Source organism: Haloarcula sp. NS06 (assembly GCF_051122755.1).
GTDB lineage: Archaea > Halobacteriota > Halobacteria > Halobacteriales > Haloarculaceae > Haloarcula.
Map to the genome: position 1 here is coordinate 732,204 of NZ_CP184844.1, position 54,762 is coordinate 786,965.

Genomic DNA, 54,762 nt, shown 5'->3' on the forward strand with positions numbered 1-54,762 from the left:
CGGAACGGGTGCCGCCCCCGTCGTCTCGAAGATCGCCAAGGAACAGGGCGCAATCGTCGTCGGCATGGTGTCGACACCGTTCAACGTCGAGCGGGCCCGCACGGTCAAGGCCGAGGAAGGGCTGGAGAAGCTCCGCAACGAAGCGGACTCCATCATCGTGCTGGACAACAACCGCCTGCTCGATTACGTCCCGAACCTCCCGATCGGCAAGGCGTTCTCCGTGATGGACCAGATCATCGCCGAGACCGTCAAAGGCATCTCGGAGACCATCACGCAGCCGAGCCTCATCAACCTCGACTACGCCGACATGACATCCATCATGAATCAGGGCGGCGTCGCGGTGATGCTGGTCGGCGAGACCCAGGACAAGAACAAGACCGAGGAGGTCGTCAAGGACGCGATGAACCATCCGCTGCTTGACGTGGACTACCGCGGCGCGAGCGGTGGTCTAGTCCACATCACCGGCGGCCCGGACCTCACGCTGAAGGAGGCCGAGGGCATCGCACAGAACATCACCGAGCGGCTCGAGGCCGACGCCAACGTCATCTGGGGCGCACGGATTCAGGAAGAGTACAAGGGCAAGGTGCGGGTCATGGCCATCATGACCGGCGTCCAGTCCGCGCAGGTACTCGGTCCGACGACCCAGAAGCAGGCCAACAAGTCCCGCGAGGCGATTCAGGAAGTCGGCGACGACACGTCCTTCGATGCGTCCGACAACGTCGAAAGCTTCGACAGTCCCGCTCCGAACAGCGGGAATCAGAGCAGCGGCGGTCGCACCACCGGCTACAGCGAGACTGACGGTGGGCAGGACCAGCGCGAGAAGAACAACGGACTCGACGTCATCCGGACCAACAAGTAACGTCGTTTCGTTTTCTGTTTTCGCTGTCGAACTCGATATCAGACGGCACCAGTTTCAACGTCACCGTCGACCTGTGAGCCGCTGTCGTCAGTCAGGAACTTCCGTTCCCAGTCCCCGGTTGGCTGGTCGATGTTATCGACGTATCGCAGCTTCCCGCTACTGTCTCCGATATAGACGAGTTCGTCAGCGCCGTCGTCGTCAACGTCCGCTGCGGCGACAGCGGACTGTTTCGCACTCGGTGCAGTGCCGCCTGTGACGTCCCCACTTTCGATTTTGGTGTCGCTACTGGCGTCGATCATGTGTATGTCGTTGCCGCCATCGACGACTGCGACACGGGTCCGGCCGTCGCTGTCGAAATCACCCAGCGTGCCGGCCCCCATACCAGTGCTCGCGCCGAGTGTCGGGCCGACCGGTGTCGGCGTTCCGCCCGGCGAGTCGTAGTACTGGAGTTGGGCGCTCGCGTCGGCGAAAATGAACTCGTCGTCGCTGTCTGCATCGATGTCACCGATACCGAGTACCGCCGTGCCGCCATCGCCGGGGTCGGCGATACGCGTGGCCGACCCGCCAGTAGGAGCACAGTAGATATCGTCGTCATCACCAGCGAAAAACACGCCCGTACAGCCGTCCCAGGTCCCGCTGGCGAGGCGAGTCTTGTCCGTATCGATACCAGCGCCGGTAGGAATACTGGTAGTGACAGTTTCGACAGTCCCGTCGGTCGCGACAATCTTGATTTCGCCGCCGCTTGTGGCATACGGAACCTCGATAGTGCCGTCGCTGTCGATATCCATTGCCGGACCGAGTGCCGTCGGCTCGGTCGGCGTCGCAAGCGTCGTCGTGTCTCCCGTGGTCCCGGCTATCTGTCTGACACCGCCGGGAGCCCCGGTAAACACCGTGCCGACCGCGAGGGTGTCCGCGGTAGTCGCCGGTCTAAATGTCGAGAGCACGTACGACGACGGTGCGCCGTCGCGCTCGGTCCAAACGACACGGACAGAGTCCGACCGGGCTTGCACGAGGACCGACTTCCCGGCCGTGAACGCTATGCCTGCGAGCGCGTCGGGGTCGGCTACGCCGCGCAGTGTGATCCGGTCGCCATCGATGGTGTCACCGGATTCGTGGACGAGGCGATACTCGCCCGGCGTGTCTGTCTGCTCCAGCGCGAGCGTAGCCTGTGGCGCTGGGTCCTGCAGCTCGGTGAGACCGAAGACGAACCCAGCTGACACGGCGGCCAGCAGAAGGACGATACCCATCAATAGCACCGTTCCGACGACCGGCGAGACAGCGCGTTCTGACAGAGAGTGAGACGCGACCCGACACATCCTGCTTTCCCTAGCAAACTCGATGAAAAAGGGCCTTTGCCCGATACCGGACGCCGTGTTCCGTTCAGACCGCTTCCAGCGCGTCCAGCAGATTGCACTTCCGGCAAAGGTCCCGCGCCGTCGGTGCGCCGCAGTTGTCGCACTCGCCGTAGTCGGTGTCGCTGTTCTCGCCGCCGTAGGTGTCGGCGGCCAGCGCCGCGAGCTTCTCGTAGCCGGCCATAATCGAGTGTCGGGTCCCGGGGTGGTTCTCCTCCAGTCCGAGCATGAGATCCTGTATCTCACCGCGGTAGGCCTCATCAGCGTGGGGGCATTCAGTGATGTGTGCCGGGAGGTCCTCGAAGCGAGCGTACAGCGCGACTTCTTTCTCTGGGATGTCACGGAGCGGCTTGGCCCGTGGGATGTGATGGTCTTGGGCCTCGCGCGTCTGGTCTGTCGGTGCGTCAGACGAGTCGAACGGCCCCAGCGACGCCTCGAAATGTTTGGCGATCTGTGAGATGTCGCCTTCGAGGAAGTTCATCAGCGCCGTCTCGGCCTCGTCGTCGAGGTTGTGACCGGTCAGGAGTTTATCGGCGTCGAGTTCCTCCGCGTACTTCGAGAGGAGGTCACGGCGGAACACACCACAGTAGGCGCAGGCGGCCATCCCTTCGGGGTCGTCCTCGACGACATCGTCCATCTGGACCCCGAACTCCTCGGCGTATGAGACGGTGACGTGTTCGATGCCGAGGTCATCGGTCAGTTCCTCGCAGGCCTCTAAGCTCGCGTCGCGGTAGCCCTCGATGCCCTCGTGGATAGAAAGCGCGACCAGTTCGATGCGGGGGTCTTCGGCGAACGTGTCGTGCAGAATCTGCGTAAGAACGACGCTGTCTTTGCCACCCGAGAGGCCGATGACCCACGTCTCGGGGTCCTCGACCGTGGCATCGTCGGACACGAGGCCGTCCTCGCGGATGCGACGGCGAACCCGTTTCGTGACCGCTCGGCAGAGATGAGACTCACAGAGGTGAAGCCCGGAATAGGCCGCGTGTAACACCGCATTCTCGCCGCATTTGTCGCACTCCATCGTGACGAGTAGTCGTGGCCGCAATGGTGAGAGGGTTTCGTCTCGGGTCCGACAGGACAGATCGCACCGAATCGGTCACAGCCACACCTCACAGCGCGTCGGGACCGTGCTGTAGTGTGTCGATGACTGTCTCAGTGGTGTCCTCGCGGCCGCTCGACGAGAACAGTTCGTGGCCGCCGTCGTACAGCCGGATACGGTCGGCCGGCAGACGCTCCCCGACGGCACGCGGGTCGACAACTGTGTCCGTAAGTGAGCAAAATGCCGCGGCAGTGTCCCGGGCCGGCGGCAGCGACCGCTGGGCCCGAAACACAGTCCGAAGGAAGGCGGGCGAAACCGACGACGGAGCCTCCGCGAGCTGCTGGGTCGTCGCCAAGTCGCCAATGGCGTCGGCATCCAAGGTATCGATAGGGATGAACGGTTTCGTAATCGGGAGCGATGCGATAGCGTCGAGCACCGGCCCCGGAACCGGAAAGTCACTGTCCCACCAGGGGCTCAGATACACTCGGTTGCCAATACCGTCGGCGTTGAGGTGGGCCGCTGTTAGCCCACCCGCGCTGTGCCCGAGCAGGTCGAACTCGCCGAGGTCGGCGGCATACTCCTGCACCGGACCGACCCACTCCCGCCGGTAGTCGGTGATGTGTGTCGGCAGTTCGACGGCGTGGACGCGGTACGCCGTGGCAAGCTGGTCGATGAGCCACTGGACGTTCCGGTGTCGACACCGGTTCCCCCAGCCAAGGACGAACAGGCAGTCCCGGGTCGCCCCCTCGTCGTACACGCGAATCTGCATACCCGACGTTCCCGCGGCGAGGACATAAGCCCGGGTGAACGCCTGACAGCCGCCCGTCGCGTTGTCGACGTGGAGAGCCCGTGCGCGCTCACGGCTGCCACGATAGCCACGCCCCGTGTGGCTCGTAGTCGACGAGGTGGGTCGCCTCGACGCCGTCACCACCCCAGCGCTTCCAGTCCAATTCCACCGACTCGCCGCCCGACAGGTCCCGCCGACCAGTGAGCCAGTGCAGCGGGCGCTCGGCCATTTGCTCTTCGAGCAAGGTCGTTAGCGACTCATTCAGTTCCGCCGGGACCTGATACAGCACGAGCGTGTTAACGACACAGACCGGGACGTCGGACGGAATCTCGTCGAGTACCGCCGGCAGGTCATCGAGCATATCGCCCTCGGTAAGCGCAGGTGGGTCGTCCCGTGCAACCGCCAGCGCACCGTCTAAAACGGCGCGCCGCTCCTCGTGTTCGGGCCAGACGAGTGCGCGGAGCCAGTCCCTGTCGGCCTTGTCGGTCACGTCAAGCGGATTCCGGTCGATACCGACCCTAGAGCGAATCGCGGGCGGCGCCTCCGGAAGCGGCGGGTCGCCACGCCGGACGCTGCTCTCGATGGTAAGCGGCGAGTCGCTGTTGCCGACCACGCGACCGTCGTAGTCGTAGCGGTAGTGGTCGAACAGCAGGTTCAGGCCGGCGCTCGGCCCGAGTTCCACCAGCGCGAGCGGCCCGTCGGCAGCGCGGGCTACCTGTGCGATAGCCGGGTAGAGGACCGCGCTGCGCCGCACTGCGTTCGTCTGCGTGCGCCGGGTCCGCAGGAGCGGCCGGATATCGTCGGCATGGTCGAGACAGAACTCGCGGAAGGCTGGAAAGCACTCATCGTCGGAGTCACGCGCCCTCCGGGTGATGCTCGGGTAGTACTCGGCCAGCCGATGGGCAGAGTTCCGGTCAAGCAGATAGTGGACCGCGGCAAGCAAGAGGTGTGGGGCCTGGCGGCCTTCGGGAACGGTCGCCGCGATGTCGAGGATATCGCTGTCTTCAGCCGCCTCACGGCAGAGATGGGCGTACAGCGGCGAGGAGTCGTCGGCCCATTCAGCCAGGTCCCGGAACTGCGCTCGGCGGTCAGACATATCAGCGGGGACACTGCACTGACAGATGAGTGTTTGGCTGCTGGGAGGTACTATTTTCACCGGCACACATGTAGACGAAGTAATGAGCTTGTGTCAGAAAAACGACTTCGGACGAGCAACAGCCCTCACCGCGGCTATCGAGTATGTGGTACAGGTGAGGAGTTGTGGGAACTGAGTCTGCAGACGTAGCCGTCATCGGGGGCGGTGTCGCCGGCATGAGCACGGCCGCACGATTGCAGGCGGACGGCTACTCGACGGTCGTCCTCGAACAGCACGACAGCGTCGGTGGCTGTGCGGGCTACTACGAACGAGCGGGGTTCCGGTTCGATGTCGGTGCGACGACACTCGTGGATTTCGTCCCGGAGGGTGTCGGCGGCCAGCTGTTGTCGGCTGTCGGCTTCGAACCTCCAGCAATGGCGATACAGGATGCCTACGACGTCTGGCTGCCGGACCGGACGGTAACGCTGTACCGCGATCAGACCGACTGGGACACCGAACGACGCACGAAACTCGGCGATGACAGGCGGCATCTGGCGTTCTACGACTTCATCGACGACCTCTCGGCGCGGCTCTGGCGACTCACCAGAACAGACGTCAAGATGCCGATACAGAGCGTCGACGACCTCGTTCGGAACGCCAGTGCGGTCGGCTTTCGGGACCTGCCGCTGATCAGATACCTCCGCTGGACGATGGCCGACGCGATGCGTGCCCACGGCGTGTACGACGACCGACCGCTCCGAGCAGTCGTCTCGATGCTCGTCGAGGATACGGTCCATGCCGCGCTCGACGACGCCCCGCTGTTGAACGCCGTCCTCGGGATGACGATCCATCGGACAGGACTGGGCCGAGCGACCGGCGGGATGTACGGCTTCTGGCAGTCCTTCGTCGACCAGTACACGGACATCGGCGGACGAGTCGAGACGGGCCGCACTGTCAGGTCGATAACCAGGACCGGCGGTAACTTCTGTATCGACTCGGCGGCTGGGCCGGTCCACGCAGACCAAGTCGTCAGCACTGTCCCAGTCCCTGTTACCAGAAGCCTCGCGCCAACGGTTGTCGGTGATAGACTCGACGAATACTGCTCGATGCTGCAAACCCACGAGGGGAGCGCACTCATGCTATTTCTCGGCGTCCCGGCAGCCGAGGTCGACGGCCGCGAGCGGACGCACCATCAGATTCTGCAGGCCTACGACGAACCGCTCGGCAACGGGAACAACATGTTCGTCTCCGTCTCCGCGCCGGGTGACGACGTGAGCGCACCGGCCGGCCACCGGGCAGTCATGCTGTCTACCCACTGTGCAGTCGAACCGTGGCAAGGCCTTGACGAGGCGACCTACGAGGAGGAGAAGGCAGCCGCCCGCGAGCGACTACTTGCAGGCGGCCAGACCGTCTATCCCGACCTCGGGACCAACCCGGTCGTCTCCGAGGTGGCGACGCCGGTCACCTACGAACAGTTCACGAACAGACCCCGCGGGGCTGTTGGGGGATACAGGCAGACGCCGGCAAACGCGAACCAGGGAGCCGTTCCACAGGACGTGGGCGTCGAGGGGTTCTACCTCGCCGGCGACACTACATGGCCGGGCCTTGGCACCGTCGCCTGTGTCAAAGGGAGCGAAATCGCGGCCGACCACATCCGGAGCTGACCACCACAGCGAGGCATAGATGTGCTACTACGACGTGGTGCGGGTGACGGGCGACGCGCAACGTAACCGGCACGGAGAGTCAGCGTTTAGGCCGCGCAACTGATAGAGCAGGTAATGAGTCTGGACCGTCCGGAGGCAGTCGAGCGGGTGGAAGAAATCGTCGCTACGGTCGAGGACGAGACGATGCCGGTCCCGGTCCGCGAGGTGTGGGTGTACGGCGACGTGGCGCTCGGGCTAGACCCGGTCGAGCGGCTGGACGTGTACGTCACCAAGGACATCCTGTTCAAGGACGCGCCGGAACGCGCCGAGGAGTTCCAGCGCAGTCACGGGGTCGACGGCGTCGGCAAGACCGTCCGGGCCGCGTGGGCCGACGAGCATCCCGAGTACATCCGCGCGAACGCTAACGGACATGCCGCCCCCGAGAAGTGCCTCGCCGCCCACCTCCTGAACGATGACGAGCCGGTCCATCTGGAAGTGTGTAACGCCTCCTTCGAGGACAACGTCACCCAGCGGCTCAAAGGCGCGAAGATGCGAAACGACTACGAACAGATTCTGGACCCCCGCGGGGCCTGCCTGTGGCTCGATGGTGAACGGTCGCCCGACGCGTTCCAGAAGCTCCGTGACAACGAGTTCGTCTTCCCCACGCTGACGCAGTCGCTGTCGATGCTCGGGATGGACGAGACGGAGGCCGGCGACGCCGCCGACGCGGTCAAAGAGTACCGGGCACAGCAGGAAGGAGCGACGGTTCGGGGCGATGTGGTGTAGGCGGTTACCGAACTGACTTTGACAGGCTGACTTACTGCAACCACGGCGCGTCGACCGTCGAGAACCGGTGTCCGCAGGCAGGACATTCGACGAGTCGCGAGCCGCCCTCACCGTCGTCGACCGCAGTGAACCGACGGCTCCAGGTCACGTGACGGCATTCCGGACAGCGGCGGACGAGCGGTGGTATCATGGGGAGGCGCGAATCGGTATGTATCGTCCGTAGCCGCTCGCCCTGCAAGGGTCTATCGACGGGCAACATCGCTCTAGGCGGGACATTGGGCGTGAACACAGTCATGACAACTACAACGCGGTTTTGAGCGTACAGAAGGGATACATCCGCGCCGATCGGAGCGTCTCGTATGAACCGAACGAGACGCAAGACACTGGGGCTGGTCGGCGGCTTCGCGGCGACTGTCCTCGGCGGCTGTCTCGCTCCTGGGGCTGGCGGCGATGGCTCGGGCGGAAGCGACGGCGGCGCGACGACGCCGACACACCCGACGCCGCGAAACGGAACCGACCGGGGCACGCCGACGGACACCGAGAACGAAACCCCGACCCAGACGCCGAGCGGACTCCCCGCGGGCGTCGATCGAGTCGACGCGCCGCCGTATGACATCGATGAGACCACGTGCTCGGGAGACGGGCAGAACGAGGACTACGACCCGCTGTACCTCTGTGCCAACATGCCGGCCGAGCCGTCGCTGGCGTTCGACCAGCGGGCGGCGCGGGGAACGGTGTTTCGCGAGGAAGGGCACCAGTTCTCGCCCGACGACGACAGCGGCGGAAACGGCGATCAGCTCTACGCGACGCTGCTGACCGGGCCCGACGATGTCGACCGACTCAACGACGACAGGGACGAGATTCACGCGTTCGTCTCGGAGACTGACTTCGAGCGCCGGGCCGTCCTTGTCGTCCAGACCGGCTGGGGATCGGGGTCGATACTGCCCCATCTGAAACGCATCGAGGCAACCGACAGCGGAATCCACGCCTTCGGCTGTTACACCCAGCCCTGCGTCTACACCGCCGACTACACCGCTCGAACGACGGTGGCACGGTTCGATCGTCCGGACACCCTCGACAGTGGCGTCGTCAGCCTGACCATCGACCCGGCAACGCGGTACAACGTGGCGACGGGCGAGGACGTGGTGACAATCGACCAGTCAAACTGACCCCCGTGTTCTTTGCGACCTGCCGGTGAAGCGACAGCTATGGCAGCCCTCCCAATTCGGACCCTGCACGTCCTCACGATGGCGGCCCTCGTCGGCGGCACGACCGTGCTCTGGTACAGCTATCGGAGCGGTGCTATCGACTCACTTGTGCCCGGTCGACAGTTCGAATGGCTGTTTTGGGGCGGCGTCGGCGTGCTCGTGCTCACCGGTGTCGGGAACCTCGGTGCGCTCGGGCCGCCGGGTCCCGGAACCGACTGGGGACGAACCCTGCTGGCGAAGCTGACCATTGTCGTTGTCCTCGTCGCCGGGTCGGCCGTCCGTACGCTACTCCTCGTTCAGGCCGGTGACCGGGTGAACACGTTCGACGACCTGCCCCCGACCATTCAGCGAACGCTCTCGCGGGCCTACGGCGCGACGGCAGCCATCCTCCTGGGCATCGTCGTCCTCGCGGAGGTCCTCGCGCATGGGTGAGAACCGGCGTGAGCGGGAAGATATGGCGGAACGAGCGAGTGAGACTGAGCCAGCGCGCGACGGCACACACCTTTCGGCGCGACCGGTGTCACTCGTGACGTGGACGCTCGCCTCGTTCGACACCGTCCTGTTCGTCCTGCTCGGCGTCCTCGCTGCCCACGCGAGCGGCAGTCTCGCCGACCTGCTCGCCGGGCTGAACACCCTCGTCGGCGTCGCCGTCTTCTGCTATCTCTGGGCGCTGTTCGTCTTGGCCGTTCGGTGGGTCCACAGCCGGGTGGCACTTGGGGATGTCCCGCTGCAAACCCTCGTCCTCCACGGAGTTGCGGCCGGGAGTGTCGCAGGCGTCGCGTTCCTGCTGGGACTGCTCGCGGTGGCACTCGTCCCAACAATACAGAGCGGCGGGGTCAGCCTCCAGACCGTGGTACTGGTCCTGCTCATCGGAGCCGGTGTCGCCGCTATCGTCGGCGGCGTCGTCGGCCTGCTCGCCAGCCTGCTGGACATCGCGGTCTACGGACTGGCGGGCTATCTGCTCCCCGAAGCCGGAAGCGAGCGAGTCACGGAACCTCGCCGACGGTGACGAAGAACGGCACCGTTTCGCGGCGTTCGTAGGCCTCGTCTTGCATCTGCTCGATCACGTCGCGGCCCATCGACCGCCAGCGCTCCCGGAGTGTGTCGTACTCGGCGGGCGTCGTCTCCCCGTTGAGAATCGTCTCGCGGTCGTGGGCCAGCCCTGTTCCGGTCGCTTTCCGTCGGGCCGCCTGCATCGCCGCGTCGTCGTATGGTGGTTCGATGCGCTGTTCCTGATCGTACTGTGTCGTCGAGACGACGGACAGCCCCGCGTCGTGGAACACGTCGGCGGCGTCACTGCCGAGGGTAACGTCCGTCCGCACGCCATCGAGAAAGAGCCGGCGAGCGCGGCGGGCCAGCATCGGCTCCGCGTCGACGGTCGATTCGACAGTGACGGCGGCGTTATTCGGCTCGATGGCGGCCACCCGGTCAGTAGCGACGCGGGCGAACTCCCGAACCGCGACCTCGGGCTCGGGAAGGTTGATGAGCAGCGCCTGACACACCACCAGGTCAAAGCTGTCGTCGGTAAAGGGGAGTCGCGTCGCGTCCCCGCAGACGGTCGGGTTGCCGGCGGCGGCCAGCAGGTCCGTATCGGCGTCGAGGCCGACAACCGTTCCGTCGGTCTCCTCGCGGAGGACGCGGGTCAGTTCACCGGTCCCACACCCCACGTCGAGGACGCGCTCACACTCGTCCAACTGCAGGTCCGAGAGCGCCACACGGGAGTCAGCCCACATCCCTCTGCGGGTGGTTTCGAGGTAGTCGGCGGAAAACCTGCGCACACTCGCCTGATGACCTGTCGTCCTGAAAAGTATCGCGGTCGGACCGCCACTCTACAGGGTGAAAGACTGTCCGTGAGCCCGTCGTCGTCTGAGTCCGGATCCCACTGGTCAGTCCCTGCATCGAGTTCACGCTCGGCCGACAGCCTCGTGTGAGCACTTTTATTGCGTGCTTCGGTTAATCCGGACTACTCTGCAAGTCTGTCAGCAACAGTACCTAGTTTCGCTGGTTGTGCATCTAGAACTAATTTTTTGAAGTCATTCAGGTATCCGGGGAAGTTCTGGCTCCTTGCATTTCCGATGACGAGCTTCCCGATATGTTTTTCAGACACAGTACGGCCGGGGTTGGCAATAAAACTATCACCCATGATCGGCCACGAGTTGTTTTGAAACCTCGATGTCTCATCGGGCGTTTGATCTTCTCTTCCTGTGATTTCTCTACTAATCACAGGGTTTCATAAAGCGGTTCACACACCTCAGTAGCTCTTGGAAAACCAGTGCCTGAGAAGTGGAGATTGTTGCCAATATTCAGAACCAGCAGCAGTCCTCTTCGGGATTTAATGTTAGCCGTTTATGTGTTAATTAAATAGACAGATTATATCATTACTCATTTCAGCAACTGGAGGAAGTGACGGCTCATCGCATTCCTATATTGATATATTCCGATCCACGTTTCCTGGTCACAGGGGGACCCCTCCGCAATGAACGTGAACAACGGCGGTATTTCCTCACACGACAATAGAACTGTTTGTGGGGAGCCATTTGGGGAGACGGTCCCGATATTTTCTTGGCAAACAACTGTCCCTGAGCGGGTATATCCGACAACGTTCTCCTCGCCGTCGGTCAGCCCCTCGCCATCCGTGTCAGGATCAGTCGGATCCGTCGTGAACGGTTCGATGGTCAACGGCAGTGACGACCGCGTGAAGCCGCCCGTTTCGGTCCCGTCAGGCAGGCCGTCGTCAGCTAGGTTTTTTGGGATTCACTCTGGTTCTACAGGTAGTTCTCCGCGGGCCGTCGCAGTTTCCTCTGCATACGTTCCGTCGCCTTGCCGTACGAAGTAGACCACATCTATCTGATTTATTTCCCAGAAATCCGGTGAGTCGATGATGATGTAGTTGGGTGATGGCGAGACTGTCAGTGAGACATCTCGCTGTCCGGTCAGCGTACCGACTGCCGTTTCGTTTAGCAGGTTGGCCTCCTCGGTGTAGAAGTAAAGGGTCACATTGTGGAATGGCCCACTACCGGTGGTATCGTGAATTGTCCCGTTCATCTGGAGTTGTTCGCCCGTCGTGTTCAGGTCACCACTGTAGGTGATTGCCGTTCCCGGGCCGGGTGTCAGACACCCGCTGAGACTGATAAGAATCAGCAACACCAAACAGAGAGAATAACGTCTAAATATCATGGTTGGTCGATTGTTGACAGCTCCTCGATACTAAAGACATAGTATGAATTCCCATTGTGACTGGCTAATGAATTTGAGTCCCACCCTCGACGCATGATGCTCCATCGGGTGGCACCGGATGTCTCATGTCTCTCAGAGTTCTGGTCACTTGAGGACCCACTGTAGACTTCGCCCAATGGTAACGCACCGGTGTCATCAAGCCGACCTACGTCGAAGGAGTGGCCAAGTTCGTGCATCTCCACAGAGCCAGCAAGCACCTCTGTTTTGCTGTTGTAGGGCGAATTGGTTACATCGCTTGCAGGCACAGCGTTTTCTTCCGTTGCCGACTCTGAAATAGATTCGGCATAGATGATATGGCCGTTTGCGGGTAGTTCCAAACTGGTTCCGATGGATTCGTCGGCGTTGAATCCCCACGGATTGCCTCCGATACCACTGGCGCGTTCCGAGGAGACGAGGAGATACAAGTGTTGATTCTCGTCATTACTCGACGCAAGCGCGTCCGTGAGGGTGACTACCGTATCATCGCGCTCAATATTGAGTGTGATGCCGTACAGCGCATAGTTTTCTTCGATGGCTGTAACCCAGTTTTCGTTATCGAGTCTGTTCTCTGGGAGCTCATCGACGTAGTCCGCCTCAACTCCAAAGGTCAGACTGGGTGGATTCCCGTCCGTCGGTGCGCTACCCCACTGACGTTCTCCAATATGAACGTTCGAGTGCTCTTTCACGCCATCAGTATCAATGTCAGCACCCCCTGCAGGGTAGTGTTTAGTTTGTAGCATTATGCCAGCAAGCGAAACTCTGCAACCAGTTTTCGGCCGTTTCCGGGTCGACGTGACTGAAGCAGTTCGAAAACGACGAGGTTCGACGCTTCAGTTCTCGAAAAATCCGTTCGACAGCGTTCCGATTTCCGTGGCGACACATCTGAAATCGGAGTCCAGTTCGTTGCAGTGCAGTTTGGAGGTGTTGAGCGCCATCGACGAGAAAGACAGCAGTTTCGACATCGTGTTTTTGCCGAAGTTCGCGTAGGAAAATTTCCGTGAGTGTGGTCGTAGTCGTCGCAAACAGCCGGACGTGAAGCAGTTCGTTCGATTGCGGATCGGCGGCGGCGTACAGCCAGAATTGCTGATCGTTGATCCGAATCACTGTTTCGTCGAGCGCAATCTGATTCGGAGATTTCCCAGAGTCGGGCTGTAGGTCGGCTTTTTGAACCCAATCGTGGACGGCTTTGCGACTGCGTTGGACACCCAGACAATCGAGTAATTCAACGGTATTCGATAGCGAGAGTCCCGCAACATGCGATTGAATACCCAACGCCATCGCTGGCTCGGGTGTCCGCTCGCGCTCCACAAAATCCAAATCAATCCAGTCTCTATGTCCGCTGAGGCGGCTGATTTCTGGCATAGGCACCAAGAAATCTGTCCGCCTCGCTTTTCACGCTTAACTAAACACGACCTGTGCCAGATGACGTTGGTCTACCCTGCCAGGGGCACCTATATCCACGATTGACTCTGCATAGACGTACATTCCACGCAACGGGAGCTGGACAGGTATATAGGATTCTGTGGTGGCGTAGGCGTTAAACCCGGTTCCAGGGAAGATGCTTTCTGTGGTCACTGCCATGTACTGATCGGCATCGGTAGATATCGACCGCGGTGCACTGTTTGCGATGGGATCAGATAGTCGTTCGTCGCGAACGATATCAATGTCTATCCCATAGAGAGCGTAGTTGTCTTGGATACCACGTTCCCAGCCCGAGCTATTTAGGCGCTGGTTCGGCAATCCTGCCACGAAGTCGGTCTCAATGGATAGGTCAACTGTCTCACTCTGTGTGGTTGGGTCTGTGTCCCATTGTAATTCCCCGACCTGAAGATTGGAACGTTCCACACGTCCATCGTTGTCATAATCGACAGTTGCCGCTGTAACGCTATCTGGAACATCTTTCACTTGCCACCGTTCGTGAACACCAGCCTGTTCAGCAACGATTTCACGTCCCTCGATACCATCACCACTTTGCAGATTCTCACGATACAGCACCACGTTGTCAGTGTGCCCAACGTCGTAGACGCCGATCCAGCCGTCCCAGTAGCCGTCACCGTCGGTATCTGGGTCCGTTGGGTCTGTTTTGTAGACCGAGCCGGACGAACCGTCCTGCACTCCATCGATCTCCTGCCCATCAGTGAGTCCATCATCGTCGGTGTCAGGGTCCCAGGGATCAGTCTCAGAGCCCAGGGCCGGATCTGCATCTGGTTGCCGATGATCCGGATTCGCCGTGCGGATCTCTTTCTTGTTCGAAATCCAGTAATCCGTCTGCGGGTTGCCATCCAGCCCTCTGAAGACGAACTGATCCAGCCCGCGTTGGTCGGTCGTTACGAAGTCGAATGAATCGCTTGCGTCCGTGAACTCCGGATCCGAGAGGTCGTCCACGCCCTGCATGCGATCAGTGTCCAGTCCCATCTGGTTCTGCAGGTTCGTTCGTGGGTAGGACCCTCTGCCATCGAACACCTGCTCGAACGTCTCTGACCGCTCGGCAGTAATGTTGTACGTTCGCTCCGCGCTCGGATCGGTGTGCGTGAGATTCTTCTCTTCGGGGTCAGTCAGACCGTCGTCATCCGAGTCCCACGACATCGGGTCCGACGTCACACGGATGGAATCCGACTGTGCTTCACACCCATCGTCTGTTTCACAGGCGTAGTCGTACCGGTACACCTCGCCGCTCTTGTTGACCGTCTGGATAGTCCAGCCGCCCTTCTCAAGTGAGTCAGCCAGCCCATCGCCGTCAGTGTCAGCGTTCCCCTGAGCAGGGTTGCTCGTCCAGCGGTATCCGGTCACCAGCGATTGCTCGTTCGGTGGCTCGTTCTCAATAGTCTCGGACATGTCGACTTCCTCGCCATCGGGAATGCCGTCACCATCCGTGTCTGCATCGTTCGGGTCAAGTGTCACCGTCGGTCCGTTGGCCAGCGGAATGCCGGTCACCTCGCGGAAGTCCGAGATGCCGTCCTCGTCTGAGTCCACGCGGACAGTCTCGTTCGACGGGGAGACGAACCGCACGTTGTGAGCGCGAATCCACGAGTAGTCCCCACCGGTGTGGCGAGCGTCGGCCCGTAGCGTCACCGTCACGTCTTCCCCAGCATGTTCGGAGATGTTCACCCGCCGCACCGCGTTCTCCGTCTGCCAGCCGCTGCTGTAGTCGTTTTCCAGACGGTAGATATCGGTCTTGCCGTCTTCATCTGTCACAGCCAGGGTCGCCGCCGCGTGAGACCACGCGCTCTGGATGTGGGCGGTCACGTTCGCGATGACGTACACTTGCGGGTTGTCCGGCAGCGTGATCGACCGTGACAGGGTCCGTTCTCGGTTGGTCCGTTCACCAACACGAATCGCGTCACGGTCCGCCTCGATTTCACACGCCCCATTGGCCGGCTCATCGCTGTAGCCTCCGTCACGCGATTCGACGTCGCAGGTCCAGTTACTCTCTGCAATCGAGTCCGGCATGTTCTCGAAGGTCCACGACTCGATCTCACCGACCTTCGAACGGTCCGGACTCTTGGAGATGATGTCGTTGCGTTCGGTGAGATACTCATTCCAGGCGTCGGTATCGAAGACGGTGTACGTCGAGAAGTGTGTCGTGTTGGCCGTCACCGTATTCGAGGTAGTGTCGACCGACGACGGCACGTGCTCGTACCGGTTCGCCGATTCGTTGAACCAGTAGATGGAGGCGTTTGACTCCGCGCCCGACATCCGAGATTCGTTGTACTCGATGGAGATTTCTGCCTGTGTGAAGTTTGCGTCGGACTCGAACTCAATGAATGGAGCAGCAGTTCCATTGGGCGCATAGTCATCCTGGTAGCGAACGTTGACCGGTTCCGCCACCGTCGTCTCCGCACTCACGTTCCCAGCACCAGTGATGTTTACTGACGCGCCGAGGCTCTCGTTCCGAGCGGTCGTAGTGTATGTCTCGTTCCCATCCGTGATGCCGTCGCCATCGGTGTCAGGGTCCAGCGGATCCGTGTTGAAGGGAGCCGTTTTTTCGTCGCCATCGGATAGCCCGTCGTCGTCTGTGTCAGGAGAGAGCGGATCGGTGCCCACGTCGAGTTCCGCAGGGTCAGTGAGGCCATCGTTGTCCACGTCAGCGTACAGCGGATGGGTTCCGGCAGACAGTTCCGCTTCGTGTGTCAAGCCGTCGTCGTCCGGGTCTGCACGGTTGTCAGTGACCCCGTCGCCGTCAGCGTCCCTCTCGAGAGGGTCCGTCTTCGTGAGGCGGCGTTCGTCGCTGTCGGTGAGATTGTCCCCGTCCGTGTCGGCGGTGAGGGGATCTGTGCCGTATTCGAGTTCAGCGAGCGTACGCAGGTCGTCACCGTCGAAGTCCTCCCACCCGTCAGGAATGCCGTTCTGGCTTTCGTCAGCCCCGGTTGCCGTGGCGTTACTGTCAGGGTCTAATGGGTCGGTCCCGAGCACATCGGTTTCGTAGTTATCACGCAAGCCGTCTCCGTCTAATAGTAGTGTCGCAGTCGCTGTCTCACTTTCTGTGACCGACTGTGAATTACCCTTGGAGGCTCCCTGGGACTGCTTATTCGTGCCGTAACCCTTCGCTTTGCCGTTACCGTTCTGCTTCCGCTTCTTTTGTTTGCCTTTCGCCTTGTGCTTGCCCTTCGCTTTGCCCTGCTTCTGGCCGTTGGCCTTCTGTTTCTCTTGACTTTTCATCCCGCTGCTTGAGGCCGCTGTATCATCGGTTCCCTGTTCTGAGTCAGACGCTGCAGTGGTGCCTCGCTTGGACACTACAACGGTAATGTTGGCCGTTCGCTCGGTCAACCGGACGGGGGCCTGCATCGTTAGATTCTGGTTTGGACCGCTTCCGAAGGTACTGACCGCCTGCGAATGCTGCTTCGTTCCGTCAACGTAGACTGTGACGTTCTCAAGGTGCCACGGACGACTGTCGCTGACAGTGACCGTAACCGTTCTGTTCGTCGTCGTGGTTCCGTTCCGAACTGGATCCGACCGTGGTCCGACTGTCACCGTCGTCGCTGTCTCCGCATCGAGTCTCCCTAGTGCCTTCTGAGATTGAGTCCATGAGTTCCGTAGCGAGCGAACTGCTTTGGCGCGGTGCTTGATTGCACGAGCCCCTGTTGTGTCATCGGCTTTCCGGAACTGATTCTGGGCTCGCTGGTAGTGTCGCTCGGCGTTACTGATGTGTGCCTCCGCACTGTTTGCTGTCCCCGGTGACTCGGTCTCAGTCTGATTCAGGACAGTCCGGGCGTCCGCAAGCGACTGGAACGCCGTTTTGTTATCGGCTGCAACGACGAGTTCGCTAATCCGGACTGCGTGGGCGCTATCGTTCGTCTTTCCGTACTTCGACAGCCCCTGAAGCGCCTGTGCATCTGCGGTGTATAACTCTTTCGACGAAACGCGGTTCGGACCAACGTAGTGTTGGCCAGTCCGGTTAAGCCGGGAATAGGCTCGATTTTGCGCTGATTCGTACGTGCTTCCTGACGTGCTCAGATTGCGTGTATGCAACACCGCCGCGCTCTTTAGTGCAACCGCCGGGGCTGCAGAACTGTCCTGGATGTACTCCGGAGACGTATTCTCTGTCACCGGTTCGTTGCCGGCAGTGGACAGTGCAGATTCCTGTGTCACACCAACTGCCGTCGTAGGTATTGTAGCCGTCACTATCAACAATGCTGCCACCACAGCACCAACCCGCCCCAAACATTCCATAGTTTAGACTGTTAAATTTATTATATAGTTCTTACGGATATGCTTCTGTTCATAATATAACAGCAGCTGATATGTCGCAAATAAGCTGTGCTGGATCTGTGCCTGCGACGAGTAGGGCCTCACAAATGGCCGTATCCACTCGTCCGTGGGTAACACTCACAGTAAGACGACCTGCCCGTGATTTCCGAGTAAGTCTAGTCATCGAACCAGCGGTAACCGCCGAAAACGCTGCTCTTCAGCGGTGCGTACTGCCTGGTTTCACACAGGACGGCGACTCACCCGACTGAATCAGTCGAAATTACTGCCTAGCGGGTATGAGACGTTGTCTATGACACGTCGCTCTCTACATCTCCAAAAAGTGCCTTCGAGCGAATGTATCTCCAGTCCAGGCAGAGAACCGCTACTCGCCGCGGAGTTCCTTGACGCGCTTGATGTTCCAGGCGAAGCTCTTGCCGTCCTCGGTCGGCGTCTCAAGCACCAGCGGCACGTCGCGGATGGCGTCGTGGTTGACGAACGCGCGCATCCCGTCCTCGCCGATGTGGCCCTCACCGATATGGGCGTGTTCGTCCTTGTTCGTCCCGCACTCGTGTTTGGAGTCGTTGAGATGAACACAGGCGAGATCCTCGAATCCGACGACCTCGTCGAACTCCGCGAGCGTCTCGTCGACGGCCTCGGGCGTCGAAAGGTCGTAGCCCGCAGCGAACATGTGGGCCGTGTCGAGACAGAACTCGATGTCCTGGTCCGTGTGCTCTCGGACCGTCGCCAGGTGCTCGAACTGGCCGCCAAGTTTCGTCCCGCTGCCGGCGTCGGACTCGACCAGCACGGTGACGCCCTCAGGGATATCGAGGTCGTCCAGCACGCTCGCGGCGTTGTCAAGCCCGCCATCGACGCCCGCGCCGGTGTGGGCGCCGAGGTGGACGTTGACGTACTCGATTCCCAGCTTCGCGGCGGCGTCGACCTCCTTTTGCATAGAGTCCAGTGACTTCTCGCGGAGGTCGTCTTTGGGCGTACAGAGATTGACCAGATACGACGAGTGGATGACCCACGGGCCGACGCCGTGGTCGACTGTGAGGTCGCGGAACTGTTCGGCCTCGTCGTCGTCGATGTTCGGGTCCTGCCAGACCTGCGGCGAGTGCGAGAAGATCTGCCCGCAGTTGCCGCTGTACTCGACCTGTTCCTCGACAGCGTTGTAGACGCCGCCGGCGATAGAGGTGTGTGCCCCGACTCGTACCATGCACACCGGTCGGTGACGCCCGACAAAAGAGGTTCCGGAGTCAGAGCCACTCACGAGCGGGCGGAATCACGCCGAGACTCGACGCAACGAGGTAGACGCCAAAGAGGATGAAAACGGCGGAAACGAGCAACGAAATCAGTGTCACATCTGCAAGCAGTGCGGACGCGCCGGTGGCAATCAGGACGATTCCGATGCCGACCAGCATGAGCGTCCCGAGCGCGCCGAGCACCGCGTCCTCAGCTGCGACACGAACAATCGCGTACAGTTCTTCCTCAGAAAGCGCTGCAACGGTGCCGTCGGTTGCCGGAGGGTCGGTGGAGGTGTCGACAGGGTCGTCATCAGCGGGGGACGAGACCATGCCATCGCTTGGCCGGGGTGCCACAAAACGGTGACGTAGGTCTGTTGTCATAACCGGCGGACAGTCCACTCTCGTAGCCTCGTCATCGCAGATGTGAGATCGGCATTGACGCGACTATAAATACTTGTCAATAGCTAACTACAGAGAGAAATTGATTTCGAAGGACCAGTAATCGACTTATGTCGATACTCCTAGTTTAGTAATAGACAGATGACCGAATCACAGCCCGCAGTTGCGGACACACGCGAGTTCGAGTTCGTCTTGCAGTTCGACGCAGGAGCTGATAAGCTGATGGACGTGTTTCGGCAACACGAGAGCCTCTCTGTGTGGTCCTCGGCCATCTTCGTCGGTGACGACCATATGTGGCGGCTGGACCACGCGAAAGGGACACCCGAGGCCCTAGATGCGTTCGACGAGGTCTTTCTGGACGAAGACCGCTGTAACGAGTGTTTCGACGTCGTGAGCTGTGAGACGACACGGACTTACCACGTACTGGACCGCGGAGAATCGTCACGGACAGTGTACACGTTGCGTCGCGAACTCAGCGGCTGTCAGTCGCTGCCGAGTTTCCTACACCGGCACGTCAGCGAAGGCACTATCTTCGAATCCCGACGGACGGGCGATGAGTACCGCTGGCGCGTTCTCTATCCAGGGTCCAACCCAATCGGCGAGGTGTACGACAAAATCGAATCGAGCCTCCGCGATGGCGTCACGCTCTCAGTGTCTCACATCACCAGTGCCGGAAACTGGAAGGCGACCGAACGGGTCGCGACGAACTTCTCGCCCCAGCAGTGGCGGGTGCTGAAGGCCGCCGTGACCCACGGCTACTACGAGCGACCGCGGGAAGTCTCAGTCAAGGACCTCGCATCGATACTGGACGAGCCACGGTCGACCGTGCAGTATCAGCTCCGGACTGCCGAGGACCGCATCGTCTCGCAGTTTGTCGAAGAAACACTCTGAAGGCCGATATTTCAGGTTAGTACGCGGTTCGTGGCGGCCCGGCACGCCCGTCATCGCAGGACTGTGCCGCCAGCGTCAGGGCAACCGTCGAATCCACTCGTCTGCGTCATATTTCCCTTTTGCGTGCTCGCGTGCGCGTGCGAGCTCGTCGTCCGTCCACGATCCCGCCGACGCGTCGACCCACTCGGCCAGTGTCGAGCGGAGCGTCTCGACAGCCTCGGCGCGGTCGATATCGGTGTATTCGTCTATCGCACCGACGCGCTCAGTGAATCGCTCCGAGTCGGGGTCGGCAGTGAAACAGCCGCAATGGCGGTCAGGCCGTAGCGAGACAGACAGGGAGCCGTGCTGGATAACGGCGTTCTTCTGGCGGTACTGCGCGTTCCCACTGAGTTTGCGACCATCGGGACCGACGATATCGTGGGCCGGGTGGAGTTGCCGCAGGTAACAGGCCGGCTGATGGACCGCCGACCGCTCGTCGTCAGCGAAGGAGGCGTCGACGCCCATACGCTCGAACGCGTCAAGGACGGGCTCACAGAACTGCTCGTAACACTCCATCAGATCACCCGGAACGGCGTCAGCCGGCGCGATGATGCCGTACGAGATGTCCGCCACGCTGTCATGGTAGATTGCGCCGCCGCCAGTGGGTCGCCGTGTTACCCCAACGTCCTCGCGCTCGCAGAACGCCCAGTCGATCGTGTCCGGGTCCTGTCCGTAGCCCAGTGACAGCGTATCGGGCCAAGTGTACACCCGCACCGTTGCCGGACCGCCCGCGGCGACGGTTTCGGCAGCGGCCGCTTCCAGTGCCATCGTCATCGGTCCGGGTCGTGTTTCCTCGCCGATGACGCGCCAATCCAGGTCGGCCAGTGACATACCCGGGCTTCGTGACGCGATGCGATATGAATTGTGGGCTAGCAGTCGCTGGCCTGACCGACGGGGGCGTGTTTATGCAAACCGCCGGAAAGCCTGTTTCCACCCACGAAAACAACAGACGCAGGGCCTAGCCCTGAACGTTCCCGCACTCGGTACAGGTGAGTTCGAACCGGCCGTCAGCAATGGCGACGCTCTGGGTCGTCTCCGCGTCGCACTCCGGGCAGTGCGCTCTCGATTCCAGATCGTCCCAGTCATGAGTTGCACCGGGCGCGCCGAAGGCCCAGCCGATGACGCGCTCGTCGCCGGAGTTGTACCCCTGCTGGAACTCGCCGGGTTCGAAGCGAATCAGTTCGCCGCCCGAAACGTCGACTTCCTCGCGGTCGAGACCGACCTCGAAGGTGGTCTGTCCCTGCTCGATGTAGAACACCTCTTCCTGATCGTGGTGGCGGTGAAGGCTCCCCGAGAAGGAGTCACCGGGTTTGAGTTCGAAGTAATTCGCCGCGAAATGCTCGGTCCCGAGTTTTCGGGAGACGGGCTTGCGGATGTCATGTACCTCCATCGGATTCCGTTCAACCGGTACGTCGTCGATAGTTACTGTGTCCATAGTCAATGTTGTCTTGGGTCGGGCCCCTGTGATGTGTTTGCAATCCGGCATTAGAGGACACTGTTCCGGAGTTTATAGTTTTTCGGGACGACACAGTCGCTCTGGGAGTTCACGGGCAAAGCGGACTACGCCATCGATGCGGGACGCTGTTCGAGTATGTCAGCCATCACGTGGGCCTCGGCCTTCCGAAGGTGTTCGGCGGCAGTTCCGGGTGCACAGCCGAGTTTGTCGGCAACATCGTCGACACCGCCCTCGCGAGGGTTGCCGTAGTACCCACAGTCGACGGCGGCGGCGACAGCCTCGAACTGCCGGTCGGTGAGCGCCGCACCGGTGTTGAGTCGGCGGCTGTCGTACTCCCCCACCTCCCGCACGTCGACAGAGATACCGTCTGGCACCGTCTCGACTGCCTGCTGGACCGTCCCGCCCGGACCGACCAGCGTGAGCCCGACAGTACCATCGGTGCGGTATGCGACCGGCGAGACGATGACCAGACCGGCCCGCGTGAGAGCGTTGACGAGGTCGTGACCGGTCGCCGACGGCGAATCCTGTACGTAGAGGTAGAACGTCTCGTCGGGACACGTCGAAATGGCGTACTCCCGGACAGTATCGGCCTGTTCCAGTGCCGCTCGGTAGGGCTCCGGCGGGAAGCCGTCGACGTGAAACAGCAGCGTCTGGAGGTCGGTACCGATGTCGTTGCCCCGGAGAAGATAGCTCGCCTCGTAGCCGTCATGCTCGACAACAAACTGGTGCATCGGGTGGCGGACCTCGGGGGCCATCCACAGCGAGAGCGTGACGTACTTCATACCTGACTGTTCCAAGAGGTACTTAAAATAACCTCGGGAGTGAGGGGACAGGCCGAGGACGGCAGCCGGCGAACGGTCGACCACGGAGATGGCCCAGACAGTCCACCGAACCGACGATGTCCATCCGCTTATCGAGCCGATCGCCGACCACGTCCTCTCTACCGAACGCCACGAGAACGCCCCTGCCGTTGTCATCCGTGCCGACGAGGTCCAGACCGTCCTCTCGACGCTTCGAACTGAAGCTGGGCTGGACCACTGCGCCTGCGTGACTGCCCAGGAGTACGCCGACCGGTTCGAGACGATCTATCATCTGCGGCGCTACGACGACCCGACACAGGAACTCTCGGTCGTCGTCCCAACGCCCAGAGAGTCTCCAACCAGCGAGTCAGCCGCTCCCGTGTATCAGACGGCGGCGTGGCACGAGCGGGAGGCATACGATCTGGTCGGCATCGAGTATGAAGACCACCCCGACCTCCGACGCATTCTCCTGCCTGAGACCTGGCAGGGCCACCCGCTGAGCCGGGAATACAATCAGGACCAGCCACAGATCGTCTCCTTCCGTGAGCACGAGCGCCTGCTCGAAGACCACCGCGAGGGGCCGGAGACGATGCACCTCAACATGGGGCCACACCATCCCTCGACCCACGGCGTCCTCCACCTGAACGCCCAACTCGACGGTGAGCAGGTGGCGGCCGTCGACCCCGACATCGGCTACATCCATCGCTGTGAAGAACAGATGTGTCAGCAGGGTACCTACCGCCACCAGATCATGCCGTATCCGGATCGCTGGGACTGGGGTGGGGCCGGGCTGTTGAACGAATGGGCCTACGCCCGTGCGGCCGAGGACCTCGCCGACATCGAGGTGCCGGCGTACGCGCAGGTCATCCGGACAATGGGCGGCGAACTCTCACGAATCCTCTCGCATATGCTCGCGGTCGCAACATACGCGCTGGACGTGGTCGGGGAGTTCACCGCCACATTCCAGTGGGGGGTCCGAGACCGCGAGCTGGTTCAGGACATCCTCGAAGACATGACCGGCCAGCGGCTGATGTTCAACTACCTGCGGCTGGGCGGGGTCGCCTGGGATTTGCCCGAGCCCCGCGAGGCGTTCTTCGAGAAGATCCGTGCGTTCCTCGACGACCTGCCCCACAAGCTCACAGAGTACCACGATATGCTCACCAGCAACGAAATCCTCCAGCTCCGGACAGTTGATACGGGCCACCTCTCGGCTGAAACCGCGAAGGCCTACGGCTGTACCGGCCCGGTCGCACGGGCCTCCGGCGTCGACTATGACCTCCGCCGGGACGACCCCTACGGCTACTACGACGAACTCGACTGGTCGGTCGTCACCGAGCAGGGCGGCGATAACTTCTCGCGCCTGCTCGTGCGCCTGCGCGAAGTGGAAGAGTCCGCGAAGATAATCGGTCAATGCGTCGACCTGCTGGAGGACTGGCCCGAGGACGACCGCGAGATACAGGCGAACGTCCCCCGCACGCTTCGGCCTGACCCTGACAGCGAAATCTACCGCGCCGTCGAGGCCGCGAAGGGCGAACTCGGCATCTACATCCGCTCGGACGGAACGGAGACACCGGCGCGGTTCAAGATCCGCGGCCCCTCCTTCTCACACGTCCAGGCGCTGTCCGAGATGGCTCGCGGTGAATATGTCCCCGACCTCGTGGCGACGATCGGCAGTCTGGACACGATCATGGGAGAGGTCGACCGATAGTTCATCGCCCATCTGAGACGACCACAGCCAGTGAGTTTTGTACGCCGGGCACGTACGACCGATGATGACTGAACAAGCGACACTCGCGGGCGGCTGCTTCTGGTGTACGGAATCGGTGTTCAAGCAGATCGACGGCGTGACCGATGTGGTCTCGGGCTACGCCGGCGGCCACGTCGCCGACCCCAGCTACGAGGCGGTCTGCCGCGGGGAAACAGGCCACGCCGAGTGTATCCAGATTACGTACGACCCGGACGAGGTGAGCTACGAGGACCTCCTTGCGGTCCATTTCACGACGCATACCCCGACGACGAAAGACCGAGAAGGCAACGACGTTGGCACGCAGTACCGCTCGGCCGTGTTCTACCACGACGAGGCCCAGCGCGAAACCGTCGAAGCCCTCATCGAGGAAATAGAGCCGGGCTACGACAGCGACATCGTCACCGAAGTCGAACCGCTGGAGACGTTCTATCCCGCCGAGGAGTATCATCAGAACTACTTCGAGAAGAATCCGGACCAGAGCTACTGTCAGTTGACTATCCCGCCGAAAATCGAGAAGCTCAAAGAGAAACACGCGGAACTGCTGGCATGAGCTTCGAGTACACGACGGAAGTCGAGGTCCGGTACACTGATATCGACACGTACGGCCACGTCAACAACGCGACGTATGCGACCTACTTCGAGGAGGCCCGAATCGACTACCTGCACGACGTGGTCGACTGTGGCGAAGCGCTGCTCTCGGGCAGCGAGTCGGGTACCGGAATGGTCATCGCGAACCTCGAAGTCGATTACATCCAGCCTGTCCAGATCAGTGACTCAGTTGCCGTTGCTGTCCGGGTTCCACGTCTGGGTGAGAAGAGTTTTCCCTTCGAGTACGAGGTCCGGACCGAGGATGGTGTGGCTGCGACCGGGGAAACGACCGTCGTTACATACGACCGTGACACGGAGTCCTCGCGCCCGATTCCCGACGACTGGCGCGAGGCGATCACGACATTCGAGGGGCTGTAGCCACACCTGCTATCGAGAACCACCTATTTTGCTCCGTCCAATTTAGGAACCATCGAGCCGACCGGTGGTTTTATTTTTTATCCAGATGTTGTACTGAAAGCATATGGAATACAGTACCGACCTCGGACGGCGCGTCCTCCTTACCATCGCGGGCGTAGCACTCCTCCTCGTGGTCGGGCTCGTCTTGTCCGAGTTCCTTCCGACACTCGTGTTTACGGTCTTTCTATACTACGCCAGCCGACCGATTTATCGACGGCTCGGGCGGCTCCCGCTGCCCGATTCATTCTTGAATCGGGCCGTCCCATACCAAAAGCAGGTCCATGCGGCAGCCACGATTTTCTTCTTCCTATTGCCGTTTGTGCTTCTGGTCGGCTACACGATCGTCCTCGTTATTCCCGAGTTACAGTCGTTCTTCGGCGAGGGTGGCCTGGGCGCGGCGTACCTCTCACAGTTTCAGGAGCTTCAGGGTGACTCGCCGCCGGGACCGCTCGCCAACCTTGGTTTCTCAGAGGTGCTGGCAATGGGGCCGGCCGAGGTGGTCGACCTGTTGCGAAACGAGACAGTCCAGTCGTGGCTGGGACGTGTCTCTGATACACTCATCGGCTCGGTGAGTCTGCTCACGTCGCTACTGCTTCGCGTGTTCATCATGTTTGCTGGAACGTACTACCTGCTTACCGACGGACCACGGCTTGTCGGCTGGTTCCTCGACACCTTCGACGGGTCGGGTGTTCTTCGCAAGTACGCGGCGGCAGTCGACGAGGAACTATCCTCGATTCTCTTCGGGAACATCCTGAACGCACTAGTGACCGGCGTCATCGGGATTTTCGTGTTCTCGCTGTACAATCTGGTCGCTCCCGGCTCAGTACAGATTCCGTTTGCACCACTCGTCGGCGCACTCACCGGCATCGGCAGCCTCATTCCCGTGGTTGGGATGAAAATCGTCTACCTCCCTGTGGCTGCACTGCTTGCGGTCTCCGCGGTTGTCACAGGACAGACGGCGGCCCTGGCCTGGGTTGCCCTCTTCCTTGTGGTCACACTGGTCGTCGTCGACACTATCCCGGATTTCCTGATTCGCCCGTACGTCAGCGGCGACCTGACCCACGTCGGCCTGTTGATGTTCGCGTACATCCTTGGCCCCATCGCGTTTGGATTCTACGGCATCTTCCTGGGTCCGATCCTGCTGGTCCTTGCCGCGCAGTTCTTCCGGATTATCGTTCCCTACATCATTACGGGCTCAGTCGAAACGACGCAAACGTCACTCTCCGAATACGACTCCGCGGAGTCGTAACTGGCTACCCGTTCCCGAGTCGGGCGCTGGCGGTCCCGAAGTCGAGACAGCGACTGTCTACCGAGGAGCCAGTTCGATCGAGCCACCGTAGCTCCATCACCGAGAGGCGGTAGTGACACGTCGATGGCTCGATCTGTTGCCAGTAGATGTACCGGACGTCGGGTACTGGTTCGGCTGCGTCATATGCTGTCGGGAGATCATGAGTTTCGAGATCTGACATCGGTTCTGGGCCCGGGGTCTCGACGGGCGTGAAGATAACGCCGACGCTACCAAGGAAAGCGACGTTCACAACGAGGACCAGCGCAAGAGTGGCGCCGAGATACTGTGTCTGTTGCCGGTCGCGAAGCACCGTCGCAACCATCCCGAGGCCGACTGCGACGAACGCAAGCCCCGGAATGAGGTCGGTGTAGCCACCAGTCTCGAAATCAACGAACAGTATCAGAAACGCGAACCACGCCGCGCCAACCGGAATCCACCATTCGGTGCGTCCGACACCATCGTCATTACCAGTGAAACAGTGTCGAGCAGTGTGAACGAGGCCGAGTCCGCCGAGCAAGACGAACGGTGACGCCCACTTGAAGTGGACGACACCGGCGACGAGTCGAGTGAGCAACGACGCGTGTTCCTCCGTTTGCAATGGGACGAGAAAGACCTGAACGACCATCTCCGAGGCCGAATGCCAGAGGAGAAACACCGGCAGTAACATGACGACGGTAAAACCGAGGCCGCCGGCAACGACACGCTCAAGCTCCCGCATGTCGCGCCGCTGGACTGCGAGACCGACCACAATCAGCGGGAAGATGACCCCGGCCTGCCAGTATCCCACGCTGGCTGCCGCAGCCACACCGCTCAATGCCGGGTAGCCACGCGTGTACAGATATATCGCCAGTAACCCACAGAGTACGAGGAGATATTTGGCTTTGAACCCATACGCCGGACGGACGGCAAACCCCGGCAACAGGAACATCGAGAGACCAGCCAGCGGCGCAACGATATCATCACCAGTGACGTCGTAGACGAGTATCACAACGAGTCCGACGATTGCACACACCGCGCCGCTCATCAGCACCACACTGAGCAGGTGGAGGCGGTACATATCGCCGCCGGATAGCAATGCCAGTATCCCGGTCGTCTCGTAGGACAGTGGCAACTTCGGTTCCCAGGCGTCGACGTACAGCCGACCGCCGCGTGTCAGATACCAGCCGAGGTGCTCGAAGATACCGGCGTCGGGTGCCATCGGCGGTCGGCGAGAACTGAGAGTGATTGTCAGGACAAAGTACAGTTGTGTGCCGACGGCGAACAGCACTGGAAACGCGAGTCGTCTATCGTGGGGGTGGAGGGCAAGCGAACGAAGTAGACCCCTGAGTTGGTCTTTGTTTCGTCTGCTCACACCAGACGTTTGTGTTCAGGTGACCAAAAGTAGAGACTAATTTAGAACAGATACCGCCGCGGAGGGGAGATGCCGTTTGCATTACATGTACAGTCACCGGAGTTAGGCGCCTATTTGTAGACTGATGTGTAACTCACCGACCCTTGCAGAGACACCTAATCTGATGAGGTGGCTGCAACTATTCAGAACCCGTTTTCGTGAGTACTCGGCCGTAGTCTGAGCTACAGAGACGGTAGTACAGCAGTAATTTCCGGCATATGGTATCACTACGCAACTGTGTACACATGTGGGTTAAACTGTTCCCTACTCGGCGTGGTACTGTCTCAGGCACTGTTTCGGTGCGAACACCGAAAGCAAATCCCGTATCGGAGTATACGGTACCTAATATTGGAGTTGGTTTCTCCACCACAGACCTCCGATGGATTACGAGCGCGCTGTCTCTTGGTTTTTGACTGTACACGACAACGCTGGACTGTTCTTGAAACGCGGATCGAGACGGAGCGGCCACCCGGAACACACCGGATAGGATACACGGGTCTCGCTCGGTCCAGCGACAGTGCTGATGGTACACCGACAGCGGCGAGTACGAAATGGAATTTGGTATAGCGGTAACTAATTTATCGGGGCCATCCGCCGAACGCGTCGGCCTTTTACCAGTTGGCCCAGTAGAGAACGCTAATGGTCCAGAACGTGGCTTCAGTGATGGCGGAGCTGGAACCCGAGGACTTCCATCTGCTCTCTGGCGTCGAACAGGGGATGCGGTTCTCGGAGTACGTCGCCTGTGAGAAGTTGACCGAGTTCTCCCGGCTGACGACGGAAGATGTCGACTACCGGCTTGACCGGTGTGCGGACCGGGGACTGGTCGAGCGAAAGACCATCCAGTACGAGGGGTTCAAGCTCACTTTTGAAGGGTACGATACGCTTGCGCTGCATACTTTTGCCGAGCGCGACACTATCGAGGGAGTTGGGTCGCCGCTGGGTGTCGGCAAGGAAAGCGACGTGTACGAGGCCCAATCGTACAAACCAGTAGCGCTGAAATACCACCGCGAAGGGTACACCAATTTCCGCGAAGTGATGAAAGAGCGAGAGTACACCGCCGACCGTGACCACGTCTCCTGGCTCTACACCGCCCGGAAGGCCGCCGAGCGGGAATACGATGCCCTCGAAACGCTGTATCCAGACGTATCAGTCCCACAGCCCATAGATACGAACCGCCATGCGATTGTCATGGAGAAGATAGACGGCGTCGAACTCTCCCGAACGAAACTCGAACCGGAACAGGTACTGCCGATTCTGGATCTCGTGCTCAAGGAGATGCAGACGGCCTATCGCGAGGGGTACGTCCACGCAGACATGAGCGAGTACAACGTCTTCGTCACGAACGAGGGCGTCGTCGTCTTCGACTGGCCTCAGGCCGTCCCAACCGACCACGAAAACGCCCGGGAACTGCTAACTCGCGATGTCGAGAACATCGTGAGCTACTTCGAGCGAAAATACCCGCAGGAAATCAACAACGTAGACAGGGACGCAGTCGCCGAAGGGCTGGCGACCGACGCGTTCGGTTCTATTACCGAATTTACTGGATAACGGCATTCTAGCCGCTAATACCGTTCTCTGGCGGTCCACAGACGAATCGGAGTTGAGCCGATCGTTGCTTGAATAAACCGTATACTGCAATATCAAACCAGCCAAACCGCACTAGCCGGGTCGATTCGGGACAGCGGGACGAAGGCGAGTCTTTGCCGGTAGCAAGGACCGGCAGGACCGTCTTAAGACGATTCCCGGGACGATGCTGGACCTCGTCGAAGTTTTTTCGGGTGTAGCTTCTACCTGCACCGTCCCTTCGCCGAAGAGGCCTGTACGCGCAAGGAACCACTGCTGGTCGACCCTGACAACGGCCATCCGACCGGTCAGCCTCGATACAGACCTGCTGGGCCAGGACGACGACGCGGACGACGATACTGAGGGCCAGCAGAATGGCTAAGACAGCCGATAGCCCGATCCTACAGGTCGAAAACTTCACGAAGTATACGAGTCCGGCAGGACCATCGACGACACCCTGCTGGGCCGGAGCCAGGAAGTGAAAGCGCTAGATAGCGTCGATTTGGACTCTACCCCGGCGAGACACTGGGTGTCGTCGGCGAATCTAGCTATGGCAAGGCCACGCTCGCCCAGACGCTGCTGCGGTTCATCGAACCCACAGCCGGCTCAGTTCGCGACAAGGGGAAGACCTGACAGGTGCCTCAAACGACCGCCTGCGGCACTCCGAAAGGACACCTGCGCCGTTCGATATCGGTGACGACCACCAAATCGCCGGCCTGCTGTACGATGACGACCATCCGGATACGTCCACACGGGGCAGGAGTCTCTGACAGGATACCAGTACAGTGGTCCGCTGTGTGGCCTCTCTACTACTCGAATTCGATACCGGTAATCTCGAAGCGTGCGCCGCCGTCAGCGCTCTCTGCCACGTCGACCGACCAGCCGTGGGCCTCTGCGATGCGGTCAACGATCGCCAGCCCGAACCCGGAGCCGTCCTCGGAAGTAGAGTAGCCAGCCTCGAACAGCGTCTCGCGCTCGTCTTCCGGGACGCCGGGACCGTCATCGACCACATAAAAGCCCTCTTTCATGGCACCGATAGTGATGTTCACGCCCCCGCTCCCGTCGGTGGCGTCCACGGACTTCGTCTGGCTGCTCGCTGTGCCGTGGTCTGCGTTTGTGTGTGCCTGTGAACGCGGCTCTGCTGACTCTTGCTTCACACTGTTGTCGGACCCCGTCGGACTGCGTGTGGAGCCGTGTTCGACACTGTTCCGGAGCAGGTTCTCAAGCAGTTGCAACAGGCGCGGCCGGTCGGCGGTAATCGTTACGTCTCGTTTGTCAGTGTCGGCGAAGACGAGCGTCCCATCCGCTGCGTCCTGAGACACCATCTCCCAGGCATCCGCGACCGCGTCATGGAGCGAGACCGGTGCTGTCTCCTGGATGTCCCGGCCCTGGCGAGCCAAGAGCAACACGTCATCGATGATGCGTTCCATCCGGTCGAGTGCAGTCTCGATTCCTTCCAGATGGCTCTCATCACCGGTTGTTCGGGTGAGTTCTAGCCGCCCCTGTGCGACGCTCAGAGGGCTACGAAGGTCGTGGCTGACGACGCTAGCGAACTCCGCAAGCCGGTCGCGTTCACGCTGTAGCTCCTGCTCTTGCTTGCGGATGTCGGTAATGTCACTTGCAACGCCGAACACGGCGACCGGGTTATCCGGGTCAGACCGCTCACCCGTGTCATATATTGGAACCTTGGTCGTGAGGTATTGTTGTGCCTCGCCATCAATAACGATACGCTCCTCAACCTCTAGCGGCTGCCCAGTGTGCAGGACGGCACGGTCGTTTGCCCGCACCGCCTCGGCTGTCTCTTTGGGGTACAACTCGAAGTCGGTACGGCCAACGATTTCCGCATCAGTGCGTCCAGTCATCTCCCGATAGCCGTGGTTGACGAAGAGGTACCGCCCTTCGTCGTCTTTCATAAACATCGGGGTCGTGGTGTTTTCCAGAATCGCCTCAAGCCGCCGCTCTATGATCCGTAGGTCGCGCTCACGTTGCTTGTGCTTGGTGATGTCGTGATGGACGCCGAGCATCAGTGTACTGCCGTCGTCTTCGATGGGTTGTCCCCGAACAGAGCCCCACTGCACGTTGCCGTCAGCGTCGATCATCCGGAACTCCCCGTCGTAGATGTCGCCCGTTTCGACTGCCCGCTCTATCTTTTCACGAACTTCGGCGCGGTCCTCCGGATGGATCAGGTCGAATACGGCCGACAGCGTCCCGCCGAACTCGCCGGGTTCGAAGCCCATGAGTCGTCCGAGCGTGTCGCTCCACGCGACCTCGTCTGTCTCGTAGTCCCACTCCCAGACACCCGTTTCGCTGGCCTCGAGAGCCAACTGCAGTCGCCGCTCAGTTTCCTGTAAGTCGCGTTTCCGGTCTCGCTTGTCGGTGATATCCGTCAGCGTACAGACCACACTTTCGACAGCCCCGTCGTCGTCGAACAGCGGTGCGCTGTTCACCGAGAGTACCTTCTCCGTACCGTCCGGCCAGTGGATCGTATGCCGGGCATCGGATAGGGGCTGGCCGGTTTCGAGCACCTGCCGAAACGGAAGCTCCGAGTCCGGTATCGGGGTACCGTCGAGATCGCGTATTTGCCACTCCGGGTCGTTATACGTCCGGTCTTGTAATTCCGATTGTGACAGACCGAGAACGTCGACAGCGCGCTGGTTGGCGAAGACAAACTGGCCGTCGCGGTCGAGTTGCACAACACACGACGGGACCGTCTTGAGGATCTGTTCGAGCCGATGCCGCCGTCGCTCGGCCTCGGTCGCCGTCTGTCTCGCTTCCACTGCGTTCTGAACCCGATTGGCCAGCAATGTGTACTGGTCTGTCCCGACCTCCTTCTGCAGATAGTCGGTGACACCGGTTGAGATGGCGTCACTCGCGACCTCCTCGCTTCCTTTTCCAGTGAACAGGATGAGCGGGAGTTCAGGACACTCCTCGCGGACGGCTTCGAGGAACTCGATGCCGTTGCGCCCGGGCATATCGTAATCCGACACAATACAGTCAAACGTCGACGCTTCGAGCCGTTCTAGCGCGGCTTCCGCGTCTGACGCCGTTTCAACGCGGAGACGGTTGTTCTCGCGCTCAAGGAATGCGGCAGCCGTCTCCGCGAAGTCCGGCTCATCATCGACGTGCAACAGCCGAATCGCGTCGCGTGTGGATGTCATCGGGAGCAGTAGCTTGCTGACATATCAGAGGGCCGGCCACTTAGGGAGTTTGGCTGTGTGTCGCACACTTCGTGGAATGACTACAGACCACGGGAGCAGCCACCTACGACACACCACAGCTATCTATTTTGTAGAGTGACCGGACACAACGGAACAGCCGAACGGTAGGGCCTAGAGTAGCCTGCTGGTGCCGACGTGGCTCCGCTATCGCGCGGTGTCGGCCGATATCAAGGTCCCGCAGAGGTCGTATCCGGCTGGAACCGAGGTGCCGTTATCGTGACGATGCAGAACACGCTTTCGGTGCCGATACCGCTACCGACAAACTCGCCGCGGCCGTGGACGTGGTACGTCACCGGAGTGCCCGAGGCATCCCACGTCGATAGCGTGCCCAGTGAGGACGGCAGCCTCCGGTTTGACCGCGGTGAACGAAAGCGGTTGAGGCGACGGTGGGACCGGATGTTCCGAGTCAGTGACGATGAGTGGGAGCCTGCATCGACCGGGGAGTACACTATCGGCGCAGGGCTGAGTGTGGCCGACGCTGCCGAGCGTGGCCTGTACAGCGAGACGACGGTCAGTATCAGCGAGCGGTAGTCCCGCGAGCAGGGACCGAGTGAGCCGGGTCAGGACCCGCTCGGGGTGGGTGCGGGCGTCGGACCGGGGGTCGATTCCGGTGGTGCTTCCGTCGGGGTGGAAGCACTGTCACCAGTCCCGAATCCGACATCCGAGGTCGCGCTACCATCCGGGTCAGGCGCCTCGCCATCGAGCAGGAACGAAAGGAGATTTCCGAGGAACACCTCATTGTCGGCGTCGTATATCTCGGAACTACTGATGAACGTCGAGTCAGTGACGAACACCATGTTGTCGTTGCGGACGACTGTCGCGTATGTTCCAGTACGCCGCGTCTCCAGCGTCCGGGTACCCTCGGCAGCGGTGAACTTCGTTTCGGCGTCACCGTTCACCACCGCATAGCCGGCGGTGTCGAACGTAATCGTCTCCACACCGTCAGTCAGTTCACCGTCGTCGCTCGGTGACGCGTAGATCGCTTTGAAGTTGTTGTCGTTGGCTGCGTCGTCGACGTTGTACAGCTGTTCGGCACCCATCCGGATACCGTAACGCTTGGTGGCGTTGTTGGCTCCGAATGAGACCGTCGTTGTCGACTGGGTGAAGCCGGTCGAAAGGCGGGTCTGTGTCGGTTCGGCGAGGACGACAACACGGCCGCCGTCGTCCGTGTACTCCTGTAGCGCTTCGCGTTCCGTCGGGGAGTAGCTGCCGAGCGGCTGGACGATGAGTACACCGTCATACTGGCCCAGCGAATCGGCGAACGAATCAGTACCGGCGGTGCCGTACTCAACTGTGTGGCCCGCCTCGAACACCGCCTCTGTGATTGGTTCGAGTTCGGATTCGGTCACCTGATTGCCGTGGCTCGTGTCGACGAGTATTCGCTTGTCACTTCCCTCGGAGTCGACCGATATCTCCCCTTCTTCGGGGTCAACAGGGGCATTGACAGCGTCGGGCTGGTACTGTGACGGCGATTGCCCGTCGATAGACTGGCCATCGGGCGGCCCCGATGACCCCGGACTGGCGACTGCGAGAAGGAACGTACCGCCCAGTATCACTACAAGAACGACGATAAACACGGCGAGCGGCTTGACGATACGGCCCTCAGTCATTGCGAATCACCGTTGCGTTGTTATCTTCTGCGGGGATGCCCCAGACGGCGTAGTACTTCACCGGTTCCCGGAAGGTCGTCTCACTGTCGTCGGGATGGACGAGATACGTCACGTTGTTCGCGCCCTGAACAGTTTCAGCGCCGGCAGGGACGATGATGACGTTGAATTCGGCACCGCCACTGCCCTGATACACCACATCGTACCCGTCGCCCTCGATGTCGTCTGAGAGTGCCGCGGCCCGCTCGATAGCCAGTTCAGTGTCGCCGATCCGGTCGGCAAAGCCGTTCTGAGTCGCCTGTGCGCCGAGATACGTGCCCCCGTTGGCGACTTCCTCGCGGGAGACGGTCAGTTGCTCGCCCCGGTGACGCATGACCGTTCCGACGAACGAGCGCTGGAGCACCTCGATGTCCTCGCGGAGGCTGTCTTTGCTTATCTGGGCCTTGTCCGGTCCCGAACGGATGAACGTCTCGCCCTGCTTTTCCACCTGCTCGATAAGACTCAGCGGGGCCTGAACGATGACGCCGATGCTGCCGACGTTCGAACTCGGCTTGACCACGATCTCGTCGGCTGGTGTGATGCCGTAGTACCCACCCGAAGCGGCCGTGCCCTCGACGTAGGCGACGACAGGCATCTCACTGGCAGTCCGGTTCACAGCGAGGTAGAACTCCTCGCTTGAGTCGACCGGGCCGCCGGGGCTGTCGACCCGGAGGACGACTGCCTCGATTGATTCGTTGGTTCGTGCCTCACGGAGGTCCTGCTTGACGGCGTTGACGTTAGCGTCGGTTGTGCCGCCGCGAAGGGTGATGACGGCGACGCTCGGGTCGTCGTCACCACCGCTTGGCACGCCGTTCCAGATGACCGGCGCGAATATCGCGGCGATGACGAGGGCGAGCGTGACTGCGATCACGTATGACGCCGTCATCGCGGAGAAAAGTTGGTCTCTCCCAAACATCTATACATCGCGTTCGGACTGAGAGAGTAATAAACCCCGGTCGGCGCGCCCCGTCGCAGTCTGGCATCCAGGTTGACTGCGACGGCAGCGACTAACGTTATTGGTATCCGGAGCGTGCAGCCGGTATGGAGACCCGAGCGCTGGGCGATACTGGACAGGAGAGCACGGTGCTGACGTTCGGCTCGATCGCACTCAACTGGCTCGAACAGGACGGTGCGAACCAGCTGGTCGAACTCGTGTTGGACCACGGCGTCAACCACTTCGACGTAGCACCGACCTACGGCGACGCGGAGCTAAAGCTGGGGCCGAAGCTCCGACAGTACCGCGACGACATCTTTCTGGGCTGTAAGACCCAAAAACGAGAGTACGAGGGGGCTGCGCGGAAAATCGACCGGTCGCTGGACCGTCTCGGCATCGACACTATCGACCTCTACCAGATCCACGGCTTGGAGTATGAGGACGAACTGGACACGATCACCGCCGACGGCGGCGCACTCGACGCGATACGCGAGGCGAAGGCGGCGGGGAAGATAGACCACATCGGGCTGACGAGCCACGGCAACCCCGGGCTCATCCTCGACGCCATCGACCGCATCGACGACCTGGAGACGGTGATGTTCCCGCTGAACCCCGTCGTTGCTGGCAAGGACGATGACGAGTACGACTACGAGGCCGTGCTGGAACGCTGTGAGGCGGAGGGTATCGGCACGCTGGGTATCAAGGCGTTCGCGAAGGGGTCGTGGCCGTCGACCGACAAACTGGCCGAGGCCGACCGCCCGTACGCGAACTGGTACGAGCCGGTCGACACACCGGAGGCCATCCGCGAGCGGTTCGATTTCGCCGCCGCACAGGGCCTCGATACCGTTGTCAGCCCCGGCGACCCGAAGCTCGTGGCAATGGTGCTCGACGCCGCCGGTCGCTCCGAGGGGATGGACGAGGCGCGCCAGCGCGCACTCATCGAGGAAGCGCGGCATGATGACAGTCCGGTGCCCGAGCAACTGCACCACTGATTGTGACCGGGGACGTTCCGGAGACGGTGACAGCGGCACTCACCGACCAGCAAGTCGAGGGTCGAGTCTGTCTTGAGGCGGGGGCCGGCGTCGGTAATACGACGGCAGGACTGCTGGCCGCGGGCGCGGAGCGGGTGTACGCGGTGACGAACGACGCAGACCACGCCACGACAGTCCGGAACCGCGTCGGCGACGGAAACGCCGACCGACTAGCCGTGGTCGAGGCTGACCTCCGGGCGACGCCGCTTGCCACCGACAGCATCGACTTTGTCACCGCCCACGGACTGTGTAACGTCCTGCCGCCGATTGAACTGGACGCCGTCGCGACCGAACTGACGCGGGTTGCAAGGCCCGACAGCCGCCTCGTCGTCGACGACTACGCGGTGCCGCCCGCCGACGCGGCTGTCAATCGACTGTTCACACTGGAAAACGCCGCCGCCCAAGTGGTCGATGGCCGGCCGGCGCTAACATTCTACCCGCCCGCCGTGCTGGCCGCCGTCTTCGCCGTTGGGGGCTGGACTGTCGAACGACGGAAGACGCTGCTGAACCCGGTCCCGTGGACCGAGGCCCATCTGGATGCCCACGCGGAGGTGGTACGCGAGTACGCCGCGGCGCTTCCGGATTTGCTCGGGGAGCCCCTGACTGCGATGGCTGAAGAGTTGATCGCAGGTATCGGCTCCGAGCGAACCGGGACGATGTACAGTCTCGCGTTCCGGCTGGCAGATGTGTGAGTCGTGTGGGTGTCTCACGAGGCGAGTCCGAACAGCGCACGCAACCACACAGACAGATACAGGTTTTCCCAGCAGCCGAACGGCTAAGGACGCGCCGGCCTACGTGCCGGTATGTCACTCGATAGATTGGCAGCGTTCGACGCCGAACCGGCAGCGGGCGAAGTTATCGACGGAGAACTGGCAGTAACCGACGACGTGCTGGTGAAGGCATTCGCGCTGGGGCCGGATGCGACAGTTGACCCCCACGAGCACGACGGCGCGACAAACGTGTTCCACGTGGTCCAGGGCGAAGTGACGGTCCAGCAGGACGACACCGAGGAAACCATCGCCGCGCCGGGCGTCGTCCTGAACGAGCGCGGGCAGGCCCACGGCGCGCACAACCACACCGACGAGGTGGCTGTTCTGACTGCGAGTCTCTGTCCGCTGCCGGGACAGTAGGCGTGTGACCGTCGACGGGACGGTGCCGGCCAACCGTTTCCGCACCACGTTTATTGGTATCGCACAGCACGCATCTGATATGGCAGAACCACTGCCGACCAACGGGCTCCGCAGTACAGTCGACAGCGGTGGCGTCGCGCTTGGTGTCCTCGACAACGCCTACAGCCCGACGCTGGTCGAGTTTTACGGCGACCTCGGCGTCGACTTCGTTTGGCTCGACTTCGAGCACGGGGGGCCGGACCCGTGGGACGCGGCGACCGTCGAGAATCTCCTACGGGCGGCTGACGGCACCGGGACGGAGCTACTGGTCCGCCTGCCAGACACGTCCCCAACGTTAGTGCGGAAGGCGCTGGATCTGGGTGTCAAGAACGTCTTCCTGCCGCGGGTCGAAACTGCCGACGAGGTGCGCGAAGCGGTCAAGTCGGGGCGGTTCCGGTACGACGGCGACCCCGGCGACCGAGGGCTCGCCGCGCCCCGAGCGCGCCGCTGGGGGCTCGGCGAAAACTACGTCGAAGCCTCGGACACGGAGACACTGGTCGGGACTACAATCGAGACGAAGGAAGCGGTCGAGAACATCGATGCGATTCTGGACGTACCCGACCTCGGCTTCGTATTCATTGGGCCGTTCGACCTGTCGGTGTCGCTGGGCCACCCCGGCGAAATCGACCATCCCGAGGTACAGGACGCGGTGGAGACGGTCCGCTCGGTGGCGGTGGAAGCAGACGTCACCGTCGGCGGCCTCGGCTTCGGGATGGACGACGTGAACGAGAAAGCCGAGTCGGGATACCAGATACTGAACGTCGGAAGTACGACTGGCGCGATAGAGAGCGTCGTTCGCGGGTGGCTAGAAGATTTCGAGGGTCAGCGGGGCTAAACGAAAAGCAGGTTCGTGACGGTTCAGGCGCTCGCGCCGGATTCGGTACCGCTCGTCGCGTCGACGGCGCTGTCGTCGAGTTCCGACTCGGCTTCCAGCAGTTCGCGGTAGCGCTCGCGGATGGTCACGGTGCTGATGTCAGTAGCCTCGCTGACGGTCTCTTGGGTCATCTCTTCGCCGAGTAGCAGGCCGGCGGCGTAGATAGCCGCGGCGGCGAGGCCGACTGGGCTTTTGCCGCTGTGGACGTTTGCTTCCTTCCCCGCTTCGATGAGGGCGCGGGCCTGGCGTTCGAGATCGTCGTCTGCGTCAAGCTTGGAGACGAACTTACTGAGGTAGGTTGCGGGGTCCGGCGGGCCGACCTGCAGGGAGAGTTCGCGGTTGAGATAGCGGTACGCGCGGGTGAACTCCATCTCGTCGACACGGCTGACGACGGCCATGTCGTCGAGGGTCTGGGGAAGGTTCGCCTGCCTGACGGCGGCGTACAGCGCGGCGGTCGCCATCCCTTCGATGGAGCGGCCGGGTAGCATCCCCTCGTCGAGCGCGCGGCGGTAGATAACGCTGGCTGTCTCACGGGCGCTTTCAGGGACACCGAGGGCACTCCCCATCCGGTCGATCTCGCCAAGGGCCTGCTTGAGGTTGCGCTCGGCGTGGTCGCGGGTGCGGAATCGCTCGTCCCAGGTGCGCAGGCGCTGCATCTTCTCGCGCTGGCGCGTCGACAGGGAGTTGCCGTAGGCGTCCTTGTTCTGCCAGCCAATGTTGGTCGAGAGGCCCTTGTCGTGTTTCATCTCGGTCGTCGGCGCGCCGACCCGTCGCTTGTTGTCGCGCTCTTGGCTGTCGAAAGCGCGCCACTCCGGCCCGTGGTCGATTTCGTCCTCATCGACGACGAGACCGCACGACTCGCAGACGGTTTCGCCGCGACTATCGTCGGTAATGAGGCTCCCGCCACAGTCCGGGCAGGCGTGGCCAGTGCTCGCCTCGGACTCGGCCTGTTCGTCCGCACTTTCATCGCGTTCGTCGGGGGAATAGATGCTGCGTGTCGTCATAGTGTGCCTCTGCGAGCGCGTGGGACGCCCGCGGTCGTACCCAATTGTAGGGGTGCATCCCCCATCACGCCTCGTTTGGCATATGCCGAACTCCCGAGAACTAGTAGATATGTGTCACGTTCGGCGTACAACGACGGATGACTCCCCTCCTGCGGTCACCCCGTTCTGAACTGCGACGCGGCAGTATACAAGCAGTGCAGTTCGGTCCGGTCTGGTTCCAGAGCGACTACACGCCCGAGCGACCGATACGGAGGCGTCCACCCTCGGCGACATCTTCGTCGGCCTGGACTGGCCCCATCGACCGCGTGACGAACGACCGGACGATCCACGCCTCGGCACGCTGGAGGCGGTACTGGAGCGTCGACCGCGACACGTCGAGCGTCTCTGCAAGGTCAGTGAGTGAAGTGTCCCGTGGCGTCCGATAGTAGCCGTGTTCGACGGCGGCCTCGACAGCGGCCTGTTGCTCCGGCGGTAGCTCCGCCAGCGTCACGGCCTCGTCGACCCAGTACGACGGCGAACTGAGCTGCCGGAACTCGACAGTGAGCCCCTCCCGGAGTTCGGATTTCATCTCATCGAACAGGCCGTCGACCCCGGCGTCGCTACAGAGGAGGAGCCGCCACTCACACCGACTCCCACGGCGCTCAGTCTCGACGAGAACGCCACGGCCGACGTGGTCGATAGCCAGTCGTGGAATCGAGTGACAGTCGCCGGCTTCCGACCGGTAGCTGTACACCGTCCGAGCGCCTGGGTCCGAGCCGATGACCTCGTACGTCCAGTCCGTCTTGCAGTTACGGGTCCCGATACACTCGGTGCACTGGACGGGATCGTCGTACACGTCATCCAGTTGTTCAAGGGCAGTCTCCGGGCCGGCGACGCGTTCGAGCCGCCACATCCCGTCTCGTGTGACGTTGCACGCGATCGTCCGGGAGTGTGTCTCCGGGTAGTCGATGAACACGTCCATGACGGGGTCGACGTTCCGCTCGTAGTCGATAGTGAAGATGAACTCTCGCATATACACCCCGTTGCGTGTCGAGTGGCTTATACGCATTGTCTCGTTCGGCGTATGCCAAACCAGCCGTCATTATCCAAGGGCGCTTTCGAAAGGATATGTCGTGTTCTGTCTCTCCATCTACTGGCGACGCGTCCGGCAGTGCGGCCACTGGCGACACACCGGATGACTCGTCGTCGCGCATTCGCGGATATGAACTACCGACGCACAACTGGCGACACACCGTCGTCTACGGGGTGGTGTTCTGGGCAGTCGTGGCCGCTGCGTGGCTCGCTGTTCCGGCTGGCCACCCGTTCCAGCTGGGCGTCACGCTGTCCGGACTGTTCGCGGCCCCGCTGTTACCGGTCGCGCTCTGGTGTGATTACTGCCAGGCCAGAGGGTTCGGCACCTGTGACCCCGGCGTCCGGGCGTACCTCTCGAACCTCGTTCGGGATATCAAGACGGCAGGGACCGGCCAGAGCGCTCTCGGCGACCAGCGTCGGGAGTTCCTCAGATGCTGAGTTGAGGTAACGCCACTCGCCGACAGCCGTTTCGACGGTGTTAGCGGGCAAACCCGGCCGTATATTTATAGCCAGTCCGTCTCCGGATCGATACGGTTCGGTGGCGTCTCGTCGGCCAGTACGGCCCTGACGTTCGCCGCAACGGCGGCGTTCAGGTCGTCGCGGGCCTCCTCGGAGTACCACGCCGCATGCGGTGTGACAATACAGTTGTCTAGGCCGACCAGCGGGTGGTCAGCCGTCGGCGGTTCCTCGGCCAGTACGTCGAGACCGGCGGCCCCAATCGTTCCGTCCTCCAGCGCCGTCCGGAGCGCCGCTTCGTCAATGAGGCCGCCACGGCCGGTGTTGACCAGAATCGCCTGCTCACGCATCGCCGCGAGGGCATCGGCGTCTATCATCTCCGCCGTCTCCCCGGTCAGCGGCGCGTGGAGGGAGACGTAGTCGGCCCGATCGTACAGCGTCTCTAGCGTGACCTTCTCGACATCGGCGTCGGCCATCTCCTCGGCGTCGACGTAGGGATCGTACGCAATCACATCGAGGTCAAAGCCCCGCATCTGGTCGCGCACTCGCCGTGCGATGGGGCCGAAGGAGACGAGACCCAGCGTCTGGCCGCGGACGCGATGTACCGGGCGGGTCCGCTCCCAGCCCCAGCCACCGTCGCGAACGTCGCGGTCGTAGGCCGTGAGCGTCCGAATACAGTCGAGCAGTAGCGTCACCGTGTGGGTAGCGACCTCGTCGGTACAGTACTCAGGGACGTTCGTGACGGTCACGCCGTTGTCTGCCGCCGCGGACACGTCGATGTTGTCGATACCGACGCCCGCTCTCGCGACGATTTTGAGGTCGTCCAGCGCGTCGAGTACCGCGGCAGTGACCGGCGTGTTCACGTCCACGACGAGGCCCAATGCCCCGGCGGCAGCATTCCGAATCGCGTCCTCGTCGTCTGTCTCCGCGACGACGACATCAGCGTCGAGTTCCGCTCGCAGTCGATCGACATCTATCATCGGGTCATCGCTTGCGACCACACGTTCCATACACTGAGTCATGGACTGGGACGCTAAAACGGGTCGAAGTCGTTCCCATCGAATAGGAATTCGAGGTCCATGATAGATAGAATATAACAGGTGAATGTGTTGTTCGTTCGAGCCACGCGTGTCGAGCGCTGTGATTTAAGCCGCTCGACCGCCAATCCAGCGGTATGCAAATCGAGCTGCGGTTTTTCGCCAACTTCCGGGAAGCCGTCGGACAGAAAACGGTTCACCGCGAGTACGAAACGGACCTGCAGGCGGGCGACGTGCTCCAACAGCTCTCCGAAGAGTTCACCGAGATGGACCTATTTGAGGACGGGGAACTGCGAGAGTACCTGACGATTCTTCGGAACGGAAGGGACATCGCCCATCTTGACGGACTTGAGACCGCACTGGAAGATGGGGACGAACTCAGCGTGTTCCCGCCAGTTGCTGGGGGGTGATTCTTGTGACAGTCAGTTGCCCGAATCAGCAACAGAAGATGAACGGGTACAGCAACCCGATGCGGTCGCCGGCTTCCAGTTCCGTGTCCAGTCCGTCAAGATGTTCGTTGAACTCGCCGTTGACCGCCACTCGCGCGTAGCACCTGGTCTGTTCACCTTCGGGGTTTTTCGCCCAGTCACCCGGCAGTTCCGCCATCTCCGGGGCCCAGCCCTCGGTGGTGGCATCGTCTTCGGTTTCCGCGATGAGCATATCGCTCACGTCGTACTCTTGGAAGAACGCATCAAGGAAGTCACGCAGCGTGTCTCCTTCGAACGTGTATGACAGCGACGGTTCGCCGACGACCCGGCGAACGTGGCCGGTGCACCTGACCTCGACAGTCGTCAGGTCCGGTGCCGACGACTGTCGCTCTACTGTCTCACTGCTCATGCGTGCACTACACCCCGCTACCACAAATCAGTAGAGACGAACATGTTCGCCATCGCTGGGGTTTATTGGCCGCGAACCATGTGTGGCGGTATGGACAGTATCGAACTGGGGATTCCGTCCGGGATTGTCGAGTCGCTGCCGCCGGACAGCGAGGACACGAAACGCGACATGGAACAGGCTGTGGGTGGCTGGGAGCGAGAACTCAACGCCGCCCTCAATTCCGAGGAGCCGGCCAGTGCCGTCGTTGACCACATCGAGCAGTTCGAGAGTCGGTGGGAGGCCTACGATGAGTACGTCGTCGAACTCCGGGCCTGGGGCCAGTCACCCATCTACGCGATGGCCTGGCGCGACCTCCACGCCGCCGTCATCGCTCAGATTTACGACCACGCAGACCTAGACGAGCGCATCAACCGCGAGCGCAACGCCCGCATCGTCGACGACGGTATTCGGCCGGGGTAGACCGTCATGTCCGGCAGAGAGACACCTCGGGATAGCGCGGGTGTGGCGAACGGACGCCGGACCGGCGATAGGTTTAGACGACCGCACCCGTAACGACCACACAATGGAGCGTGAACGGAGTTTTCGCGGCATCTCGGTTCGAGCCGCTATCGGGTATCTGGAGAACCTCGGCGGCGAGCAACGCGACGAGGCGACTGTCAAAGGCGACGGGTGGGCGGCGACACTTTCAGAGGAGAAAGTCGCCATCGGCCCGAGTCTCCAGCTCAACGAGGTGACTATCGAGTTCAACGGCGACCCCGAGACGCTGGAGCCGCTTATCGAGAAGTTCGCACAGAAGGCGATGCGAGCGGGCGGCTGACCGGGACGCGATGGCTGATTCATCGTACCCAATTGAGGGACAGATCGTCCTGTTGGCCGGCACGCGAGCCAGCGTCCCGCTCGACAAATTGCCCGACCTACTCGGACAGGTTCAGACGTATCTCCAGGAGAACCGGGAGACCTACCACAGAGAATACGAACGCATCAGCGGCCCCAGAGAGGCCGATTACGTCTGTGCGGAGTCGGGCCACTGGCACAGTATCGGCACAGAGCTCGGACTGAGCGACCGCGAACAGGACGCGGTTCGGCGGGCCCACGCCGCCCAGTTCGAGCGCGACGGGCGGCGGCTGGACAGAAGCGAGGAGTTCGAGACGACGCTGGAAATCAGGGCCGTGCTGGCGATCAGCTCCGACCCATAAGACGTGCTGGCGGTCAGTTCCGCACTGTAATCGTCTCCAGCACGCGCTGGGAGAACGCCGTCTCCGAGAGGTCGCCGTTTTCAAGCTCGTCGATCCACTCGCTGTCGACCGACCACTCGCCGAGTTCGGTATCCTCGAGGTCCGTTACCGTCGCCTGGATGTCGACCCCAGACCAGTCATCGGCGTGCAGGTCCCGGAAGACGTTGACGACGCGGCCGATCTCTCGGTGGGGAATGACAGCCGCCTCGTCGGCCGAAATCGACTCGTACGTGAGCCGGTACGTATCGCCCTCGTCGGCGAAGTCGGTAACGTACACGCCGTGGCTGGTCAGTCGAGACTCTACCTGGAATTCGAAGTCGTCGATATCTTCCTTGCGCATTAGAGAACTGAAATGTATTCGGCGGCTGGGGCTGTCTCAGTCGTCGCTCGGTGCCGCTGCGCCGCCGGAGCTGACGCCGGTTCCGGGGCCGATGTCGATTCCCAGTTCGTCGAGTTTCTCGTCGGGAACAACGCCGTTCTCCCAGTCACGCACCTCGTAGTACTCGTCTTTCATCTTCGAGAGCTCCGCGAGTTCGCCCTCGGAACCGCCCTGGGCCGGCATCGCGTGCTCGTCGCCCTCTACGAACCGGTTTGGCAGGTCGTCGTCGGACCCGTCGAAGCCCGCGAGGTTGTTGTAGTATCGTTCAAGATTGTAGACGCGCTCGCCGGCCTCCATCAATTCCTCCTCGCTCACGTCCAGCCCGGTCATGCCGTTGTACTGCAGGACGTACTCCTCAATCCCCTCTGCGAAGGCGTTGAACTTGCAGATGTCGAAGGAGTCGCTGATAGCGTGGAGGTCCTGGAAGGTGGCACACAGCTCGCCTTTGCCCTCCCACTCTCGCGGGTCAACCTTCTCCGGGATACCGAGAATTTCGGCTGCTGGCGTGTAGCCGCGTAGGTGACACGCCCCGCGGTTTGAGGTCGCGTACCCGATTGCCATCCCCTTCATACAGCGTGGGTCGTAGGCGGCCATCGTCTGCCCTTTGACCGCGAGGGAGTTGGTGTGGGCGTCGAACTCCTCGGCAAGGTGGTCCGGCCCCTCGGCGAGATGGTCCGCGAGTTCCGTCTCGCGGTGGGCGATCATCTCGATCATGTCGATCATCGTGTCGGCGTCGCCCCAGTCCAGGCCGTCGTCGAGTTCGTCTAGTTTCCCCTCCTCGGTCATCTCCATCGTCATTGCCATGGTGTTGCCAACATCGATGGTGTCGACGCCGACGTCGTTACACCGGTCGAGCATCACCGCAATCTTGTCGCGTTCGACGTGGCCGGAGTTCGGGCCGAGCGCCCACGCGGACTCGTACTCGTAGGATTCAGTGCGGACGTTCATCTCCTCGCCCTTGTGCATCGCCTGTACCTCGACTTCCTTCTTGCAGGCAACCGGACAGGAGTGACAGGTCGGCTCGTCGACCAGGATGTTCTCCCGGACGTTTTCGCCCGAGACGTTTTCTGAGTCGATGATGCGCTCGCCATCGCCCTCCGCGTCCGAGTACGCTCGCGTCGACGAGTACTTCCCGTTTTTCGTCGGGAGACCGTCCATCTCCTCGGTGGGATTCATCAGGACGTTGGTCCCATACATCGAGAGGCCGCCCTCGTTGGGCGCGGTCACGTCGGACTCCTGGATGACCTGCATCGCCTGTTTGTGGCCCTCCTGGAACGTCTCCTGATCCTTCGGCTTGGGCATCCGCGTGCTGGACTTGACGACGACGGCTTTGACGTTCTTGTTGCCCATCACACAGCCGGTGCCACCGCGACCCGACGCGCGGTCGTCCTCGTTGACGATACAGGCGTATTTGACCTCGTTCTCACCACCTTGGCCGATGGCCATCACGGAAAGGTTCTTGCCCAGCGAGCCGCCCTCGATCTCTTCTTCGAGGTCATCGATGGTGTCGTGGACGCCCTGCCCCCAGAGGTGGGATGCGTCGCGCAGTTCCACCTCGCCGTCTTCGACGAGTGCATACACCGGCTCGTCGGCCTGCCCTTCGAACAGCAGTCCGTCGAAACCCGACCACTTCAGTCGCGCCCCGGACCAGCCGCCGTGGTGGGAATCAGTGACGGTCCCCGTCAGCGGCGACTTCGTACAGATGGCGATACGGCCGCTCATCGTCACCTGTGTTCCCGTCAGCGGCCCGTTCATGAACGCTAGCAGGTTCTCCGGCCCAAGCGGATCAACGTCCGGCCCCTGGTCGAAGACGTATTTCACGCCGAGCCCGCGTGCGCCGATATACTTCTTTGCGTCTTCCTCGTCGATACCTTCGTAGGCTACGTCACCGTCCCCAAGGTCGATTCGTGCCACGTGGTCCTGAAAGCCACCAAGGTCTGTCATGGTAATACGTGACTCTCCGGCCGCGAACAAGTTAACGGTTTGTGTTGCTAAAATACAGATATCTGACGGTTTCAGCGATCACTGGGTCTTCGTGACCGGGTCGCATCCACAAGTCTGGTCCGAACCGTTTAAGAGTCCGAACGGCAAATTCCGTGGTAACTCGCTGGACGACGGGCACCAGCGGGCACCTGCGTGTGCAGGTCGGGATGTGAGTCGCGCCGCGCGACTTGAACCACGCAACGCCCGTGGTGAATACATATGGCACGAAGCGCATATTCGTACATTCGAGATGCCTGGAAGAACCCAGGCGACGGACAGCTCGCAGAACTACAGTGGCAGCGCCAGCAGGAATGGCGCAACGAAGGGGCCGTCGAGCGCATCGAGCGCCCGACCCGCCTCGACAAGGCCCGCTCGCAGGGCTACAAGGCAAAACAGGGCGTTATTGTCGCTCGCGTCTCCGTCCGGAAGGGCAGCGCACGCAAGCGCCGACACAAGGCCGGTCGCCGATCCAAGCGACAGGGAGTTACGCGCATCACCCGCCGGAAGGACATCCAGCGCGTCGCCGAGGAACGCGCCTCCCGCACCTTCCCGAACCTGCGCGTGCTCAACAGCTACTCCGTCGGTCAGGACGGCCGACAGAAGTGGCACGAAATCATTCTCATCGACCCGAACCACCCGGCCATCCAAAATGACGACGACCTGTCGTGGATCTGTGCCAACGACCAGGCTGACCGCGTCTTCCGCGGTCTGACCGGTGCTGGCCGCCGCAACCGCGGCCTCAGCGGTAAGGGCAAGGGCAGCGAGAAGACCCGCCCGTCGCTGCGCAGCAACCGCGGCAAGGGCAAGTAACGCCGACGTAGCAGTTCTATCCGATATTTTTGCAGCTGAGAGTTTCTTCCGAAGAGTGATGGATCCGGCAGGACTGGACAGCCCAGCCACAGACCGAGAAAAGAAACAGCGCTATCCGTGTCACCAACTCTTTCCTGTCGGAGCAGAACACTCTTGTCACAGCAGTATCACCCGGACGTATGGATGCGGCGCGACTCCACCACCTCTCGTTACTGCTTATCGGCATCTCGCTGGGTGTTAATGGGTACGTCACGACCAGAGCCAACGATGTCAGCGTTATCGGCGGAGCGGCCGCAGCAGCCGGTGGAGCGCTCCTGGCTGTCGTGAGCGTCTACAGCCTCGTGACCGGCGCAGAGTCGGACGTGGAAACACGGGTCGCGATGGTCAGCGCGTTCGGCGCGGTACTCGCGGTTTCCGGAACGCTACTCGTGCTTTTCCCGTGACTTCGGCGAAGTCGTTGGGAGGCTACACCCAGACACCCTGTTCGCGGTCCATGATACTGACAACGACAACATGGGGCAGCGTGACGACGGCGATGAACACCAGATACAGCGCGACCCACTCCGGAACGGACTCCGGTGGGTTTGGAATGAGAAAGTATAGCCCGCCGAGCAGGGCAAGCGAAGCAGTCGTCAGCGGCGCGGCGTCGCGGGCGAACCGCGCCAGGGCGGCTGTCGGGTCGCGGTTCTGGAGCGCGGCAGTGGCATCGTCGTCGACCAGCAGCAGGCGGGCGATGTGGCGCAACGAGTGCCACAGACAGAAGTACACGCCGATGGCGAGCACCGGCGGAACGAGGGCGAAGTAGGCAAGCAGCCCCAGCGTCTCGCCGGCGTCAAGCAGCCACGGCCGGCTGGCGTCGGCGCGGGCGAACCCGACAGCCAGCGTCGCCACGACAAGCGCGCCGTATGCGAGGGCGAGCGCGGTTCGCACGTCGGTCCGGAACGCCCAGCCGATAGCGGCCACGGCGTCGGGGGCGAACAGCGAGACGAGGTCTGTTGCGACGCGGCGGTACCACTCCGGGAACGCGAGCAACGGGACCAGCATCGGCAGGCCACCGCGGACCAGCACGGTTCCGATTCGCTGCGGGAGTGACCGGAGGTGGTCGGCGTCGGCCAGCGCGCGTAGCGCGTACAGGTCACCCTGCCCCCAGTGGAACCACGTCACCGCGATGAACAGGACGAAGGCCGCCGCGGGCGCGAGGAACCAGGTGACGGCATAAGCCCCGCCAACGACGCCGTAGAGCGCGAACACGCGGGCGATAGCCCGCCAGTCCGGGCGCTCGCCACGAGTGCGTGCGACCGCGAGGTGGTCGACCGCGCCGTGGGGCAGGCCGAGCAGGACGGCACTGATAACCAGTGGGGCGTACTGAAGCACAGGTGGTACCGAGATGCCAGCGAGGAACGGCGCGACAACGGCGAGGCTGGCGATCCAGCCGGGAGCCAGTGCGACCCGGTAGCGAACCGACGGTTCGACGGCACTTCGGTAGCTCAGTTCCATCTGTCGATGAGCCAGACGTAGAGTACGACCCCTTGCACGACGAACAACGTCGTCAGGAAGAAAAACACCGCTTCCTCAATCGGCAGGTCAAGCAGAGGAACCGTGTAGCCGGTCGTGTACTGTTTCGAAATCGTCCAGACGCCGAGTCGGATGGCGATGCTGTCGATGCCACAGAGATAGGTCATTGGGACCAGTGTCGCGACGCTCACTGTCCGCCACTCGCCGACGAGGAAATGCCACCCGAACAGCCACTGAATGGCGAGAATCGGCCCGCTCCAGACCAGCAGGGACCCGAGATATAATCCCGAGTCGGAGCGCAAGAGTGCAAGGCCGGACAGAACGACAACGAGCGCAGCGGCGAACCCGACGAGTCGCGTCCGTGTCGGCGTCGCCAGCGGGCGCTCCGTGTCTACCCGAAACCGGGCCACCCACAGCCCGACCATCGCCGTTTGCAGGATGAAAAAGAGGTACTCGCCGAGGGGTATCGACCAGAACCGCGCCAGCACGGTGCCGTCGCCGTACCACCAGACACCGCGCCGGATGAGCGCGCCGTCCCACGGCGTCGTGTAGACGAGGGCCAGACCGGTGAGGATAGCTGTTCCTGTGAGTACGTCTTGACGGCTTCCGAGGCGGTAGGTAGCCGTCAACACCAGTCCGGCCACGACCGGGACCACCAAGAGAGCATGGAACTGGAGATACGTGAGCGTAGACAGCATTAGTTCAGAGACGACAGGCGGTCGAAAACGATACCCGGCGCGTGGCTATCATCCACGCCACGTGGGCTGCCCGTGGCTGTGAGTATCTGTCGGCGTCTCGCCAGGGCCACGCTCGGAGACAGCACTCACGGTGTAGAAGGTCGCTTCGGGGTCGCCGTTACGCCGCCAGTGCCACCACGTGCGGGCGAGGAGCCACAGCCGGCGACGACGGGTGAGGTCCGGCGTCTCCGTCAGCACGTCGTACCCACGGTCACGGATGAGCCGGTGGTGGTCAGCGTACAGCACCGCAGCCAGCAACACGCCGAACTGGCAGTCCTCCGGTAGGTATCGGATGCCAGCGACACCCTCACGATACAGTTCGTCGGTCCGGGCCAGTTCTTCCTGCATCACGGCGCGGAAGGCGTCGTCAACCTCGGCGTCGGCGAGTTGCTCCTCGGTAACGCCGTGGCGCTCAAGCGTCTCCTGTGGGAGATACACCCGGCCGTAGTCGTGAATATCCTCGCGGACATCCCGCAGGAAGTTCGAAAGCTGGAACGCTTCGGCCAGCGCCGTCGCGTGGGGCAGGGCCTCCTCCTTCTGTGGCGGGTCCATCACCTCAGTCATCATGTGGCCGACGGCGACAGCGGAGCCGCCCATGTATTCACGGAGATCCTCGAACGTCTCGTAGCGGGCCTGTGCGATGTCCATCTCCATCGCGTCGATGAAGACATTAATCGTCTCCTCGGAGATATCGTGACGATCGGCCAGGTCCTGAAACGCCGCCATGACCGCCTCATGGTCGGTCTCATCCGGGTCGATGTTCCCGAGTGCGGCCTCGCGAATCACCTCCAGTTGCTCGTGCTGGACGGTTGGCGGCGGCCCGTCCGTCTGGTCGACGACCTCGTCCGCGACCCGGAAAAACGCGTACATGACGTACGTCGGGTGGCGGATACGCTCCGGAAGCAGACGCGTCGCAAGGTGGAACGTCCGTCCGGTTTCCTGCTGTATCGATTTGCTAGTCTGGATGTTATCGGAATGCATTGAAAGCTATCGGGCGGTCATTCGGTGTGCGGTGCGTTGCGCGCTTGTCTGTCGGCTGTTCGTAATAGTCCGGTCGGTCCGTGAGTGCGCCGCTATCACGGGGGTCTGTGTCCCGTCGGTTCGCCGGTGACAAACAGGACACTGGTTCGGTATCACTACATGTATATACGGTTGTTATCGGTATAAGCAGACTACCAAACTGCTTCGGGAATCGCGGCAGGAGTCCGACGCTGGCAAGGGGGTTCAGAATCACAGGTTACCAGTTTTCGAACACTTCTTCCAGCAACTTTCGCTCACCAGCACGGAGGTGCTGGTGGAACGTCGACGGGCAGATGTCCATCGACTCGGCCAGTTGCTCGCCGGAGACATCGCGTGGCCAGTCGAAGAAGCCGCCGAGGAACCCTTTCCGGAGCGCCGTTAGCTGGCGGTTGGTCAATCGCTCTTCGACGTTTGCGATGAATGCCTGCCGAGAAACAGGTGGTTCGTCCCGCTCTCGCACTGAAAGCAATTCCGTCTCCGGATACTGGTTTCGGACCTGTTCGACCACGCTTCGGGTCTCCATCGACGCTGGGAGTGTGACGGTGACGGTCGCTTGTCGCGGTTCGACAAGAATGTCGCCCGTCTGGGCCCCACGGTCGGCGACAACCGAGACGACCGGCGGGTCCGAGACGATAAACTCGAACAGCGCCGACGAGTCCGCCGTCGAGACGTGTGAAACGCCCGATACCTGCGGGTGGTCAGCGGCGACAGCACAGACCGCCGAGGGGTCGTCCGTCTCAACGAGGAAGAACATCACCGTCTCCTCACCGTCGGGGACGCTCCCACCATACTCCATCGAGCAGCCGAGTTCGCTTGCCACGTCAATATAAAAAACGTCTGGGTCGGTGACCTGCAGTTCGAGTTCAGTGACGTTGTCAGCGGTCAGCAGCCGGCTGGTTTCGCGAGCATCGATAGCCGCCGCGGTCGCCCGGCCGATGGTTCCCAGCACGGCCTGTTCTCGTGGGTCGAACACGTCGTCGCTGTCGGCGTAGACGGTGAGCACGCCGTACAGCGACTCACCGGAGACGAGCGGCACGGCCGCGACCGATGCCACGTCGGAGTCAGCAAGCCGACTGTGTTGCTCGTCGATGCCGCCAGTCACGACCTGCATCTCCTCGGTACGAGCCGCCGCTGCGACCGGGTCGTCGGCGTCAAGCGGGATGGATAGCGAGGTCGGACGGTCAGCTGATAGGGCCGTCGATGACAGCGTCTCGTCGCGCAAGTCGAGTTCGGATACCCAGGCGAACTGGTAGGAGTCGACTGTGGCCAGCCGGTCACAGACGGTCTGCTCGATGGCCTCCCGCGAGTCGACGGTCAGCACGTCACCCATCACTGCCTTCAGCAGGCCGTCGACCCGGTCGACGAGCTGTTTGAGGTTCTGGCGTTCGGCCTTGAGCTCTTCGCTCCGCCGTTCGGCCGCCAGTTCGGCGAGTTTCCGCTGGGTGATATCGATGTGTGCCACAACCGCGCTCCCGGCCTCGTCGTCCGGCAGCGGCGCGACCCGCATCAGAAACCACTGTTTCTCCTCCGGAGAGTGACACGGGTACTCCATCGTGAACAGGTCTTGCTCACCGTCGATGACCGACTCGATGCCGCCGACTGCCTGTCCGGCGTATTCATCGGCGTCGACATCAGTCGTCGTGAAGTAGTTCGTCCCCTCCATCTCCCCGTCCTCGTCGCCCGCGAACTCCCGCCAAGCGCGGTTGGTGAACAGGATCGTCCCCTCGTCGTCGAGGACAGCGATATTGATGGGGAGCGTGTCCAACGTCGAGTGAGCGAGTGTCTCTGGTGGCTTCATTCAGTGTCCCTGGCTCCGAATAGCCGATACCCATTGTAGTGGCGGCGGGTGAATAAACGTGTGGCCCGAAAACGGGGGACTGTTGCCTGTGCGAAAAGTTCTAAACGATATCGCCCGCAACGCGTAGGTATGTTCGGGTCCCGGAATTCCCGGGGGGAGTCAGTCACTTGCATCGCGTGTGGTGAGTCTATCTCACGGTCCGAGGCCCGCGAGTACGACAAACACGGCGACCGGTGGGACCGCCGAAACAAGACGTTCGAACACCTCTGTAAGGCCTGTTTTGCCGAGCTATGCCAGCAACCGCGGGACGGACTCGAAACGACGCTTGACGCCGCCGGAGCCGGCGAGGCCGACCAGGAGACATTCCTGAAACGGTTCCGGGAACTCTCTGAGGGCGACGCTCGCAGGGACTGAGACGCGGGAGTCACGGCCCAGTCCCACCCCGACAGCCCTAACTACGCCCTGTTCGTACCGGGTGACATGACTACAGAGGACGCGCAGGCGGCCGCCGGGACCGCCGAGGGGCAAGGCCCCGTCGAGATCGACCCGGAGATGGCGCGACATCTGGAGAACAAGCGCGAGGAACTGTTCGAGAAGTTCGGCATCCCCGACGAGTTCCCGCCCGAGGTACTGGAGGAGGCCAAAGAGCGCACGCAGGGCGTTCAGGCCGAAATCGAGGACGAGGTCGACAAGCGGCAGGACCTCCGGGAGATGACCACCTGGACAACTGACCCTATCGACGCGCAGGACTTCGATGACGCCATCTCCATCGAGGAGCGCGAGGACGAGATAGTCCTCTGGGTCCACATTGCCGACGTGACCCACTACGTCAACCCCGACACGAAGATGTGGGAGCAGGCCGTCGAGCGGGGGAATACCGTTTATCTCCCGGCCTACACCGTCCACATGCTGCCGCCCGTCCTCGCCGAGACCGTCTGTTCGCTCGTGCCCAACGAGGACCGCCTAGCCCACACCGTCGAGATGCACCTCGACAAGGAGAACCTCGGCTACGAGGATATCAACATCTACAAGTCCGTCATCCGCTCGGACGCTCGACTGACCTACACCGAGGCCGAGCGCCTGCTGGACGAGCCGGAGACCGCGGAGGACGTGCTGGAAGACCAGAGCGTCGACCTCGCGGAGAAGACCGAGCGCGTCTGGGAACTGGCTGACGCGATGCACGAACAGCGCAAGGAGGAGGGCTCGCTCGTCCTCAACCCCGCCCGGGACCGCGCCCACACCATCATCGAGGAGTGCATGCTGAAGGCGAACAAAGCCGTCACGCACGAACTCATGTGGGACCGCGGGGTCGAGGCGATGTACCGCGTCCACCCACAGCCGAGCCCCGACGAGTGGGACGAAGCGCTGGTCGAGATTCAGGAACTCGACGGGGTCTCCATCCCCGGCGACGCCTGGGACGACCCGCGGAAGGCCGTCAATGCCACGCTCGAACAGGCTCCCGGTCGCCAGCTCGACAAGATCCAGTGGGCCGTGATGAAGGTGATGCCCCGCGCGAAGTACATGAACGACCCCTTCGGCGGCCACCACGCCCTGAACTTCGAGATCTACGGCCACTTCACCTCGCCGATTCGCCGGCTCTCGGACCTCATCAACCACTGGATCGTCTACACCAACGACGTGCCCGAAGACCTGATCGCGCTGTGTGACCGCGCCAGCGACCGCCAGAAGGACGCCGAGCAGTGCGAGCGCGAGTACAAGAATTTCCTACAGGAGGTCGGGCTCGATCCGTCGGCAGTCAACAACCGCGGTATCGAGGTCGTCGAAAATCCTGATGACGAAAACGACACGGACGCTGATGCTGATGCCGCCAACGCAGCGGTCGAGGAGTAGCGTCGACAGGCTCGGGTAGCGGACTCGGCGACAGGAAGACCTTTTGACAGTCAGTCCGGCAGTGGTCGTATGTGCCCTCCAGCACCCGCAATCGTCACCGAGGGGTTGACGAAGCGCTACAGCGGCGTCTCGGCAATAGAATCCCTCGACCTGACGGTTCCTCGCGGGAGTGTTTTCGGTTTTCTCGGCCCCAACGGTGCGGGCAAGACCTCGACGATTCGCATCCTGACGACGTTGACGAACCCGACGAGCGGCACCGCACGGGTGGCGGGCGAGTCGGTCGCCGACCGCGCCGCAGTGGTCGAACACATCGGCTTCCTGCCCGAAGAGCCCCCGCTGTACGACGAACTCACCGGCCGCGAGCAGCTGGAGTACGTCGCTGGCTTGCGCGGGCACGAGGATTGGGACCGCGTGGAGTCGCTGCTCGACCGGTTCGACCTCGACGCGGACGCCGACCGGCGTGTCGAGACGTACTCGAAGGGGATGAAACAGAAGCTCGGCCTCGTTCAGGCGCTGTTGCACGACCCCGACGTTCTCTTTCTGGACGAACCGACTTCGGGACTTGACCCGCGGGCTGCTCGGACAGTTCGTGATACCATCAACGAAGTCGCGGCCGCTGACACAACGGTCTTCCTCTCGACACACATCCTGCCCGTCGTCGAGGAGCTAGCGGACACCGTCG

58 protein-coding genes and 1 pseudogene (2 of these 59 running past the window's edge) are annotated in these 54,762 nt (G+C 61.8%); 29 read left to right on the top strand and 30 right to left on the bottom strand.

All coding sequences use genetic code 11. The annotated features are described in order from the left end of the window. Positions 1-859, top strand: partial view of a cell division protein FtsZ gene (gene ftsZ, locus ACODNH_RS07395; RefSeq protein WP_306708828.1) — the 3' portion only. It extends 380 nt beyond the left edge of the window; 859 of the gene's 1,239 nt are visible here — the last part of the coding sequence; its start codon lies off the left edge, out of view; it ends in the stop codon at positions 857-859. Positions 860-897: 38 nt separating this feature from the next. Here the strand turns inward: ftsZ and ACODNH_RS07400 are convergent, their stop codons facing one another. The 4 genes from ACODNH_RS07400 to ACODNH_RS07415 form a co-directional block, all read right to left on the bottom strand. Further along, complete coding sequence (locus ACODNH_RS07400; RefSeq protein ID WP_306708830.1) at positions 898-2,175, bottom strand: type IV pilin N-terminal domain-containing protein; 1,278 nt, start codon at positions 2,173-2,175, stop codon at positions 898-900. A 64-nt stretch (positions 2,176-2,239) separates the two neighbouring features. After that, positions 2,240-3,232 carry a tRNA 2-thiolation protein NcsA gene (gene ncsA, locus ACODNH_RS07405; RefSeq protein ID WP_306708832.1) on the bottom strand — a complete coding sequence of 331 codons (993 nt, stop codon included), beginning with the start codon at positions 3,230-3,232 and terminating at the stop codon, positions 2,240-2,242. 88 nt (positions 3,233-3,320) lie between these two features. Beyond that, on the bottom strand, positions 3,321-4,019 hold the full coding sequence (locus ACODNH_RS07410) for an alpha/beta hydrolase (protein ID WP_306708834.1): 699 nt from the start codon (positions 4,017-4,019) through the stop codon (positions 3,321-3,323). A gap of 88 nt (positions 4,020-4,107) precedes the next feature. Beyond that, positions 4,108-5,133 carry a DUF2332 domain-containing protein gene (locus ACODNH_RS07415; protein ID WP_306708836.1) on the bottom strand — a complete coding sequence of 342 codons (1,026 nt, stop codon included), beginning with the start codon at positions 5,131-5,133 and terminating at the stop codon, positions 4,108-4,110. 164 nt (positions 5,134-5,297) lie between these two features. Between ACODNH_RS07415 and ACODNH_RS07420 the strand changes: the two genes are divergently transcribed. Both ACODNH_RS07420 and ACODNH_RS07425 read left to right on the top strand, forming a co-directional pair. Continuing rightward, on the top strand, positions 5,298-6,776 hold the full coding sequence (locus ACODNH_RS07420; protein ID WP_306708838.1) for a phytoene desaturase family protein: 1,479 nt from the start codon (positions 5,298-5,300) through the stop codon (positions 6,774-6,776). A gap of 114 nt (positions 6,777-6,890) precedes the next feature. Further along, complete coding sequence (locus ACODNH_RS07425) at positions 6,891-7,541, top strand: DUF7095 family protein (protein WP_004591112.1); 651 nt, start codon at positions 6,891-6,893, stop codon at positions 7,539-7,541. Between the two features lie 31 nt (positions 7,542-7,572). Here the strand turns inward: ACODNH_RS07425 and ACODNH_RS07430 are convergent, their stop codons facing one another. After that, on the bottom strand, positions 7,573-7,800 hold the full coding sequence (locus tag ACODNH_RS07430) for a hypothetical protein (RefSeq protein WP_306708841.1): 228 nt from the start codon (positions 7,798-7,800) through the stop codon (positions 7,573-7,575). 100 nt (positions 7,801-7,900) lie between these two features. Between ACODNH_RS07430 and ACODNH_RS07435 the strand changes: the two genes are divergently transcribed. From ACODNH_RS07435 to ACODNH_RS07445, 3 genes are read left to right on the top strand one after another with little or no spacing between them, the layout of a single operon-like run. Further along, a complete protein-coding gene (locus tag ACODNH_RS07435) occupies positions 7,901-8,710 on the top strand; it encodes a hypothetical protein (protein WP_434531202.1) in 810 nt (269 codons plus the stop codon). Between the two features lie 39 nt (positions 8,711-8,749). Continuing rightward, the gene (locus ACODNH_RS07440; protein WP_434531203.1) at positions 8,750-9,181 is read left to right on the top strand and encodes a CopD family protein; all 432 of its coding nucleotides are present in this window, start codon (positions 8,750-8,752) and stop codon (positions 9,179-9,181) included. Beyond that, positions 9,174-9,758 (top strand): hypothetical protein, encoded by a 585-nt coding sequence (locus ACODNH_RS07445; RefSeq protein WP_434531204.1) that lies wholly within the window; start codon positions 9,174-9,176, stop codon positions 9,756-9,758. Before ACODNH_RS07440 ends, ACODNH_RS07445 begins: the two co-directional genes overlap by 8 nt. Here ACODNH_RS07445 and ACODNH_RS07450 read toward each other — a convergent pair. From ACODNH_RS07450 to ACODNH_RS07485, 8 genes are all read right to left on the bottom strand, one after another. Further along, positions 9,736-10,482 carry a class I SAM-dependent methyltransferase gene (locus tag ACODNH_RS07450; protein ID WP_306710446.1) on the bottom strand — a complete coding sequence of 249 codons (747 nt, stop codon included), beginning with the start codon at positions 10,480-10,482 and terminating at the stop codon, positions 9,736-9,738. The two genes, ACODNH_RS07445 and ACODNH_RS07450, sit on opposite strands and share 23 nt — an antisense overlap. Before the next feature lie 230 nt (positions 10,483-10,712). After that, positions 10,713-10,892, bottom strand: a complete 180-nt coding sequence (locus tag ACODNH_RS07455; RefSeq protein WP_306708849.1) for a hypothetical protein — start codon at positions 10,890-10,892, stop codon at positions 10,713-10,715. Between the two features lie 611 nt (positions 10,893-11,503). Continuing rightward, a complete protein-coding gene (locus ACODNH_RS07460; RefSeq protein WP_434531205.1) occupies positions 11,504-11,896 on the bottom strand; it encodes a hypothetical protein in 393 nt (130 codons plus the stop codon). Positions 11,897-11,922: 26 nt separating this feature from the next. Beyond that, on the bottom strand, positions 11,923-12,705 hold the full coding sequence (locus ACODNH_RS07465; RefSeq protein WP_434531206.1) for a hypothetical protein: 783 nt from the start codon (positions 12,703-12,705) through the stop codon (positions 11,923-11,925). Next, on the bottom strand, positions 12,692-13,327 hold the full coding sequence (locus ACODNH_RS07470; RefSeq protein WP_434530967.1) for an IS6 family transposase: 636 nt from the start codon (positions 13,325-13,327) through the stop codon (positions 12,692-12,694). Before ACODNH_RS07470 ends, ACODNH_RS07465 begins: the two co-directional genes overlap by 14 nt. 36 nt (positions 13,328-13,363) lie before the next feature. Further along, positions 13,364-17,554: a hypothetical protein gene (locus tag ACODNH_RS07475; protein WP_434531207.1), complete on the bottom strand. Its 4,191-nt coding sequence runs from the start codon at positions 17,552-17,554 to the stop codon at positions 13,364-13,366. 481 nt (positions 17,555-18,035) lie between these two features. Continuing rightward, on the bottom strand, positions 18,036-18,869 hold the full coding sequence (locus ACODNH_RS07480) for a deoxyribonuclease IV (RefSeq protein WP_434531208.1): 834 nt from the start codon (positions 18,867-18,869) through the stop codon (positions 18,036-18,038). A 40-nt stretch (positions 18,870-18,909) separates the two neighbouring features. Beyond that, complete coding sequence (locus ACODNH_RS07485; protein WP_306708861.1) at positions 18,910-19,227, bottom strand: hypothetical protein; 318 nt, start codon at positions 19,225-19,227, stop codon at positions 18,910-18,912. Between the two features lie 210 nt (positions 19,228-19,437). On the opposite strand from ACODNH_RS07485, the gene ACODNH_RS07490 reads away from it, so the two are divergent. After that, entirely contained in the window at positions 19,438-20,187 is a 750-nt protein-coding gene (locus tag ACODNH_RS07490) for a helix-turn-helix domain-containing protein (RefSeq protein WP_306708863.1), read from the top strand. A gap of 75 nt (positions 20,188-20,262) precedes the next feature. Here the strand turns inward: ACODNH_RS07490 and ACODNH_RS07495 are convergent, their stop codons facing one another. The 3 genes from ACODNH_RS07495 to ACODNH_RS07505 all read right to left on the bottom strand — a co-directional run bounded on the left by ACODNH_RS07495 (position 20,263) and on the right by ACODNH_RS07505 (position 22,464). Further along, positions 20,263-21,057: a lipoate--protein ligase family protein gene (locus ACODNH_RS07495; protein WP_434531209.1), complete on the bottom strand. Its 795-nt coding sequence runs from the start codon at positions 21,055-21,057 to the stop codon at positions 20,263-20,265. A 127-nt stretch (positions 21,058-21,184) separates the two neighbouring features. Then, positions 21,185-21,661: a cupin domain-containing protein gene (locus ACODNH_RS07500; RefSeq protein ID WP_306708870.1), complete on the bottom strand. Its 477-nt coding sequence runs from the start codon at positions 21,659-21,661 to the stop codon at positions 21,185-21,187. A gap of 125 nt (positions 21,662-21,786) precedes the next feature. Beyond that, complete coding sequence (locus ACODNH_RS07505) at positions 21,787-22,464, bottom strand: helix-turn-helix domain-containing protein (protein ID WP_306708872.1); 678 nt, start codon at positions 22,462-22,464, stop codon at positions 21,787-21,789. 88 nt (positions 22,465-22,552) lie between these two features. Between ACODNH_RS07505 and ACODNH_RS07510 the strand changes: the two genes are divergently transcribed. From ACODNH_RS07510 to ACODNH_RS07525, 4 genes are all read left to right on the top strand, one after another. Further along, positions 22,553-24,190: an NADH-quinone oxidoreductase subunit D gene (locus ACODNH_RS07510; RefSeq protein WP_434531210.1), complete on the top strand. Its 1,638-nt coding sequence runs from the start codon at positions 22,553-22,555 to the stop codon at positions 24,188-24,190. Positions 24,191-24,254: 64 nt separating this feature from the next. Further along, positions 24,255-24,779, top strand: a complete 525-nt coding sequence (msrA, locus tag ACODNH_RS07515) for a peptide-methionine (S)-S-oxide reductase MsrA (protein WP_306708876.1) — start codon at positions 24,255-24,257, stop codon at positions 24,777-24,779. Next, positions 24,776-25,195: an acyl-CoA thioesterase gene (locus ACODNH_RS07520; RefSeq protein ID WP_434531211.1), complete on the top strand. Its 420-nt coding sequence runs from the start codon at positions 24,776-24,778 to the stop codon at positions 25,193-25,195. The genes msrA and ACODNH_RS07520 overlap by 4 nt, the downstream gene beginning before the upstream one ends. Positions 25,196-25,298: 103 nt before the next feature. After that, on the top strand, positions 25,299-26,483 hold the full coding sequence (locus ACODNH_RS07525; protein ID WP_306708880.1) for an AI-2E family transporter: 1,185 nt from the start codon (positions 25,299-25,301) through the stop codon (positions 26,481-26,483). A gap of 4 nt (positions 26,484-26,487) precedes the next feature. On the opposite strand, the gene ACODNH_RS07530 is transcribed toward ACODNH_RS07525, so the two are convergent. After that, positions 26,488-27,720 carry a DolP-mannose mannosyltransferase gene (locus ACODNH_RS07530; RefSeq protein ID WP_434531435.1) on the bottom strand — a complete coding sequence of 411 codons (1,233 nt, stop codon included), beginning with the start codon at positions 27,718-27,720 and terminating at the stop codon, positions 26,488-26,490. Between the two features lie 831 nt (positions 27,721-28,551). Here ACODNH_RS07530 and ACODNH_RS07535 point away from each other — a divergent pair. The 3 genes and pseudogenes from ACODNH_RS07535 (at position 28,552) to ACODNH_RS07545 (ending at position 30,108) form a co-directional block, all read left to right on the top strand. Then, positions 28,552-29,460 carry a serine/threonine-protein kinase RIO2 gene (locus ACODNH_RS07535; RefSeq protein ID WP_434531212.1) on the top strand — a complete coding sequence of 303 codons (909 nt, stop codon included), beginning with the start codon at positions 28,552-28,554 and terminating at the stop codon, positions 29,458-29,460. Positions 29,461-29,626: 166 nt separating this feature from the next. Next, positions 29,627-29,784, top strand: a pseudogene (locus tag ACODNH_RS07540) (ABC transporter ATP-binding protein); the annotation flags it as partial. A gap of 216 nt (positions 29,785-30,000) precedes the next feature. Further along, positions 30,001-30,108: a hypothetical protein gene (locus tag ACODNH_RS07545; RefSeq protein ID WP_434531436.1), complete on the top strand. Its 108-nt coding sequence runs from the start codon at positions 30,001-30,003 to the stop codon at positions 30,106-30,108. 176 nt (positions 30,109-30,284) lie between these two features. On the opposite strand, the gene ACODNH_RS07550 is transcribed toward ACODNH_RS07545, so the two are convergent. Next, positions 30,285-32,633, bottom strand: coding sequence for a PAS domain S-box protein (locus tag ACODNH_RS07550; protein ID WP_434531213.1), 2,349 nt, complete (start codon positions 32,631-32,633; stop codon positions 30,285-30,287). A 276-nt stretch (positions 32,634-32,909) separates the two neighbouring features. Between ACODNH_RS07550 and ACODNH_RS07555 the strand changes: the two genes are divergently transcribed. Further along, positions 32,910-33,224: a hypothetical protein gene (locus ACODNH_RS07555; RefSeq protein WP_434531214.1), complete on the top strand. Its 315-nt coding sequence runs from the start codon at positions 32,910-32,912 to the stop codon at positions 33,222-33,224. Positions 33,225-33,253: 29 nt separating this feature from the next. On the opposite strand, the gene ACODNH_RS07560 is transcribed toward ACODNH_RS07555, so the two are convergent. Next, positions 33,254-34,303, bottom strand: a complete 1,050-nt coding sequence (locus ACODNH_RS07560; protein WP_434531215.1) for a DUF4350 domain-containing protein — start codon at positions 34,301-34,303, stop codon at positions 33,254-33,256. After that, on the bottom strand, positions 34,296-35,255 hold the full coding sequence (locus ACODNH_RS07565; RefSeq protein ID WP_306708890.1) for a S49 family peptidase: 960 nt from the start codon (positions 35,253-35,255) through the stop codon (positions 34,296-34,298). The genes ACODNH_RS07560 and ACODNH_RS07565 overlap by 8 nt, the downstream gene beginning before the upstream one ends. Positions 35,256-35,380: 125 nt before the next feature. Here ACODNH_RS07565 and ACODNH_RS07570 point away from each other — a divergent pair, with 125 nt between their 5' ends. The 4 genes from ACODNH_RS07570 to ACODNH_RS07585 all read left to right on the top strand — a co-directional run bounded on the left by ACODNH_RS07570 (position 35,381) and on the right by ACODNH_RS07585 (position 38,308). Then, positions 35,381-36,265 (top strand): aldo/keto reductase, encoded by an 885-nt coding sequence (locus ACODNH_RS07570; RefSeq protein WP_306708892.1) that lies wholly within the window; start codon positions 35,381-35,383, stop codon positions 36,263-36,265. Then, the gene (locus ACODNH_RS07575) at positions 36,265-36,996 is read left to right on the top strand and encodes a class I SAM-dependent methyltransferase (protein WP_373567965.1); all 732 of its coding nucleotides are present in this window, start codon (positions 36,265-36,267) and stop codon (positions 36,994-36,996) included. The genes ACODNH_RS07570 and ACODNH_RS07575 overlap by 1 nt, the downstream gene beginning before the upstream one ends. 111 nt (positions 36,997-37,107) lie before the next feature. Then, positions 37,108-37,434 carry a cupin domain-containing protein gene (locus tag ACODNH_RS07580; RefSeq protein WP_306708894.1) on the top strand — a complete coding sequence of 109 codons (327 nt, stop codon included), beginning with the start codon at positions 37,108-37,110 and terminating at the stop codon, positions 37,432-37,434. A 79-nt stretch (positions 37,435-37,513) separates the two neighbouring features. Next, complete coding sequence (locus tag ACODNH_RS07585) at positions 37,514-38,308, top strand: HpcH/HpaI aldolase family protein (RefSeq protein ID WP_306708896.1); 795 nt, start codon at positions 37,514-37,516, stop codon at positions 38,306-38,308. Between the two features lie 23 nt (positions 38,309-38,331). Here the strand turns inward: ACODNH_RS07585 and ACODNH_RS07590 are convergent, their stop codons facing one another. Together ACODNH_RS07590 and ACODNH_RS07595 are read right to left on the bottom strand one after the other, a co-directional pair. Continuing rightward, positions 38,332-39,351, bottom strand: coding sequence for a transcription initiation factor IIB (locus tag ACODNH_RS07590; RefSeq protein WP_434531216.1), 1,020 nt, complete (start codon positions 39,349-39,351; stop codon positions 38,332-38,334). A 226-nt stretch (positions 39,352-39,577) separates the two neighbouring features. Further along, entirely contained in the window at positions 39,578-40,363 is a 786-nt protein-coding gene (locus ACODNH_RS07595; RefSeq protein WP_306708900.1) for a helix-turn-helix domain-containing protein, read from the bottom strand. A 95-nt stretch (positions 40,364-40,458) separates the two neighbouring features. Between ACODNH_RS07595 and ACODNH_RS07600 the strand changes: the two genes are divergently transcribed. Continuing rightward, positions 40,459-40,860 carry a hypothetical protein gene (locus ACODNH_RS07600; protein WP_306708902.1) on the top strand — a complete coding sequence of 134 codons (402 nt, stop codon included), beginning with the start codon at positions 40,459-40,461 and terminating at the stop codon, positions 40,858-40,860. A 65-nt stretch (positions 40,861-40,925) separates the two neighbouring features. On the opposite strand, the gene ACODNH_RS07605 is transcribed toward ACODNH_RS07600, so the two are convergent. After that, on the bottom strand, positions 40,926-41,888 hold the full coding sequence (locus tag ACODNH_RS07605) for a C-terminal binding protein (protein ID WP_306708904.1): 963 nt from the start codon (positions 41,886-41,888) through the stop codon (positions 40,926-40,928). A gap of 164 nt (positions 41,889-42,052) precedes the next feature. Between ACODNH_RS07605 and ACODNH_RS07610 the strand changes: the two genes are divergently transcribed. After that, complete coding sequence (locus tag ACODNH_RS07610; protein WP_306708906.1) at positions 42,053-42,325, top strand: ubiquitin-like small modifier protein 1; 273 nt, start codon at positions 42,053-42,055, stop codon at positions 42,323-42,325. A 25-nt stretch (positions 42,326-42,350) separates the two neighbouring features. Here the strand turns inward: ACODNH_RS07610 and ACODNH_RS07615 are convergent, their stop codons facing one another. Continuing rightward, positions 42,351-42,752, bottom strand: a complete 402-nt coding sequence (locus ACODNH_RS07615) for a MoaD/ThiS family protein (protein WP_306708909.1) — start codon at positions 42,750-42,752, stop codon at positions 42,351-42,353. Between the two features lie 90 nt (positions 42,753-42,842). On the opposite strand from ACODNH_RS07615, the gene ACODNH_RS07620 reads away from it, so the two are divergent. From ACODNH_RS07620 to ACODNH_RS07630, 3 genes are all read left to right on the top strand, one after another. Beyond that, positions 42,843-43,211, top strand: a complete 369-nt coding sequence (locus tag ACODNH_RS07620) for a hypothetical protein (protein WP_306708911.1) — start codon at positions 42,843-42,845, stop codon at positions 43,209-43,211. A gap of 103 nt (positions 43,212-43,314) precedes the next feature. After that, a complete protein-coding gene (locus ACODNH_RS07625; RefSeq protein ID WP_306708913.1) occupies positions 43,315-43,569 on the top strand; it encodes a hypothetical protein in 255 nt (84 codons plus the stop codon). 10 nt (positions 43,570-43,579) lie between these two features. Next, entirely contained in the window at positions 43,580-43,948 is a 369-nt protein-coding gene (locus ACODNH_RS07630) for a hypothetical protein (protein WP_434531217.1), read from the top strand. Between the two features lie 13 nt (positions 43,949-43,961). Here the strand turns inward: ACODNH_RS07630 and ACODNH_RS07635 are convergent, their stop codons facing one another. Together ACODNH_RS07635 and ACODNH_RS07640 are read right to left on the bottom strand one after the other, a co-directional pair. After that, the gene (locus ACODNH_RS07635; protein ID WP_434531218.1) at positions 43,962-44,327 is read right to left on the bottom strand and encodes a hypothetical protein; all 366 of its coding nucleotides are present in this window, start codon (positions 44,325-44,327) and stop codon (positions 43,962-43,964) included. Positions 44,328-44,363: 36 nt separating this feature from the next. Further along, complete coding sequence (locus ACODNH_RS07640; protein ID WP_306708919.1) at positions 44,364-46,310, bottom strand: aldehyde ferredoxin oxidoreductase family protein; 1,947 nt, start codon at positions 46,308-46,310, stop codon at positions 44,364-44,366. Positions 46,311-46,568: 258 nt separating this feature from the next. Here ACODNH_RS07640 and ACODNH_RS07645 point away from each other — a divergent pair, with 258 nt between their 5' ends. Together ACODNH_RS07645 and ACODNH_RS07650 are read left to right on the top strand one after the other, a co-directional pair. Continuing rightward, complete coding sequence (locus ACODNH_RS07645) at positions 46,569-47,159, top strand: 50S ribosomal protein L15e (protein ID WP_058994351.1); 591 nt, start codon at positions 46,569-46,571, stop codon at positions 47,157-47,159. A 179-nt stretch (positions 47,160-47,338) separates the two neighbouring features. Next, positions 47,339-47,602, top strand: a complete 264-nt coding sequence (locus tag ACODNH_RS07650; RefSeq protein ID WP_306708923.1) for a hypothetical protein — start codon at positions 47,339-47,341, stop codon at positions 47,600-47,602. 22 nt (positions 47,603-47,624) lie between these two features. On the opposite strand, the gene ACODNH_RS07655 is transcribed toward ACODNH_RS07650, so the two are convergent. From ACODNH_RS07655 to ACODNH_RS07670, 4 genes are all read right to left on the bottom strand, one after another. Next, entirely contained in the window at positions 47,625-48,650 is a 1,026-nt protein-coding gene (locus tag ACODNH_RS07655) for a Brp/Blh family beta-carotene 15,15'-dioxygenase (RefSeq protein ID WP_306710452.1), read from the bottom strand. Then, positions 48,647-49,372, bottom strand: a complete 726-nt coding sequence (locus ACODNH_RS07660; RefSeq protein WP_306708925.1) for a lycopene cyclase domain-containing protein — start codon at positions 49,370-49,372, stop codon at positions 48,647-48,649. Before ACODNH_RS07660 ends, ACODNH_RS07655 begins: the two co-directional genes overlap by 4 nt. 48 nt (positions 49,373-49,420) lie before the next feature. Beyond that, positions 49,421-50,392 carry a phytoene/squalene synthase family protein gene (locus ACODNH_RS07665; RefSeq protein ID WP_306708928.1) on the bottom strand — a complete coding sequence of 324 codons (972 nt, stop codon included), beginning with the start codon at positions 50,390-50,392 and terminating at the stop codon, positions 49,421-49,423. A gap of 256 nt (positions 50,393-50,648) precedes the next feature. Beyond that, on the bottom strand, positions 50,649-52,229 hold the full coding sequence (locus ACODNH_RS07670; RefSeq protein ID WP_306708930.1) for a bacterio-opsin activator domain-containing protein: 1,581 nt from the start codon (positions 52,227-52,229) through the stop codon (positions 50,649-50,651). A 129-nt stretch (positions 52,230-52,358) separates the two neighbouring features. On the opposite strand from ACODNH_RS07670, the gene ACODNH_RS07675 reads away from it, so the two are divergent. The 3 genes from ACODNH_RS07675 to ACODNH_RS07685 form a co-directional block, all read left to right on the top strand. Next, positions 52,359-52,643 (top strand): DUF7562 family protein, encoded by a 285-nt coding sequence (locus tag ACODNH_RS07675; RefSeq protein ID WP_306708932.1) that lies wholly within the window; start codon positions 52,359-52,361, stop codon positions 52,641-52,643. Positions 52,644-52,709: 66 nt separating this feature from the next. Further along, entirely contained in the window at positions 52,710-54,080 is a 1,371-nt protein-coding gene (locus ACODNH_RS07680; RefSeq protein WP_306708934.1) for an RNB domain-containing ribonuclease, read from the top strand. A 69-nt stretch (positions 54,081-54,149) separates the two neighbouring features. Further along, on the top strand, positions 54,150-54,762 hold the 5' portion of the coding sequence (locus ACODNH_RS07685) for an ABC transporter ATP-binding protein (RefSeq protein WP_306708936.1). Its footprint extends 128 nt past the window's final position; 613 of the gene's 741 nt are visible here — the first part of the coding sequence; its start codon is at positions 54,150-54,152; its stop codon lies beyond the right edge, outside the window.

What these genes read in the sequence shown, in the direction of transcription:
- ACODNH_RS07590 (WP_434531216.1), bottom strand. Translation starts at nt 39,351, where the DNA reads ATGACGACACGCAGCATCTATTCCCCCGACGAACGCGATGAAAGTGCG.
- ACODNH_RS07565 (WP_306708890.1), bottom strand. Translation starts at nt 35,255, where the DNA reads ATGTTTGGGAGAGACCAACTTTTCTCCGCGATGACGGCGTCATACGTG.
- ACODNH_RS07425 (WP_004591112.1), top strand. Translation starts at nt 6,891, where the DNA reads ATGAGTCTGGACCGTCCGGAGGCAGTCGAGCGGGTGGAAGAAATCGTC.
- ACODNH_RS07465 (WP_434531206.1), bottom strand. Translation starts at nt 12,705, where the DNA reads ATGCTACAAACTAAACACTACCCTGCAGGGGGTGCTGACATTGATACT.
- ACODNH_RS07400 (WP_306708830.1), bottom strand. Translation starts at nt 2,175, where the DNA reads ATGTGTCGGGTCGCGTCTCACTCTCTGTCAGAACGCGCTGTCTCGCCG.
- ACODNH_RS07415 (WP_306708836.1), bottom strand. Translation starts at nt 5,133, where the DNA reads ATGTCTGACCGCCGAGCGCAGTTCCGGGACCTGGCTGAATGGGCCGAC.
- ACODNH_RS07525 (WP_306708880.1), top strand. Translation starts at nt 25,299, where the DNA reads ATGGAATACAGTACCGACCTCGGACGGCGCGTCCTCCTTACCATCGCG.
- msrA (WP_306708876.1), top strand. Translation starts at nt 24,255, where the DNA reads ATGACTGAACAAGCGACACTCGCGGGCGGCTGCTTCTGGTGTACGGAA.
- ACODNH_RS07535 (WP_434531212.1), top strand. Translation starts at nt 28,552, where the DNA reads ATGGTCCAGAACGTGGCTTCAGTGATGGCGGAGCTGGAACCCGAGGAC.
- ACODNH_RS07560 (WP_434531215.1), bottom strand. Translation starts at nt 34,303, where the DNA reads ATGACTGAGGGCCGTATCGTCAAGCCGCTCGCCGTGTTTATCGTCGTT.
- ACODNH_RS07620 (WP_306708911.1), top strand. Translation starts at nt 42,843, where the DNA reads ATGGACAGTATCGAACTGGGGATTCCGTCCGGGATTGTCGAGTCGCTG.
- ACODNH_RS07625 (WP_306708913.1), top strand. Translation starts at nt 43,315, where the DNA reads ATGGAGCGTGAACGGAGTTTTCGCGGCATCTCGGTTCGAGCCGCTATC.
- ncsA (WP_306708832.1), bottom strand. Translation starts at nt 3,232, where the DNA reads ATGGAGTGCGACAAATGCGGCGAGAATGCGGTGTTACACGCGGCCTAT.
- ACODNH_RS07500 (WP_306708870.1), bottom strand. Translation starts at nt 21,661, where the DNA reads ATGGACACAGTAACTATCGACGACGTACCGGTTGAACGGAATCCGATG.
- ACODNH_RS07435 (WP_434531202.1), top strand. Translation starts at nt 7,901, where the DNA reads ATGAACCGAACGAGACGCAAGACACTGGGGCTGGTCGGCGGCTTCGCG.
- ACODNH_RS07430 (WP_306708841.1), bottom strand. Translation starts at nt 7,800, where the DNA reads ATGTTGCCCGTCGATAGACCCTTGCAGGGCGAGCGGCTACGGACGATA.
- ACODNH_RS07445 (WP_434531204.1), top strand. Translation starts at nt 9,174, where the DNA reads ATGGGTGAGAACCGGCGTGAGCGGGAAGATATGGCGGAACGAGCGAGT.
- ACODNH_RS07630 (WP_434531217.1), top strand. Translation starts at nt 43,580, where the DNA reads ATGGCTGATTCATCGTACCCAATTGAGGGACAGATCGTCCTGTTGGCC.
- ACODNH_RS07505 (WP_306708872.1), bottom strand. Translation starts at nt 22,464, where the DNA reads ATGAAGTACGTCACGCTCTCGCTGTGGATGGCCCCCGAGGTCCGCCAC.
- ACODNH_RS07580 (WP_306708894.1), top strand. Translation starts at nt 37,108, where the DNA reads ATGTCACTCGATAGATTGGCAGCGTTCGACGCCGAACCGGCAGCGGGC.
- ACODNH_RS07640 (WP_306708919.1), bottom strand. Translation starts at nt 46,310, where the DNA reads ATGACAGACCTTGGTGGCTTTCAGGACCACGTGGCACGAATCGACCTT.
- ACODNH_RS07610 (WP_306708906.1), top strand. Translation starts at nt 42,053, where the DNA reads ATGCAAATCGAGCTGCGGTTTTTCGCCAACTTCCGGGAAGCCGTCGGA.
- ACODNH_RS07635 (WP_434531218.1), bottom strand. Translation starts at nt 44,327, where the DNA reads ATGCGCAAGGAAGATATCGACGACTTCGAATTCCAGGTAGAGTCTCGA.
- ACODNH_RS07520 (WP_434531211.1), top strand. Translation starts at nt 24,776, where the DNA reads ATGAGCTTCGAGTACACGACGGAAGTCGAGGTCCGGTACACTGATATC.
- ACODNH_RS07485 (WP_306708861.1), bottom strand. Translation starts at nt 19,227, where the DNA reads ATGGTCTCGTCCCCCGCTGATGACGACCCTGTCGACACCTCCACCGAC.
- ACODNH_RS07675 (WP_306708932.1), top strand. Translation starts at nt 52,359, where the DNA reads ATGTTCGGGTCCCGGAATTCCCGGGGGGAGTCAGTCACTTGCATCGCG.
- ACODNH_RS07595 (WP_306708900.1), bottom strand. Translation starts at nt 40,363, where the DNA reads ATGCGAGAGTTCATCTTCACTATCGACTACGAGCGGAACGTCGACCCC.
- ACODNH_RS07450 (WP_306710446.1), bottom strand. Translation starts at nt 10,482, where the DNA reads ATGTGGGCTGACTCCCGTGTGGCGCTCTCGGACCTGCAGTTGGACGAG.
- ACODNH_RS07510 (WP_434531210.1), top strand. Translation starts at nt 22,553, where the DNA reads ATGGCCCAGACAGTCCACCGAACCGACGATGTCCATCCGCTTATCGAG.
- ACODNH_RS07650 (WP_306708923.1), top strand. Translation starts at nt 47,339, where the DNA reads ATGGATGCGGCGCGACTCCACCACCTCTCGTTACTGCTTATCGGCATC.
- ACODNH_RS07455 (WP_306708849.1), bottom strand. Translation starts at nt 10,892, where the DNA reads ATGGGTGATAGTTTTATTGCCAACCCCGGCCGTACTGTGTCTGAAAAA.
- ACODNH_RS07665 (WP_306708928.1), bottom strand. Translation starts at nt 50,392, where the DNA reads ATGCATTCCGATAACATCCAGACTAGCAAATCGATACAGCAGGAAACC.
- ACODNH_RS07470 (WP_434530967.1), bottom strand. Translation starts at nt 13,327, where the DNA reads ATGCCAGAAATCAGCCGCCTCAGCGGACATAGAGACTGGATTGATTTG.
- ACODNH_RS07680 (WP_306708934.1), top strand. Translation starts at nt 52,710, where the DNA reads ATGACTACAGAGGACGCGCAGGCGGCCGCCGGGACCGCCGAGGGGCAA.
- ACODNH_RS07490 (WP_306708863.1), top strand. Translation starts at nt 19,438, where the DNA reads ATGACCGAATCACAGCCCGCAGTTGCGGACACACGCGAGTTCGAGTTC.
- ACODNH_RS07495 (WP_434531209.1), bottom strand. Translation starts at nt 21,057, where the DNA reads ATGTCACTGGCCGACCTGGATTGGCGCGTCATCGGCGAGGAAACACGA.
- ACODNH_RS07670 (WP_306708930.1), bottom strand. Translation starts at nt 52,229, where the DNA reads ATGAAGCCACCAGAGACACTCGCTCACTCGACGTTGGACACGCTCCCC.
- ACODNH_RS07480 (WP_434531208.1), bottom strand. Translation starts at nt 18,869, where the DNA reads ATGGTACGAGTCGGGGCACACACCTCTATCGCCGGCGGCGTCTACAAC.
- ACODNH_RS07440 (WP_434531203.1), top strand. Translation starts at nt 8,750, where the DNA reads ATGGCAGCCCTCCCAATTCGGACCCTGCACGTCCTCACGATGGCGGCC.
- ACODNH_RS07585 (WP_306708896.1), top strand. Translation starts at nt 37,514, where the DNA reads ATGGCAGAACCACTGCCGACCAACGGGCTCCGCAGTACAGTCGACAGC.
- ACODNH_RS07600 (WP_306708902.1), top strand. Translation starts at nt 40,459, where the DNA reads ATGTCGTGTTCTGTCTCTCCATCTACTGGCGACGCGTCCGGCAGTGCG.
- ACODNH_RS07645 (WP_058994351.1), top strand. Translation starts at nt 46,569, where the DNA reads ATGGCACGAAGCGCATATTCGTACATTCGAGATGCCTGGAAGAACCCA.
- ACODNH_RS07570 (WP_306708892.1), top strand. Translation starts at nt 35,381, where the DNA reads ATGGAGACCCGAGCGCTGGGCGATACTGGACAGGAGAGCACGGTGCTG.
- ACODNH_RS07530 (WP_434531435.1), bottom strand. Translation starts at nt 27,720, where the DNA reads ATGGCACCCGACGCCGGTATCTTCGAGCACCTCGGCTGGTATCTGACA.
- ACODNH_RS07660 (WP_306708925.1), bottom strand. Translation starts at nt 49,372, where the DNA reads ATGCTGTCTACGCTCACGTATCTCCAGTTCCATGCTCTCTTGGTGGTC.
- ACODNH_RS07410 (WP_306708834.1), bottom strand. Translation starts at nt 4,019, where the DNA reads ATGCAGATTCGCGTGTACGACGAGGGGGCGACCCGGGACTGCCTGTTC.
- ACODNH_RS07615 (WP_306708909.1), bottom strand. Translation starts at nt 42,752, where the DNA reads ATGAGCAGTGAGACAGTAGAGCGACAGTCGTCGGCACCGGACCTGACG.
- ACODNH_RS07550 (WP_434531213.1), bottom strand. Translation starts at nt 32,633, where the DNA reads ATGACATCCACACGCGACGCGATTCGGCTGTTGCACGTCGATGATGAG.
- ACODNH_RS07605 (WP_306708904.1), bottom strand. Translation starts at nt 41,888, where the DNA reads ATGGAACGTGTGGTCGCAAGCGATGACCCGATGATAGATGTCGATCGA.